Genomic DNA, 51,528 nt, shown 5'->3' on the forward strand with positions numbered 1-51,528 from the left:
AAGCCCGGTGCACTGCGATGAGACCCGGTAGCACTCGACGTCGCCGTCGATGCGCCAGCCGTTGGAGTTGTCCTTCCACACGGCGGCGTTCTTGACGTCCAGGGAGTTGGACAGCTGGAAGTGGATGGTGCGGCCGGACTGGTTCAGGGCGGTGGACCGGTGCCGCGCTGAACACCGCCGGCTACGGCGGCCACGGCGAGCTCCCCGTGGTCGGGGAACTACACGATCGGCGCCAACACCTGGGCCACCGCCCAGGTCACCCAGTTCACCCAGCCCGGCTGGAAGTTCATCGACTCCGCGTCCGGCTACCTCGGCGGCTCGGAGTCCAACGGCAGCTACGTCACGATCAGGTCCAACACCTCCTCGGACTACTCCACCATCCTGGAGACGACGACCTCCGACTCCACCCAGACCGCGAACTTCACCGTCAAGGGCGGCCTGTCCACCGGCACCGTCCACGTGTGGGCCACCAAGGTCGACTCGCCCAGCGACGCCACGTCGTTCCTCCACACCCAGGACATCACCCCCAGCAACGGGACGTACTCGCTGACGATGCAGCCCGGCTACGTCTACACCGTCAGCACACTGAACACCGCGGGCAAGGGTACCGCGACCGCGCCCGCCGCCCACGCCCTCGCCCTGCCCTACAGCGACAACTTCGACGCCGATGCCAGCGGCACCGAGGCGACGTACCTGTCCGACATGCAAGGCTCCTTCGAGGTCCAGCCCTGCACCGGCCGGTCGGGGCAGTGCGTGCAGCAGATGGCGCCGGTCAAGCCGATCGAGTGGCAGGACGACTCCGACTCCTACGCGCTGATCGGTGACACCGGCTGGTCGAACTACACGGTCAGCTCCGACGTGCTGCTGCGCAGCGCCGGCACCACCGAACTGCTCGGCCGCGCCAACACCCAGCTGCGCCCGCAGTCGCACATGAACGCCTACTACTTCCGGATCAGGGACACCGGGCAGTGGTGGATCGAGAAGATGTACACCGACGGCTCCAACCACACCCTGGCCACCGGCACCACCACCGCGCTGGGCACCGGCACCTGGCACCACCTGGCCTTCACCTTCCAGGGCTCGACCATCAGCGCCGAGGTCGACGGCAGGCAGGTCGGCTCGGTCACCGACACCTCGTTCCAGTCCGGGCAGGCCGGCCTCGGAATCCAGGGCTACCGCACCGACCAGTTCGACAACCTGTCCATCACCCCGGGTTCCGGTAGCGCGGGCGGCACCGCGACCGGTCAGGTCAGCTCCGCGGCGAACACCTCCAAGTGCCTGGACGACTACCAGGCATCCAGCACCGCGGGTGCGATCGCGGATGTCTGGGACTGCAACGGCTCGTCCGCCCAGCAGTGGACCGTGGGCAACAGCGCGGTCACCATCAACGGCCTGTGCCTCGACGTGGTCGGTGCCGGCACCGCCAACGGCACCCAACTGGAGATCTGGGACTGCAACGGCGGCGCCAACCAGAAGTGGAACATCCCCACCGCATCCTGACACCGATGTGAGCGGCCCCCGGCAGATCCTCCGGGCCGAGGCCGCGAGGTGCCCCGAGGCCGGGGTGGTCGACGCGGACCACCCCGGCCCCTCGGCAGGCCGAAGAGCCGCCACGGCGGTAGCCGGTGTCCCCGGACCCGCCCTCGGCGAAGAGCCCGCGGTCTACTGGGGGGCGCGGTCGTTGAGGATCTTCTGGAAGATCACGTGGTCGCGCCACTCGCCGTCGATGTGCAGGAACTCAGGCGCCGTACCGATCCGGGTGAAGCCGCACTTCGCCAGCACGCGCTGCGAGGCGAGATTGTCCACCAGCGTGCCCGCCTCGACCCGGTGCAGGCCCAGGAGTTCGTCGGCCGCGCGGCATGCCTCCCGCACCACCGCCGTCGCCAGTCCGCGCCCTGCGCGCCCGGCATCCACCCAGTACCCGAGATTCGCACTGCGGAAGGGCCCGAGCGACACGTTGGACAACGCCGTCCACCCGACCACCTCGTCCCCGGCCGCCAGTACCCACGCGACGAAGCGCCCTGCCTCCCGCTCCTCCAACTGGCCGCTCACGCGTTCCGCCTGCCCCTGCTCGGTGAAGAAGCCGTCGCTCCGACGAGGCTCCCACGGACGCAGGTGATCGCGATTGCGCACATACGCCCGGCACAGCGCACGCGCATCCCCTGCCTCAAGAGGACGCATAACGACATCATCAATGGCAAGAGACGGCATATCGATCATGGCGCCATGGTAGATGTCCGTCCGGACGCCCCGGACCGCGGGGGCGGCGATCACCGCGGTCCGGGACGTGCCGACGTGCGGTACCGGCCGAGGCGGAACGGCTTCGGCGGCTGTCCGGCTCCGCGTAGGCTGGCGGTGGACCGTTCATGTGGGCCGGCGTTCTTGGGGGTTGGGCGCGTGGAGATCACTGAGTTCACCGATCAGGTCGGCCCGGCGATCGACGCCGCGCTGGCCGCGTACGGCACGGCGGTGCTGACCCGCGCCGAGGAGGCGGCGGTCGGTGCCACCGCGAATCTGGGGCGGCGGGTGCTCGCCCGGATCTGGCGGCGTGGCGCGCCGCGGGCCCAGGTGGTGCTGGAGGACGCCGTGCAGAACGCGGCGGAGCACCCGTCCGACGACGACGCGGCGCAGGTGCTGCGAGCGCAGATCCGGCGGGCCCTGGCCGGGGATGCCGAGTTGCTCGACGAACTGGCCGCGCTCCTGCCGGCGACGCCCGCCGGGCCGAACCGTGTCGATGCCTCGGGTGCGCGCGCGGTCGCGGCGGGCGGTGACATCGGAACGGCGGTCACCGGCGACAACAACACGGTGGGCCGGTGAGCGACCCGCGCCCGTCCAGAGGGCTGCGGTCGGTGATCGCCTCGGGTGAACGGTCCATCGCGGTCGGCGGCGACCTCGGCATGGCGATCACGGGCGACGGAAACGTGGTCCTGACCCCCGAGGCGCTGAACTCCGCCGCCACCGTCCTGCCGCCGCGCGGCTCGGGGAACCTTCCGGCACCGTCCTCCGACCTGTTCCTGGGCCGGGAGGCCGAACTCCTGCGGCTGCGGCAGGAGTTGGAATCCGCGGGGCCCATGGGGCCGCCGGCGGTGGCCGTCCACGGGCTGGGCGGCGTCGGCAAGAGCGCGCTGGCGCTCCACTACGCCCACACCCACCGGACCTCCTACCGCCTCGTCTGGTGGATCGACGCGTCCTCACCCGAACGCATCGACGCCGCGCTCGCCGACCTCGCCGGGTTCCTGGTGCCGTACTGGGCCGGGACCGCGTCCGCCGCGCAGCGCACCGCCTGGGCGACCTCCTGGCTCCAGCACCATCCGGGGTGGCTGCTGGTCCACGACAACGTCGAGAATCCGGCGGACCTGCGCCGCCACCTCGGCGCTCTGCCCGACGGCCACCATCTGGCCACCAGCCGCCGTGCCACGGGCTGGCGCCACCTCGCGCGCACCGTCCCGGTGGAGGTGCTGTCCGAGCAGGCGGCCGTCGACCTCCTGTGCCGGCGTGCGTGGGACGGGCCGGCGCCCACGCCGTCGGACCGCGAGCAGGCGGTGGCGCTCGCCGGCACCCTCGGGTTCCTGCCGCTGGCCCTGGAACAGGCGGGTGCGTATCTGGCCGAGACCCGGGCCGACATCGCGACCTACCGCCAGTACCTCGGTGACCTGCTGGCCGAACCGGCCGAGGACATCGCTCCGCAGCGGACGGTCGGCCGGATCTGGGCCGTCACGCTCGACACCCTCACCGAGCGGGACCCCCTCGCCGTCAGAATCCTGGCAGCCCTGGCCTGGCTGGACCCCGACGGATGCCCCCGCGCCCTCTTCCACCACCTCGCACCGCGCGTCACCGAGGTGGACCGGGCCCTGGGACGGCTCCACGCCTACAGCATGGTCACGCTGAGCGCGGAGGCGGTCGGCGTCCACCGCCTGGTCCAAGCCGTCCTGCGTACGCCCCCACCGGGCCACCCCGCCGATCGCCCGCTGCCAGGACGAGCGGACGCCGAGCAGGCCGTCGCGCACGCGGTCTTCCCCGAAGGGCGGCATCAGGAGACCGTCGACGAGGACAGGTTGGCAGCCCTCGTACCGCAGGTCCTGGCCCTCACCGCCACCGCCCGGCTCGGCCCGGTCTCGGACGACTTCTGGGGAGCGGCCCTCGCCACCTCGGCCCACCTCCTGGACGAGGGCCAACGGGCCCGGGCACTCCCGCTGCTCGAGGCGATGGCCGACCAGAGCGAACGGGAGGACGGCCCCGAGGAGCCGGACACCCTGACCCTGCGCAACCTGCTCGCGCTGTCCTTCATGGACGCCGGCGACCTCCGGCGCGCGCTCCCGCTGCTGGAGGAGACGCTGGCGCTGCGCCTGCGGGTCCTCGGCCCCGACCACGCGGACACCATGGCGAGCCACATGAACCTGGCCCTCGCCCGGGCGGAGGCGGGAGACCTCCGGCAGGCGGTCCCCGCCTACGAGGAGGCCCTGGCCGCCATGGAACGGGCGCTCGGCAGGGACGACGCAGTCACCCTGATGTGCCGCAACCACCTCGCCGACGCCTACTCCGCCGCAGGAACGCCGAGCCGGGCGGTCGCCCTGCACGAGACCAACCTCGCGCTCTCCAAGGCCGCCCTCGGAGCGGACCATCCGTTCACCCTCACCTTCGGCAGCAACCTCGCCTGCGCTCTCGACGCGATGGACGCGCCCGATCGCGCGCTCCCGATCCACCGGGCAACGCTGGGCCGCCGCAGGCGCGTACTCGGCGCCGAGCACCCCGACACCAACGCGAGCCGCAACAACCTGGCGGTCTCCTACCTCCGGACCGGGCGGATCGGTCAGGCGGTCGCGCTCTTCGAGACCGCCCTCGAGCAGAACCTGCGGGTGCTCGGCGCCGAGCACCCGGAGACCGTCAAGTCCCGCAGCAACCTGGCCGGCGCGTATGCCGAGGCGGGCGACGCCGACCGGGCGGTCCCCATGCTCGAGACCGCCCTCGAGCAGTACCGGCGGCTGCTGGGCGCCGAGCACCCGGAGACGATCAGATGCCGTGCCCAACTGGCCGATGTGGCGCGGAAGACCGGTGACCTGGGCCGGTCGGTCCAGCTCTGGGAGGAAGTCGTCGACCGGCTGGAACGGGTCCGCGGAAAGGACCACCCCGACACGCTCACCTGTCGCAGCAACCTCGCCCTCGCGGTCGACGACGCGGGCGACGTCGAGCGGGCCGTCGCACTGCACCGGGATGCTCTCGTCAGCGCCGAACGGACCCTGGGCGCGGAGCACCGCGACACGCTCAGCATCCGCGGCAACCTGGCCTCCGCCCTGGTGGCCGCGGGCGACGTCGAGGCCGCGGCCGGGCTCCTCGAGGTCTGTGTCGACCAGCGACGGACCATGCTCGGGGACGAGCATCCCGACACCGTGCTGGGACGCCACCTCCTCGCCTACGCCTACGCCGAGATGGGCGATCTCGACCGCGCGGTCCCGCTGTACCAGGTCGCCGCAGTGCAGCACGTCAAGGTCCTGGGGGCGGAGCACCCCGAGACCCTCAAGTGCCAAAGCCACCTCGCCGGCGCGTACTCCGCGGCCGGCCGCCACCAGGAGGCGCTCGACCTGTACGAGGCCACCCTGTCCGGCTACCAGTCGGCGTTCGGGGCGGACCACGAGGCGACCATGACCTGCCGCAACAACTTCGCGGTCGCCAGCGGTGCCGCCGGCCACCACGACCTGTCGGTCGCGCTCCACGAGGCCAACCTCGCCCATCTCGAACGCGTCCTCGGGCGCGGGCACCCCGACACCGAGCACAGCCGCCGCAACCTCGCGGCCGCCCGCAAGGACGCCGCGGGGCCCGGTCTCCGCAGGTGGCGCCTGCCCTTCCGCCCCTGACGCCCCCGGGCGACACGGTTGCGCGACCCGCGGTCGCGGGGCGCGCCGGCGGGGGTCAGGGACGGACGACGGGCGTCCCGGACAACTCCACGCCCGCCGCGCGCAGTTCGGCCAGCGCCTGGTGGGTGGTGTCGGCGGCCACGCCCGCGGTGTAGTCGAGCAGGACCCGTACGGCGAAGCCCTCCCGGGCGCCGTCGAGCGCTGTCGCGCGCACGCAGTGGTCGGTGGCGATGCCCACGACGTCGAGGTCCGAGACCCCGCGGCGGCGCAGCCAGTCCGCCAGCGCCTCGCCGTCCGCGGTCGCGCCCTCGAAACCGCTCTTCGAGGCGGAGTGGGCGCCCTTGTAGAAGACCTCGCTGACGGCCGGCGAGGCCGCGGCCGGAGCGAAGTCCGGGTGGAACTCCCCGCCCTCGCTCCCGACCACGCAGTGGACCGGAAAGGAGTCCCGGAAGTCGGGGTGGTCGGAGAAGTGGCCGCCGGGATCGATGTGGTGGTCCCGCGTGGCCACGACATGCGCGTACTCCTCGCGGGCCGGGCCGCTCACCAGCTCCCCGATCGCGCGGGCCCGGTCGGCCCCGCCCGCGACCGGCACGGACCCTCCCTCGCAGAAGTCCTTCTGTACATCGACGACGACCAGCGCCCTGGACACGGGCTCTCCTCATCTCTCGGGGACGGGCGGCGTGTGGCGGCCGGCGGCCTGTCGTGGCCGCCGGCCCGGGGTCAGGACTGGAACAAGGCGCTCTGGCCGAACTCGGAGACCTCCGTCTGGCCCGGCGCCACGACGGAAACCACGGGCCCGCTGCAGTCGCGCTCGGCGAACACGAACGCGGGCGCGGTGGTGTCGTTCTTGACGACGAAGGGCCAGGTCTTGGCGTTGACGCAGCCGGACTGGGCCTGCTGGACCGCGGGGACCGAGCCGGGTACGGCGGCGGCCGCCGCGGTCCCGGCACCGGCCAGAACCGCCAGCCCGGTGCCGAGGGCGGCACCCAGCAGCGCGAGGGAACGACGCATGACTCCTCCTGTCGCAGATCACGTACCGAGGTCATATGCATCATCGCCGCGCACTTCGCCCACCCACGGCGCAACGCGCACCAATTCACCGTGATGGGGCTGACGTTGTACCGCGTTGACCGCCATACGCGCCGGGCCCGGCGGCACTGGGGTGCCGCCGGGCCCGGGTGGGGAGTCAGATCATCGGACCGCTCAGGAGGTGCCCGCCGCGGCGCCGGCCGCGATGAGCTTGCGGTTGATGTCCCGCACCGGCCCTGGCTCGACCTTGACGACCGCGCGGTCGTACGTGATCAGCCCGTTCAACTCGCCCTCGACATCGCTGAGTTGCGTGAACACCGAACCGGACAGGTTGCCGGCGGCGGCCGACAGCAGCTGGCTGGTGTTGTCGACGTAGTCCTGCGTCAGCTCCGCGATGGTGGAGGCGTCGCCCCCGTAGTTCTGGCCGCCGGCGACGCCCAGGATGTGGCCGGGGATGTTGAGCGAGTACCCGCCGTGCTCGCCGTCGACGGCGGCCCGGGTCGCGTCCGGGGACGGGAACGCCGGACCGTGGTAGACGTGGTAGTCGATCAGGTCGCCCTTGCCCGAGTCGCCCTGCGAGGCGCAGCAGTTGACGCCGGACGCGGCGTCGACCAGCCGGCTCGGGTCCTGCTGCTTGATCGAGTCGGCCAGATCGCCGGTGGCCTGGCTGGACTGCTCGCCCCACCCCTCGTTGATCATCGTCCAGACCACGATCGACGGGTCGTTGAGGTGCTGGTCCACGATCTCGTGGGCCTGGTCGTTGAACGCCTGGTCACTGGCCTGGCTCGCGCCGGGCCCCACGTTGCGGCTGGGCATATCCTGCCAGACCATCAGGCCGAGCTTGTCCGCCCAGTAGTACCAGCGCGCCGGCTCGACCTTGATGTGCTTGCGCACCGTGTTGAAGCCGAGCTGCTTGTCCAGCAGCAGATCGGACTTCAGGGCCTCGTCGGTCGGCGCGGTGTAGATGCCGTCGGGCCAGAAGCCCTGGTCCAGGTTGGCCAGCAGGTAGGTCGGCTTGCCGTTCAGCTCGACCTTGTTCACCCCGCCGACCTTCGCCACGGACACCGACCGCATCCCGAAGTACGAGCCCACCGAGTCCGACGAGCGGCCGTCGGTCAGCGAGACCTTGAGGTTGTACAGGTACGGGTGGTCCGGGCTCCACAGCTCCGGGTGCGGCACGTGCAGCGTCAGCTTCCGGCCCACCACGCCGGTGACCGTGCCCACCGGCTTGCTGCCCGCGAACGCGGTGGCGTTCACCAGGGACCAGGCCGGCGTGGTCGCCGACGGGCGCACGGTGACGGACAGCGTGTCGTTCGACAGGTTCGGCGTCAGCACCAGCGAGTCGATGCTCGCCTGGGCCACCGGCTCCATCCAGACGGTCTGCCAGATGCCGGACGACGGGGTGTACCAGATGCCGCTGGGGTCGCTCGACTGCTTGCCGGTCGGCGTGTTCGGGTCGATGGTGTCCTTGACCTTCAACGTCAGGGTCTGCGTCCCGCGGCCGGCCAGCGCGTCGGTGACGTCGGCGGTGAACGCCTCGTAGCCGCCGACGTGGTGGGCGACCTGCTTGCCGTTGACGTAGACCCACGCCTCGTAGTCCACCGCGCCGAAGTTGAGGTTCAGCCGGTTGCCCGAGCCGACCCGCCAGTTCTGCGGAACGGTGAACGTGCGCTGGTACAGCGACCAGTCGTGGTGCTCGGCGACGCCGGACAGCGGCGCCTCCATCGGATACGGCACCAGGATCGACCCGCTCAGCTTGCCCTTCGGCAGCGCGGCGTCCTCGGCGGTGCCCTGGAACTGCCAGGTCCCGTTGAGGTTCTGCCACTTGTCCCGGGTCAGCTGCGGCCGGGGGTAGTCCGGCAGCGCGTTCTTCGGGCTGACGTCCTTGGCCCACTTGGTGGCGAAGTACCAGGTGGAGTTGTTGGTCGCCAGGCCCGAGAAGAGCGGGACGGGGCCGGCGGCGGTGGTCAGGCCGCCCTGCCCGTCGTAGCTGATCCGCACGTCCGACTTCAGCGAGGCGGGGATGTCGGACGTGCCCGCGGTGAGCAGCAGCTGCGTCCGGTCAGCGGGGTTGACAACGATGTCGGGCGTCCACCGACTGCTGCCGGCGATGACCGCCAGGTGCTTGCCGATGTCCGTCGGCAGCGAGGTGACCGCGCCCGGCAGCTGCACGGTCGCGGACTTCCCCGAGGAGGTGACCGCGGCGTCGACGGTGGGCGCGGTGAAGCCCTCCGGCAGGCGCAGCGCGGAGTCCGGGATCGCCTGGCGGCTGATGCCGGGGCCGGACCACTCGGTGGTGATGTAGGCGCCGCCGTTGCCCTGGTTGTAGTCGAAGGCCAGGGTGTGCAGGCCGGCGGTGAGCGTGATCGGCTCGGACTGGGTCTGGACGTCCCAGTCGGTGGTCCAGTGGTCGATGACGCTCGCGCCGTCGAGCGACATCCGGAAGCCGTTGTCGCCCTTGATGTAGAAGGTGTACGAGCCGCCGGCCGGGACGTCGAGCTGGCCCGTCCAGTGCGCGGCGACGTTCAGGGTGGAGCCCGCGTAGTCGCGCAGGGTGGGCAGCAGGTCGGGGACGTTGAGGGAGTTCTCGACGCCGGTGCTGCTGTACTGCGCGAAGTCCAGCGACGTGGCGTCGGAGCTGAGGTAGTAGTCCGCGCGCAGGCCCTGGGGGGTGTCTGCGGCGGACGACGGGCTCGCGCTGCCGGTGGCGGCGCCGGCGGCGGTGGCGCCGGCAGCGGTCGGGACGAGCAGTGCCGCGCCGAGCAGGAGCGGCACCAGGGCGGCAAGTCGGCGTCGGTTCGGTGAGCGGAATCTGCCTGATCTCACTGCGGATACACCTCTCCGTGGGAGAAGTCGGCGTTCGGAGAACGCCGGAGGGATTTGCGCTCGCCTTCTTTCCAACGTTGGAAAGAAGGCCGAGAAGAATGAAAGCAGGGCGGTGGGAACGGCGTCTACCCCTGTGCAATGGCTGTGCAAAGTCGTATTGGTGCCGATTTGCTGCGGTGCTCCACCGCTCGTCGCGGGAGAACGCGGCACGAATTCGGGGCAGTTGTCGGCCTTGCCGAATGTGGCGGTGTTTTGTCCGTCGGCGGGGGGAAGGTCGGCGAAGGCGGGGTTTTGCGCACGGCGGCCGCGGCCCGGACTTGGCCGCGGAGGGGGCCGTGGTCAGAGCGGGGAGGCGGGGGTGGTGCGGGGGAGGGACAGGGCGCCGTAGGCGTGGGCTTCGGGGAGGGCGCCGGGGACGATGCGGAGGGTGCCGGCGGGGTCGGGGTCGGTGAAGGGGGCGATGCGGGTGGCCAGTCCGCGGGTGAACGCCTCGTGGCCGGCGCGCAGTTCCGGGTCGATGACCAGGACGTCCGGGTTGAGCATGGTGATCGTGCTGGCCAGCGGGCGGGCGAGGAGGCGCCCGAGGTCGTCGAGGTAGCGGTTCGCGGTGGCGTCCGGGGCGCGGAGCATGGCGTCGACGTCGGTCCGGGTGAGGGCGCGGCGGTAGAGGGCGCTGAAGGCGGTGGTGAGGTCGGCGCCGAGGGTCTGCGTGGCCAGGCAGCCGCGTTTGCCGCACAGGCAGTAGGGCCCGTCCTCGACGACGGGGATGTGGGCGATCTCCCCGGCGGTGCCCAGGGCCCCGTGGTGGATGCGGCCGCCGATGACGATGCCCGCGCCGAGGCCGTCGCGTACGGACAGGTGGAGGCTGGAGGAGGCGTGGGCCGCGGCGCCGTGGTGTGCTTCGCCGAGGGCGGCGAGGTTGGCGTCGTTGACCAGGTGGACGGTCCGGCCGAGGGTGCGGCTGAGCTGGTCGCGGGGGTCCTCCTGCCGCCAGCGGCGCAGCAGCGCGGCGAGCGGGGCCGGTGCCCCGGGCGGGAGTTGCCGGCCGAAGGGCCGGCCGATCCGGGCCGGGCCGTCTCCCGCGGCGTCGACGGGCAGCGGCAGCGCCAGGACCACGTGCCGTGCGTGCAGGCCCGTGGCGGCCTCGGCTGCACCGAGGACGTCGCGGACCGCCGCGCACCACTCCTGCCAGGGACCGGTCCAGGGGACGTCGAGGGTGCGGTGGGCGGTGGGTCCGTCGGCGGTGACGAGGGTGAAGGCGGTGGGTCCGCGGAACAGGCGCAGCAGCGCGACGCAGGTGGCGGCGCGGGCGAGGCGGTAGGCGGGGGAGGGGCGGCCGCGGACCGGGGCGGGTCCGTCCTCGGGGGGTACGGGGGTCAGCAGTCCGTCGGCGACGAGCTTGCCGAGCAGTGCGGTGACGACGGGACGGGACAGGCCGGTCGCCGCCATGAGGTCGACACGGCGGAGGCGGTCGTGCCCTTCGAAGGCGGCGAGGAGGGCGCGTCCCAGGACGGGGGCGGTGCTTCGGGGGCCGCGGGCCGCTGTCATGGCATGTCCCTGTGCTGGTGCGGTGTGCTCCTGGTGCGCCGCGGGGGGCGTGCTGGGCTCGCGCTCCCGCGGTCGTGGCCGGCCCGGTGCGCCGGGCGGACCCCCACCGTACGGCCGGGCGGTGGGGGGGCGGACCCCCACCGTACGGCCGGGCGCGTGGCCCGGCCCGCCGCGGGGGCGAGGCGTCCCGAACCCCCTGGCCGGGTCCGGGACACCCCGATCGCCGACGGGTCCGGGGGCCGAGCCCCCGGACCCTGCCGCGGTCAGTGCGCCGCGTGGCCGGGGGCGGCCGTGACGCGGATCGTGCGGGCCAGTGCGGTGGTGCGCTCGTCGCCGCCGACGGTGACCTGGCGGGTGCCGGTGGCCAGGGTCCAGCCGGTGGTGTCGCTCCAGTACTGCAACTGCCGCAGCGGGATGTGGACGGTCACGGTCCTGGACTGCCCGGCCTTGAGGGTGACCCGGTCGTAGCCGGCCAGCGCCTTGGGGGCGAACTGGACGCCCTGGGGGCCGTGGTCGGGTGCGCCGAGGTAGACCTGCGCGGCTTCGGTGCCGGCGGTCCGGCCGGTGTTGGTGACGGTGAAGGCGGCGTTCACCCCGCCGTCGGCGGCGCCTGTGGTGCGCAGCGCGGAATAGCGGAAGTCGGTGTAGCTCAGGCCGTAGCCGAAGGGGTACAGCGGCGTCTCGCCGGTGGCGTCGAAGTGGCGGTAGCCGATGTCGACGCCTTCGGAGTAGGTGGTCGTGCCGTTCACCCCGGCGCTGGAGCGCTCCGGGTGGGAGGCGTCGTGGGCGACTTCCTGGTCGAGGGACTTCGGCCAGGTGAAGGGGAGCTTGCCGCTGGGATTCACTTCGCCGGTGAGCAGCTGTGCCGCCGCGACGCCGGCCTGGTCGCCGCCGTAGTAGGTGTCCAGGACGGCCTTGACCTTGTTCTCCCACGGCATCGCGACGGGCTGGTTGGCCTGGAGGACGACGACGGTGTTCGGGTTGACGGCGGCGATGTCCTCGACGAGCTGGTCCTGGCCGTCGGGCAGGGCGGTCGACAGGTCGCCGGAGCTGGTGTCCCAGACGAAGACGACCGCGGTCCCGGCCTTCTTCGCCGCTGCCACGGCGGCGTCGTGGTTCGCCTGCTGCTGCTGGGGGGTGACCCAGTTCAGCCGCAGCTGGACGGGCTTGCCGGAGACGTCGGGGGCGGCGGCGATGCTGAGGGTGTGGGTGCCGGCGGTCAGTTGGACCAGGGTGCGGCCGTTGGCGAGGCCGTCGGTGGTGGCGGTGGGGGCGTTGCCGTCGGTGGCGTGGACGACGCCGTAGCGCGGTGCGGTGCTGAAGCCGCCGCCGACGGTGGTGAGGGTCTTGCCGTCGACCACGAGGGTGCCGGTGCCGCCGAGGGACTGGATGTTGAGCCAGTAGCCGCCCGCGGTGGGGGCGGTGAGGGTGCCGGACCAGGTGGCGGTGGTGCCGGCCGGGAGCGCGTTCCCGCCCTTGGTGGTGAAGTCGACGGTGGCGTCGGTGCTGGTGGCGCCGTTCTGCGTGCGGGTCAGGCCGGGCTTTCCGCCGCTGGACAGCGCGGAGGCGGGCACGGGGGTGCCGGTGAGGTCGTCGGCCGCCTGGTAGGAGATGTTCGCGCGCCCGGCGGTCTCGCTCTTCAGCTCGGACAGGGCGCTGGTCTGCTGGTCGACCAGGCCGCCCGCCGCCTCGCCGCCGCTGTTGGTGGCGATGGTCTGCCCGGCGCCGGGGCCGATGAGGGCGAGCGAGGAGAGGTCCTTGCTGTCCAGCGGCATCGCGGAGCCGGTGTTCTTGAGCAGCGTCGCCGAGTCCTGGGCGGTCCGCAGGACGGTCTGCTCGTCGGCCTTGGTGTGCTCGGGGGTGACGTTGTGCTTGGAGGCGCCGGTCAGGAGGCCGAAGCGGTCCATCTCGTACAGGACGCGGCCCGCGGCCTGGGTGACCCGGGACTCCTTGATCTGGCCGGCGGCGATGGCGGCCTTGATCTTGGCGGGGGTGAAGTAGGCGGCTATCTGGGCGCCGGCCGGGCCGCCGTTGCCGGGCATCTCCATGTCCAGGCCGGAGTTGAGGGAGTCCGTGGAGTGGTTGGCACCCCAGTCGGAGGTGACGAAGCCCTTGAAGCCCAGCTCGTCGCGCAGGATTGTGGTGAGGGTGTCGGCGTTGTCGCAGGACTGGGGGCCGTTGAGGGTGTTGTAGGAGCACATCACCGACGACACGCCCGCTTTGACGGCGGCGTCGAAGGGCGCGAGGTAGATCTCGTGGAGGGTTTGCGAGTCGACCTCGACGTTGTTGCCGCCGTCGTAGGCGATGTAGTGCTTGACCTGGGCCATCTCGCCCTGGCTCTGGATGCCGGTGATCTCCGACGCGCCGGTGTTCGCCGTCAGCAGGGGGTCCTCGCCGAAGGTGTTGTAGCCGCGGCTGGAACTGGTGTCGCGGTCCATGTTGACGAACGGCTCCAGCACCGCGTCCTGGCCCAGCGCCTTCGCGTCGGAGCCGATCACCTTGCCGTTGGCCCGGGCGTCGGCGCTGCTGAACGTCGCGGCCACGCCCATGGTGGAGGTCATGCCGGTGGAGTCCTGCCGGGTGATGACCCCGGGCGGGCCGTCGCTCAGGCGCAGCGAGGGGATGCCCAGGCGCGGTACGCCGGTGAGGTAACCGGCCTCGTACTGGTTGGTCGAGGCGGCCTCGGCGCTGCCCTCGATCATGGTGAGCTTCTCGTCGAGCGTCATCTGCGACAGCAGCCGGTCCACCCGCGCGTCGCCGGTCACCCGGGGCGGCTGAGAGGCGGCGGCCACCGTGCCGGTTCCCGCGGTGGCGGCCACGACGGCCGCCGCGACGGCCACGGCACTCATCGTCAGCCTTCTGCGGGAAAAAGCGGAACTCGTCATCGAGTCTCCTCCGAAAGGAATGGGCGCCCTCGCGCGGCGCCCTTCCACGTGTGTTCGACAAATGAAGTCGAGCGGGCCGGCGGACTCCTGCCCGACCGGCCCCACTTGGGCATCTGCAAGCTACAGAGCCGGGAAATGGCCGGTCAATACGCATTCACAGGTCATTCTTTTCGTCCTGACAGGACGAAAATCCCGGGCGGCTTTCGGCTGTCCCGTCAGAGCTTCAATTCGCTGCGCCCGCGCGGGGGGTGGGCGGATTCGGAGCCCGGAGCCGGCCGGGCCGACGGCGCGCAGCGCCGGGGTCCGGCGTGCCGCCTCGGGGCGCGGACTCCTTCGATCCGATTTATATTTCGACGGTCAGACCGGTCCCGGGGGCCACCATGTGCAGTTGCCCGCCCACCACGATCCGCACCGGTGCCCGGTCGGAGTCCGGGACGGTCACGTGCAGCCGGCCGGAGTGGAGGGTCAGCCCCACGCCCCAGTGGCCGTGGTAGTGCACGCAGACACGGAACCGGGACAGCCCCGGCAGCGGCACCGGGTCGACGTGCAGCGCCCCGCCGCGTGGTTCGAGCCCCGTCAGGCAACGCTGGACGAGATCGAGGGTGCCGCCCATCGCACCGAGGTGGATGCCCTCGCCGGTGGTGCCGCCCTGGAGGTCGGCGACATCGCCCAGCAGCGACTGCTGCACATGGCTCCATGCCTCGCGCCGGCCGGATCGCGCCAGCACCCACCCGTGGACCAGCTCGCTCAGCGTCGAGCCGTGGCTCGTCCTGGCCAGGTAGTGGTCCACGGTCGCGGTCCACGTCTCCTGATCGAGCCGGTGGCCCAACCGCCGGAACAGCTCGGACAGTTCGTCCATCGGGAACAGGTAGCCGAGCATCAGCACGTCGGCCTGTTTGGACGCCTGGTAGCGGTTGACGCTGTCCCCCTCGGCCTCCAAGATGCGGTCGAGGCGGCGGATGTCCCCGTAGCGGTCCCGGTAGCCGGCCCAGTCCAGCTCGGCCAGCTCGCCGTAGCCGTCGAACTGACTGACCACGCCCTGGTGGAAGGGCACCCGCAACCGCCGGGAGACGTCCTCCCAGCGCTCCAGCTCCGCCCGGTCCAGCCCGATGCGCTCGAACAGCTCGTCGCGGCGCGGCGTGGGCAGCAGGTCGGCCGTCTCCAGGGCCCGGCACAGCACCCACGCGGCCGTGACGTTCGTGTACGCGTTGTCGTCCACCCCGGGCTCGACCGCGCCCGGATAGGCGTCGTGGTACTCGTCCGGGCCGACGATCCGCTCGATGCGGTAGCGGCCGTACGACGGGTCGAAGCGCGCGGTGTCCGCCCAGAACCGGGCGATCTCGAAGAGCATCTCGGCGCCCTGCCCGTGCAGGAACGCCGCGTCGCCGGTGGCCCGGTAGTACTGCCATATGTTGTACGCCACCGCGGAGTCGACATGGTGCTGGAGCCGGGAGTTGTCCGGCAGCCAGCGTCCGGACCGGGGGTTGAGGTGCAGGCGCTGGGTCTCCTCGCGTCCGTCGCTCCCGCTCTGCCACGGATACATGGCGCCTTTCCGCCCGGCGTCCGCCGCGCTGCGGCAGGCCGCTCCCAGCCGGCGGTACCGGTAGAGCAGGAGCGCGCGGGCGACCTCCGGCAGGTGCAGGCTCAGGAAGGGCAGGACGAACAGCTCGTCCCAGAAGATGTGCCCCCGGTACGCCTCCCCGTGCAGCCCGCGGGCGGGCACACCGACGTCCAGGACCGCGGTGTGCGGGGACAGCGTCTGGAGGATGTGGAAGAGGTGCAGCCGCAGCACGTGACCGGCCCGGCCCGGCGCCTCCAGCGCTGCCCGCTCCCACAGCCGCTTCCACGCGGTGGTGTGGGAGTCGAGGAGCGCCGCGAAGTCCGGGGCCCGCCCGGCGCGGGCGAGCGCCGCGTCCGCCGGGTTGCCGATCGCCGGGTCCCGCGTGGTGTGCAGGGCTACCGTCTTCTCCACGGTGACCGGCCGCCCGGCGCGGACCGGCACGGTCAGCCGCAGCATCGCACGCCCCTCGCCGGCGGCCCGGTCCGCCGCACCCGCCGGTGCGCCCTCCACACGGACGCGGCAGGCCATGGCGACGCCGATGCCCGAGGAGGACGTCCGGCAGCTCAGCGTCACCGTGTCCGGCCCGGGAACGCCCGCCCGCAGGTCGACAAGATGCCGGCCCGCCAGCGCGCGGTACCGCTCGACGCCGTCATTGGCGACGCGTCCGTCCAGGCCCGCCTCGATCTCGACCTCGCCCGCCCAGTCCGCGGTGACCTGCACGCGCTGGGCGGCCAGATGCGGGTCGTGCATGTGGACGATGCGCGTCTCGGTCACCGCGACCTCCCGGCCGTCCGGGCCGCGCAGCCGCATCCGGCGGGTCATGGTGGCCCGGCGCATGTCCACCACCTGCGTGTACGCCGCCACCGCGCACGTGTCGGGGCCGAACCACGGCCCACCTGGCACACGGACCCGCAGCGGCAGCCAGTTCGGCAGGTTGACCATGTCCTCGTTGTCGACCTCGCGGCCCGCCACCTGCGACGAGAGGCGGTTGTAACAGCCCGCCGCATACGTGCCTGGGTAGTGGACGTCGTCCGCGGCCGACTCCGCGGCCGCGCCACGGGTCGCGAAGTAGCCGTTGCCGAGCGTGCACAGCGCCTCACGCAGCCGCTCCCGCGCCGGATCGTAGCCTTCGTAGGCCCAGGTCCACCCGGCCGGCGGGCGGGAGGGCGGGCCGCCGCGGCGCGACCGGCTCACAGCGCCCCGATGCGGCGCCCCGTGACGCGGTCGGGGTGGATACGCACCCACTGCGGGCGGTCGCCGCCGGCCCAGGGCCGGATCAGCTCCTCCTCGGTGAGGTGGCGGGAGCCGGCGGCGCCGACGCGTTCGGCCCGGCCGGTGAGCAGGACGCTCCAGCCCTGGCTGGTCTCGTCGTCGATCCGGTCCACCTCGAACGAGACGACTGTGCCGTCGTCGGGGGCTGCCTCGCCTTCCCGCGCGGTCCGGTAGACGACGGTCTCCGCGTCGACGGCGTAGTTCACCGGGAAGGCGACGGGCGCCGGGTCGGCGGGCAGCACCACGCGGCCCACACCGTGCGGACCCACCCGGTCCCAGCACTCGGTGCCGGTCAGGCGGATGAGCACAGGGCGCTCCCCGGGGCCCGGCTGCCCGGGCGGGATGTCGGTCCGGCCGTCGATCAGGTCCTGGAAGGTCATGCCCAGCGCGGCGGCGACCCGGCGCAGCCCGTCCGGGTCGAAGTCCAGTCCGACCGCGGCCAGTTGGCGCAGGTAGTGCGGCGACATCCGGGCCCGCTTCGCCAGCACCTCGTCGCTGACGCCCAGTTGGCGCTGGCGTTCGGCGATGCGGCGCCGGAGCCGGTCCGGAGCAGGGCCGTGCGCGCCGGAAGCGCTGTGTGCTGCCACGAGCCTTCCTCCTCTCACCGCCCCTGCGGCCCATCGAACTCGCCCGCCGCCAGCGGCGCAGCGGTCCGGTGGTGCCGCCCCGGGGGGCCGGTCGGCCCCCTCCGCAGGGCCGGTCGGCCCTCCGGGGCGGGGGCGGCGGCTCAGGCCGCCTCGGGGATGGCACGCCCGTACGTGGCGAGCGTGACGTCCGCCGGCTCGGGGCCGCCGCGCCGGCCGGTCTCGAGCCCGTCGAGGGCGGCGAGCTGGCCGGCGTCGAGGGAGAAGCCGAAGACGTCGATGTTCTCCGCGATCCGCTCCCGCCGGGTGGACTTCGGGATGACCGAGCGGCCCTGCTGGAGCCCCCAGCGCAGCAGCACCTGGGCCGGGCTCCGGCCGTGCTCCGCGGCGATGCGCGTCACCACCGGGTCCTGGAGGACACTGCGGCGGTCCTCGCCGTAGCCGGGGTAGAACGTGATCCCGCCGATGGGCGACCACGCCTGGTTGACGATGCCGTGCGCGTCGTCGAAGTCCAGCACGGCGCGCTGCTGGAAGTACGGGTGGATCTCCAGCTGGTTCACCGCGGGGACCACCGAGGTCGCCTCGAGCAGCGCGGTCAGGTGCTCGACCATGAAGTTGCTGACGCCGATCGCCCGGACCCGGCCGTCGGCCAGCAGCGTCTCCAGGGCGCGGTAGGCGGCCGTGGTCCGCTCGAAGTCCGACGGCAGGGCCTGGTGCAGGATCAGCAGGTCGATCCGGTCCAGCCCGAGCTTGGCGGCGCTCTTGTCGAAGCCGTGCAGCGTCTCGTCGTAGCCGTAGTCGCTGATCCAGATCTTCGTCTCGACGAACAGCTCCTCGCGCGGCACCCCGGAGTCGCGGAGGGCCTGCCCGACCTCGTTCTCGTTGCCGTAGGCGGCGGCGGTGTCGATGTGGCGGTAGCCGAGGTCGAGCGCGGCGGCGACCGCGGCCCGGGTCTCCTCGGGCGGGGTCTGGAAGACGCCGAGCCCGAGGGCGGGCATCCGGACGCCGTTGTTGAGGGTGAGGTACTCCATCACGCGGTCCTTTCGTCGCGGGCGCCCGGGGTCCGGGGTGGGAGGCGGGGCACGGCGGGGCGGTCTCGGGGCGCGCTCGGTGGTGCCTGCGTGGTGCTCGCGCCGTGCGGGTGCCCCGGACTCCTCCAGCCAACCGCGCACCGGCCCCGGGGCGGGAGTCACTGCTCTTCCAGGTAACGGCAGTACCTCGCAGGGCCCGGGCGCCGGATCTACGGTGGAGGAGCCGGCCGAACCTGCCGAACCGGCCGATACCCGCAGAAACCGACCGTACCGTCGAGGCCGCCAGGTACCGCCGAACCCGCCCACCACGAGGAGACCCGTGCCCAAGGAGAACCTGGCCGCCGAGGTCCGCGAGTTCCTCAGCACCCGCCGCGCCCGGATCACCCCCGCACAGGCCGGGCTGCCGGTCCACGGCGGCGGCACCCGGCGGGTCGCGGGACTGCGCCGGGAGGAGGTCGCGCTGCTCGCCGGAATGAGCGTCGACTACTACGTGCGCCTGGAGCGCGGCAACCTCGGCGGCGTCTCCGACTCCGTACTGGAGGCGCTCGCGCACGCGCTGCGACTCGACGAGGCCGAGCGCGCCCACCTGTACGACCTGGCCCGCGCCGCCACCCCGTCCGGCCGCCGCCCGTCCGCCACCGCCTCGCGCGTCCGCCCCACCATCCTGCGGCTGCTCGACTCGATGACCGGCGTACCGGCGTACGTGCGCAACGCGCGCTTCGACGTCGTCGCCGCCAACGCCCTGGGCCGGGCCCTGTACGCACCGGTCTTCGACTCCCCGCTCTTCGCCCGGTGCGGCCCGGTCAACACCTCGCGCTTCCTGTTCCTCGACCCGGCCGGGCGGGACTTCTGGCCCGACTGGGACAAGGCCGCCGACGACTCCGTGGCCTTCCTGCGCACCGAGACCGGCCGGGCGCCCCACGACCGGGCGCTGACCGACCTGGTCGGCGAACTCACCACCAGGAGCGACGAGTTCGCCCGACGCTGGGCCCGCCACGACGTGAAGTTCCACCGCAGCGGCCTGAAGCGCCTGCACCACCCGCTGGTCGGCGACCTCGCCCTGCCCTACGAGGCGCTGGACCTGCCGTCCGACCCGGGCCTGCGGCTGAACGCCTACACCCCCGAACCGGACTCGCCGGAACAGGAGGCGCTGGGGCTGCTCGCCGCCTGGGCGGGCGCCGGCACCGCCGTCCCGGCCCGGGACACCTGAACCACGAGGAGACCACCCCATGCACTACCGACCGCTCGGCCGCACCGGCGTCCAGGTCAGCCCGCTCTGCCTCGGCGCCATGATGTTCGGCCCCTGGGGCAACGAGGACGAGGCCGACTCCGTCCGGATCATCCACCGCGCCCTGGACGCCGGGATCAACTTCGTCGACACCGCGGACGTCTACTCCGGCGGCGTCTCGGAGGAGATCGTCGGGAAGGCGCTGAAGGACCGCCGTGCGGACGTGGTCCTGGCCACCAAGTTCTTCATGCCGATGAGCCAGGACGACCCCAACCGGCGCGGCGGCTCGCGGCGCTGGATCATCCGCGAGGTGGAGGACTCCCTGCGGCGGCTGGGCACCGACCACATCGACCTCTACCAGGTCCACCGCCCCGGCCCCGACACCGACGTCGCCGAGACGCTGGGCGCGCTGACCGACCTCGTCCGGCAGGGCAAGATCCGCTACCTCGGCTCCTCGTCCTACACCGGCTCGCAGATCGTCGAGGCGCAGTGGGCCTCCCGTGAACGCCGCCTGGAGCGGTTCGTCACCGAGCAGCCGCCGTACTCGATCCTGGTCGTGCGCCGCCACGGCATGGGCACGCTGACCTACAGCCCGCTCGCCGGCGGCTGGCTCTCCGGCCGCTACCGCAAGGACGCCACCTCCGGTCCGGCCTCCGCGGCGCGGCCCGGGGCCCGCTTCGACCTGGCCAGCCCAGCCAACCAGCGCAAGCTCGACGCCGTCGAGCAGCTCGCGCTGCTCGCCGAGTCCAGCGGCCTGACCCTGATCGAGCTGGCCGTCGCCTTCGTGCTCCAGCACCCCGGCGTCACCTCCGCGATCATCGGGCCGCGCACCATGGAGCAGCTCGACGCCTTCCTGCCCGCCGCGGACGCCACCCTGCCCGCCGACGTCCTCGACCGCATCGACGAGATCGTGGCGCCCGGCGTCACCGTCAACCCCGCGGACAACAGCTACGGCGACTTCGACCTGCGCCCCGACCAGCGCCGCCGCTGAGCGCCCCCGGGCCGGCCGCGGCCCGCCGCCGCCCGGTCAGGCGCGGGCGGACTGCTCGAACGTCTCGACCCGGCAGCGGGCCGCGCCGCTGCGCCTCCTCGCCGGTGATCCTCGGCTTGTCGCCCCGGCGGCCGCGGGCCGGTTGGAAGCCGGCCGAGGTGATCTCGTACTCCAGCAGCCCCGGTGCCGTGCGTGTGCCGGCGCGGGCCGCCCGTTCGCGGATCGCGGTTCCTGCCGTGCCGTGATCGAGGAGGACGTGCACGGGGCCGGAGGCGTCGACGGCGATCAACGCTGTTCCCGCCCGTGCCCGAGGGCGTCGAGGACATCGGCCGTACTGAGCGCGGTCATCCCGGATCGTGATCGCGGTCATGCCTTTGTTCTAGCGGAAATGCAGGTGTTCCGGCGGCGGTGCAGGCGAAACGCGGGCACCGGCGGTCGGGGCCGGACTCGTGTCCGGGGTCCGGGGCGGCGGAGCCGGTCGCGGGGTCTCAGGCGGGACGCGAGTGCTGGTCGAGTGGTGCTCCCCGGGGGGTCGGGAGGGTGGAGCGGGCCGCAGGACGCGGCCCGCGGGCCGGCGGGAGTTCCCCCGGCCTCCCCCCGGGACAAGGGAGAACGCGACCATGCCGACGGGTGTTTCGGGGCACGACGCGGCGCCGGGCCGAGCGCCTTGGTGAGCGGCCGGCACACGCGGGTGTGCCTCGTCGGGGCCGGACCGCGCGGGCTGTCCGTACTGGAGCGGCTGTGCGCCCAGGAGCGCAAGTCCCCGCGGTGGGACCGGGTGACCGTGCACGTGGTCGACCCGGAGCCGGCCGGCGCGGGGCGGGTGTGGCGGCCCGCGCAGTCGCCGCACCTGCTGATGAACACCGTGGCCTCGCAGGTCACGGTCTACACCGACCAGAGCGTGCACATGCGCGGTCCGCTGGAGGAGGGGCCGAGCCTGTACGCGTGGGCCAGGGCGCTGGGCCTCGGCACGCTCCCGCCCGGACCGGCCACCCCCACCGCCGCAAGGGTGGTGGCCGAGGCCCGCGCGCTGGACCCGGACACGTATCCCACCCGCGCGCTGTACGGCCACTACCTGGCCTGGGCCTTCCACCGGATCGTGGCGGGCGCCCCCGCGCACGTGGCGATCCGGGTGCACCGGGTGCGCGCGGTGGCCCTGGAGGACGAGCCGGCGGCCTACGGCCCGCCCGCCCCGTACGGGCCGCAGCGCGTGTCGCTGGCGGACGGCACCCGGCTGACGGCGCTGTCCGCGGTGGTTCTCGCCCAGGGCCACGTGCCCGCCGCGCCGGACGGACCGCAGCGCGCCCTGGCGGACTTCGCCGCCCGCAACGGCCTGCTGCACATCGGCCCCGCCAACCCCGCCGACGTGGACCTGTCGGGCGTCGCGCCGGGCGAGCCGGTGCTGCTGCGCGGGCTCGGCCTGAACTTCTTCGACTACATGGCGCTGTTCACCCACGGCCGCGGCGGGCGGTTCGAGCGGGCCGACGGCCGGCTGGTCTACCGGCCCTCGGGCCGGGAGCCGCGGATGTACGCCGGTTCGCGGCGCGGCGTCCCGTACCACGCGCGGGGCGAGAACGAGAAGGGCGCGCACGGCCGGTACACCCCGCGGCTGCTGACCGCCGAACACGTCGCGCGGCTGCGCGCGCCGGGCACGGCACCCTTGCGTTTCGGCACCGACCTGTGGCCGCTGATCTCCAAGGAGGTGCGCGCCGTCTACTACGAGGCGCTGCTCGCCGCGCGGGAGGGTGGGGGTGACGGTGCCCGCGGGGGCGCCGCCGCGGGGTTCGCCGCGGCCTTCCTGCGGGCCGCGCCGGGCGCGGCGGAGGACGCCGTGCTCGACGCCGCCGGGATCGGGCCCGAACAGCGCTGGGACTGGGCGGCGATCACCCGCCCGTACGGGACCCGGGCCTTCGCCGACCTCGCCGACTTCCGCGGCTGGCTGCGCGCGCACCTCGTGCGGGACGTGGCCGAGGCGCGCCGCGGCAATGTGCGCGGGCCACTGAAGGCCGCCCTGGACGTGCTGCGGGACCTGCGCAACGAGATCCGGCTCGCCGTCGACCACGGCGGCCTCGACGGTGCCTCCTACCGCGACGAGCTGGCCGCCTGGTACACGCCCCTGAACGCCTACCTGTCCATCGGCCCGCCCGCCCGCCGGGTGGAGGAGATGATCGCGCTGCTGGACGCCGGCGTGCTCGAACTGACCGGCCCCGGCATGCGGGTGGCGCCCGACCCGGGGGACGGCGTGCGCGGCGCGGGCTTCGTCGCGACCTCGGCCGAGATCCCCGGCGTACGGGTCCGGGCCGCCGCGCTGATCGAGGCCCGGCTGTGCGACGCCGACCTGCGCCGCACCGAGGACCCGCTGCTGCGGGGACTGCTGGCCGCCGGGCAGTGCCGCCCCTACCGCATCCCCGGGCGGGACGGCGGCGACTACGAGACCGGCGGCCTGGCCGTCTCCCCCCGCCCCTACCACCTGCTGCGCGCCGACGGCACCGCGCACCCGCGGCGCTTCGCCTACGGCGTGCCCACCGAGTCCGTGCACTGGGTCACGGCCGCCGGGATACGGCCCGGGGTCGGGTCCGTGACGCTGGAGGACTCCGACGCGATCGCGGCCACCGTCCTCGCGCTGTCCGCACCGCCGGTGCCGCCGGCCGCCGCGCCACCCGTTCCCGCATCGCCCGTTCCCGCGCCGCCCGTCCTGCCGGACCCCGCTGCTCCGGCCGCCGCCCGTACGGAAGAGGTGCACCAGTGAGCACAGCGCGCGCCGGTTCGGCGCACCCCGGCACGGAACCCGCCGCCCCCGTAGCGCCGCGGGAGCAGATCCCCGCTGTGCAGCCGGACTCCGGGCTGCTCTCCCCGGTCCGCGTGGGCACCGCCGTGGAGGCCGCGGTCGGTGACACTGCCTGGCTCCAGGCGATGCTGGACGCGGAAGCCGCACTGGTCAGGGCGCAGGCCCGGTGCGGCACGGTGCCGGCGGCCGCCGCCGAGGCGATCACGGCCGCGGCCCGGGCCGAGCTGTTCGACGTACGCCGGCTCGCCCTGGCCGCACGCGGCACCGCAAACCCGGTGGTCGGCCTGGTGGCCGCGCTGACCGCCGAGGTCGCACGGCGGGCGCCCGAAGCCGCGGAGTACGTGCACCGCGGGTCCACCAGCCAGGACATCCTCGACACCGGCGCGATGCTGGTCTCGGCACGGGCGCTGCGCCTGGTGCTGGCGGACCTGCGGGCCGCGGCCGGCGCGCTGGCGCGGCTGGCGGCCGCGCACCGGGACACCGCGATGCCCGGCCGGACACTCGCCCTGCACGCGGTGCCGACCACCTTCGGGCTGAAGGCCGCGGGGTGGCGGCAGCTCGTGCTGGACTCCGTCGCGCGCCTGGAGGCGGTGGCCGACCACGGGCTGCCGGTCTCCCTGGGCGGTGCGGCCGGCACGCTGGCGGGCTACCTCCAGTACGCGGCCATGGCGCGGGCGGGCGGCGGGGGCGCGGCTGCCGACGGCGGGGGAGCGGCCGCCGACGGCGGCGCCGGCTCGCTCGGCTCCCTGGGCGCCCTCACGGACGCCTTCGCCGCGGAGACGGGTCTCGCGCGGCCGGTGCTGCCCTGGCACGCGCTGCGCACCCCGATCGCCGACCTGGGCGCGGCCCTGGCCCACACCGCGGGCGCGCTGGGCAAGATGGCCGCGGACGTCCAGGTGATGGCGCGCACCGAGGTCGGCGAGGCCACCGAGCCCGGCGGCGCCGGGCGCGGCGCGTCGTCGGCGATGCCGCACAAGGCCAACCCGGTGCTGGCGACGCTCATCCGGTCGGCCGCGGTGCAGGTGCCCGCGCTCAGCTCGGTCCTGGCGCAGTGCATGCCGGCCGAGGACGAGCGCTCGGCCGGGCTGTGGCACGCCGAGTGGCAGCCGCTGCGCGAGTGCCTGCGGCTGACCGGCGGCGCCGCCCGCGCCGCCGCCGAGCTGGCCGCGGGCCTGAGCGTGCACCCGGCGCGGATGCGCGCCAACCTCGACGCCACCGCCGGGCAGATCGTCTCCGAGCGCCTCGCCGCCCACCTCGCGCCGCTGCTCGGCAGGGCCGCCGCCCGGGACCTGCTCACCGCGGCCGCCCTGGCCGCCCGGCGCACCGGACGCCCGCTCGGCGACGTACTGGCCGAACAGCCCGCGGTCGGCGGCGTCCTGACCCGCGGCGAGCTGGCCGGACTGCTCGACCCCGAGCAGTACACCGGCGTCGCCGGCCCCCTGGTCGACCAGGCCCTCCGCCAGTGACCCCGCGGCCCCTGCCACGGCCGAGCCCCCACCCTTCCGCCTGCTCCCGCCCGCCATGCCCTACGACCCGGGCCGGCGCCACCGCGCCCGCCCGCCGCACCTGCCCCATCCCATCGCCCCCGCCGGAGGATTCCATGCCGCCCCTGCCGCCCGCCCGTGTCGTCCGCGCCGTCGAAGGCGTGCGCTCGGCCCTCCAGGGCCTGACCCGCAAGATCGCACCGCCGCCGTTCGCCCTGCTGGAGCTGGTGCAGGGCGCGATGGTCAGTCAGGCCCTCTACGTGGCCGCCGAGTTGCGGGTCGCGGAGGCCCTGACCGGTGGCCCGCTGCGGCCGGAGGAGCTGGCGCGGCGGACCGGCGCCGAAGCCGACACCCTGCACCGGGTGCTGCGGCTGCTGGCGAGCTACGACGTGTTCACCGAGCTGAAGGACGGCCGGTTCGCGCTCACCCCGATGGCGCGGGCCCTGGTCGAGGACGCGCCGATGTCGATGCGCGGCATCGCGCTGCTGATGGGCCACCCCATCCACTGGGAGGACTGGGGCTGCCTGGTCGACGCGGTGCGCACGGGTGAGCCCAGCCTGCCCAAGCTGCGCGGCATGGGCGCGTTCGACTACCTGGAGGCCAACCCGGAGTACGGGGCGGTCTTCACCGCCGGGATGGGGGCGATGTCGGCCACGGAGACCGAACCGCTGCTCGCCGCCTACGACTTCAGCCGCTTCGGCACCGTGGTCGACTTCTGCGGCGGCCGCGGCGACCTGCTCGCCGGGGTGCTGAAGAAGGTGCCCTCGGCGCGCGGCATCCTGTCCGACCCGAGGGTGGGCACCAACGGCGCCGCCGCCTTCCTGGCCGAGCAGGGCCTGTCCGAGCGCTGCGCCGTCGCCGACGGCGGCCTGTTCGACCCGGTGCCGCCGGGCGGTGACGCCTACCTGCTCAAGCACATCGTGCACGACTGGCCCGAGCCGCAGGCCCTGGAGATCCTCACCAACGTGCGCAAGGCGATGAACCCCGGCGGGCGGCTGCTGGTGATGGAGATGGTCGTCCCCGACCGGCGCAACAGCCCGCACGCCGGCAAGCTCACCGACCTGTGGCTGATGCTGCTGGTCGGCGGCAAGGAACGCACCCGCGCCCAGTACGCGGAGCTGCTGGCCAAGGCCGGGTTCACGCTGGAGTGCGTGGTGCAGACCGCGTCGGCGCTGTCGGTGGTGGAGGCGTCCGTACGCTGAGCCCGCACGGCACGCAGCCGGCCCCGCGGCCTCAAGAAGAGGCCGCGGGGCCGGTGCACGTGGTGGACCCGGCCGGGCCTCAGCCCGTGCCGAGCCGGAAGCCGACCCCGCGCACCGTCACCACCCAGCCGCTGCCGCCGAGTTTGCCGCGCAGGCTGCTGACGTGCGTGTCGATGGTGCGGCGCGACCAGGAGTCGCCCCACACCTGCTGGAGCAGCTGCTTGCGCGGGATGACCGTGTCCGGCTGGGACGCCAGCAGGTACAGCAGGTCGAACTCCTTGCGGGTCAGCGCCACCGGCTCCTCGTCCACGCTGACCTCGCGCGAGTCGACGTCGATGTGCAGCCGCCCGTGCCGGATGTCCCGGGCCGCGGCCGGCTCCCACCGGGTGCGCCGCAGCACCGCCTCCATCCGCGCCATCAACTCCCGCAGCCCGTACGGCTTGGTGACGTAGTCGTCGGCGCCCGCGTGCAGCCCGAGCACGCAGTCCAGCTCGGAGCGGCGGGAGGTGACGATGATGATCGGCACCCGGCTGACCGCGCGCAGGGCGCGGCAGACCTCCAGCCCGTCGAGGTCGGGCAGGTCGAGGTCGAGCAGCACCATCTCGACGTCCTCGTACGCGGTGAGGGCGGCGCTGCCGTGGCCGACGCCGACCGGGTCGTGGCCGTGGCGCCGCAGTTGGGCGGTGAGCGACCCGGCGCGGTCGGCGTCCGCGTCCACCACCAGGACGCGCTGCCCGGCGGGTGCGGGAGCCGCCGGCGCGGGCCCGGCCGCCGGTACGGCCACGGGCCCGGCCGCGAGGAGGGGCCCGCGGGGTTCCAGCAGGGCCCGTGACGGTGTCTGACGCATGCCTTCCCCCTGGGGTGTGCTCCGCTGGTCCACTGGTCCGCGGTGGTGCGGCCGGCCCGTCCCGTCGGCCGGGCGGGCGCGGCTACGGACGGGTGGCCGGCTGCGCGGCCGGCTCCGGACGGGAGGCCGACAGCGGCTGCCCGGGGCTCAGGACCCACGCCGAGTCGTGCCGGGTGAAGCCGACCCGCGGGTAGTAGCCGACCGCGGCGGGCGCCGACAGCAGCACCACCTTGGCGTCCGGGGCCTGCCGCCGGGTCTCCTCCATCAGCGCCAGGCCCACTCCGCCGCGCTGGTGGGGGCCCGCGACCGCGATGTCCGACAGGTAGGTGACGTAGGAGAAGTCCGAGACACTGCGGGCGATGCCGATCAGCGCGCCGTCGGCGTCCCGGGCCACCACCACGAGGTTCGCCTGCCGCACCATCGCGGCCATCCGCTCCCGGTCGCCGACCGGCCGCCGCTCGCCCAGGCCCGAGGAGTGGTAGACCGCCAGCACCTCGTCCAGGTCCAGGTCGCGTCCCTCGACCCGCTCGGTCTTCCAGGTCGGTTCAGTCGTCCCGCTCATTCAGCTTCTCCAATCGCCGGCGTATGACGTCATGATGGGTCAGGAAGCGCTCGGGGCGCGGCGCGTCCCGCAGGGTGATGCCCTCCTCGGCCAGGGTGTCGGCGAACGGCCGGCCGGTGGCGGCCGTACGGTTCGCCGCGGCCTGCGCCGAGCGGTAGGCCCGCTCCCGGTCGGCGCCCTCGCCGAGGAGGTCGTAGAGGACCGCGGAGCTGTGGACGAGCCCGCCGGTGCGGTCGACGGCCGCCCGCATCCGGTCGGCGTGCACCTCCAGCCCGGCCACCAGCTCCGCGGCCCGGGTCGCCTGGAAGTGGCCGACCGACAGGCTGTCGGGCAGGATGACCCGCTCCACGGACTGGTGGGCCAGGTCGCGTTCGTGCCACAGGGCGACGTTCTCCAGCGCCGCGGTGGCGTAGCCGCGCAGCAGCCGGGCCAGGCCGCACAGCCGCTCGCTGGTGGTGGGGTTGCGCTTGTGCGGCATGGCGCTGGACCCCTGGTAGGCCGCCGCCCGCTCCTCCTCCACCTCGGCGACCTCGGTGCGCTGCAACAGCCGCAGCTCCAGGGCGATCTGCTCCACGCACGCCCCCAGCGCCGCCACCGCCTGGAGCAGTTGGGCGTGCCGGTCGCGGGCGACGACCTGGCTGGGGGCGGGCTCGATGCCCAGGCCCAGCGCCTGGCAGACGTGGGCCTCCACGGCCGGGTCGATGAGCGCGTAGGTGCCCACCGCCCCGGAGACCGTCCCCACCGCGACGGCCTCCCGGGCCGCGGCCAGCCGCCGCAGCGACCGGTCGACGGCGAAGGCGTGGCCGGCGAGCTTGTGGCCGAAGGTGGTCGGCTCGGCGTGCACCCCGTGGGTGCGGCCGATCATCAGCGTGTCCCAGTGCTCCAGCGCCCGGTCCACCAGCACCCCGCGCAGCCGCCGCCCGGCCGCCGCCAGCAGGTCGGTGGCCCGCGCCAGGGTGTGGCCGAGCGCGGTGTCCACCAGGTCGTAGCTGGTCATGCCGAGGTGCACCCAGCGGGCCGAGGACGCCGGCATGTCCTCGCAGTACGCCGCGAGGAAGGAGAGCACCTCGTGGTCGCGTTCCTTCTCGAACTCCGCGACCCGGTCGGCGCGCGGCACCCGCGCCGCGCGGATGTCCGCCAGCGCGTCCTGCGGCACCCGGCCGAGCCGCACCTGCGCCTCGGTCGCGAGGATCTCGACGCGGACCCAGGTCGCGTACCGGGCCTGGTCGGTGAACAGGTCCGACATCTCGGGCAGGGTGTAACGGGGGATCATGGCACGACCTCGTCTCCGTGGGGCGTCGGGCTCGAACGGCCGGTGGGGTCTTGCAAGGCGGTCTTGCAGGCGGCGTCGCAGGGGCCCTTGGCGGGGGCCTGTGCGGGGGACGTGCGGGCGGGTCAGTACACCTCGAAGTACTCGCGCTGCTCCCACGGCGTGACCTCGTCCCCGGCCGAACCGGTCGCCGCGCACCAGCTGGTGAAGCGCCGCAGCTCGCTCTCCTTGAGCTTGACCAGGCACGCCTTGAGCGGGTCGCCGAGCAGCCGCTCGGCGCGGCCGGCGCGGAAGGCGGCCAGCGACTCGGCCAGCGACTGCGGCACCAGCTCCGGCGCCGCGCCCGCCGCCCGGGGCACGCGCCCGGTGTCGGCCGTGCCGGCCAGCCCCTCCAGGCCCGCGAACAGCTGCCCGGCGATGGCCAGGTACGGGTTGGCGCACGGCTCCGCGCCGCGGTTCTCGATGTGCGCGCCGGCGCCGCCGCCGACCATGCGCAGCATGGCGCTGCGGTCCTCCCGGTTCCAGTCGACCCGGGTGGGCGCCAGGGTATGGCGCGGGCCGAGCCGCCGGTAGCCGTTGACCGTGGGCACCGACAGCAGGAACAGTTCCCGGCTCCAGGCCAGCAGCCCGTCCGCGTACGCCTTGGTCTGCGGCGACAGGTCGCCGGCCGGGCCCTCGGCGGCGAACAGGCCCCGGCCGGTCGCGGTCTCCTGCACGGACTGGTGCAGGTGCCAGCCGCTGGGGTCGAAGGAGTCCAGCAGCGGCAGCGACATGAAGGAGGCGTGGTGGCCGCGCCGCGCGCAGAACCGCTTGGTGGCGGTGCGGAACAGCAGCATCGCGTCGGCGGTGTCGAGCGCGGACATCGGGCTGAAGGTGCACTCGACCTGGCCGGGGCCCGACTCGTGCTCCACCGAGCGCAGCGGCAGCCCCAGTTCGAGCAGGTGCAGCGCGAGCGGGTCGGTGATCGGGGCGACGGAGTCGTAGCGGGCGTCCAGGTTGAACTGGTAACCGGCGTTGACGGCCGCGGCGCGCGGCGCCTCGCCTTGGCGGCCGAACCCGTTGCCCGCGTTGCCCGGGGCGCCGTCGAGCAGGCGGGTGAGGTACCACTCGACCTCCAGCCCGACCACCGGCGCGTACCCCTGCTCGGCGTACGCGGCCTGGGTGCGGCGCAGCACCGCCCGCGAGGACAGCGGGTGCGGGGTGCCGTCGCGCAGGTACTCGTCGCCGATCACCCAGGCCGTGCGCGGACCGTCGCCGGGCAGCAGCTGGAAGGTCAGCGGGTCGGGCACCAGGATGAAGTTGCCCGCGCCGGCGATCTCCGCCACGCCGATGCCGGGCTCGCCGAGGAAGTCCACCGCGACCGCGTGGCCGGTGTCGAAGACGAAGGGCCCGGGGCTGAAGTTCATGCCGTGGCGCAGCACCGAGCGGAAGGCGTCCGCGGTGAGCGTCTTGGACCGGGCCAGGCCGTGCGGGTCGGGGAAGACCAGCCGGACGAGGTCGACCTCCCCGAGGCGGGCCTCGATCCGTTCGGCGACGGCGGACTGCTCATCGCTCCACAGCCCGTGGGCGGCGACGAAGCACGGGCTTCCGACGCTGTCCTCGGCGGACACGGAGCGCCAAGACCGGGTGTACACGGTTCACAGGGTCCTTTCGGTGGCGGCCACCAGCTCGTGCGGCGCGCGGGGCGGGGGCAGCTGCCCGAGGGCCGACTCCAGCCGGCGGGCCGCCGCGATCACCGGCTCGTCGGCCCCGAAGGCGCCGACGAGCTGGACACCGACCGGCAGCCCGGCGCGGGTCAGCCCGGCCGGCAGGGTGAGGGCGGGCTGACCGGTCAGGTTGAACGGGTAGGTGGCCGGCGACCACGCCAGCCACAGCAGGTCACGGGGGTCGGCGGCCCACGTCGGCGCGATGGCGCCCGCCTCGAACGGCTCGACGGGCACCGTGGCCATGGCCAGCAGCTCGTGGCGGGCCATGACCGCGCGCAGCCGGACCCGGGTGCGCTGCCGCACCTCCTCGGCGCGCAGCACCGCCGCGCCGGTCAGGCGGCGCCCGTAGCGGACCACCTCCAGCCGGCCCGGGTCGCACAGCTCCTCGTCCCGCGCCGCCGTGCCGGCCGCCTCGGCGGCGGCCAGGATGTCGACCAGGGCCGGGTACAGGTCGGTGCACCGCACCTCCACCGGCTCGACGCGGTAGCCCAGTTCGGCCAGCGCGGACCGGGCCCGCTCCGCGACCCGGCGGACCTCGTCGCTGGTGCCGTCCCACTCGATCCAGCCGACGCGCCGGGCGGCGCCCCGCGGGGGCGCCTCGATCGAGCCGAGCCCGGAGTCGGGGTCGCCGGGGTGCGGGCCGCCGGCCGCGGCGGCCAGCGCGGCGGCCTCGGCCACGCCGCGGGCCAGCGTGCCCTGGTGGGACAGCCGGTCCGCGCAGCCGGGCACGTAGGGGATCAGCCCGTACGACGGCTTGTAGCCGACCACGCCGCAGAACGCCGCGGGGATGCGGACCGAGCCGGCCCCGTCGGTGCCGAGCGCGCCGTCGCCGAGCCCGGTGGCCACCGCCGCCGCCGCGCCTCCGCTGGAGCCGCCGGCCGTCCGCGCCGGGTCGTACGGGTTGCCGGTCGGCGGCGCGACCCGGCTGACCGTCGACGCGCTCCAGCCGTACTCGGAGGTGGTGGTCTTGCCGATGACGATCGCACCGGCCGCCCGCAGCCGCGCGACGGCCGGGGCGTCGGCGCGCTCCCGCCGGTTGGCCAGGAAGGAGCCGCGGGCGGTGGGCAGGTCGCGGGTCTGGAGCAGGTCCTTCACCGAGACCGTGACGCCCAGCAGCGGCGCCCCCGTCCAGGCGTCGGCGCCGCGCTCGGCGATGCGCAGGTCGGCGGCCTCGGCGGCGCGCAGCGCCTCCTGCCCGGCCACCGCGACGAACGCGCCCAGGGTGTCGCGCTCGTGCGCGGCCGCCAGGACCGAGCCGACGTGCTCCACGACGGTGGTCTCGCCCCTGCGCAGCCGGTCCTTGAGGGCGCCGAACGCCTCGGCGGCGGTCATCGGACCGCGCCCGCGGGGTCGGACAGCGCGGCGCCGCTGCCGGCCGGGCCGGCGATCGTCCGCCAGTGCCACCCGGCGTCGAAGGACGTCACCGCCAACGGCACGCCCTTCGCGACGAGTCGGGCGGCCAGTCCGGTCGCGCGGGCGAGCAGGCCCGACACCCGGTGGGCGACCAGCAGGTCCTCCTCGTCGAACGGGGCGCCCGCGCAGCGCAGCAGCCGCAGGTCGATGAAGCCGTTGAAGACCCGGCCGCCCACCTCGACCGCCTGCGGCGAGCGGATGGAGAAGCGGACCTTGTTGGTGACGTGCCCGTGGTGGTGCTGGTCGGAGAAGAACGCGACGTCGGGAATGGTGGGCGGCACGAAGTGGTCGCGGGCCACCACCGCCGGGTCCCGGGGGAGGTTGCCGGGCACGAAGTGCCAGGAGTTGTACTGCATGCGCGAGGACATCGCCCAGGCCGCGTCCGCGAGCGTCGCGGCCGAGCCGCCGAAGTGGGCGCGGGCCTGCTCCCGCGGCACCACGCAGCAGAAGTAGCGGGTGATGTCCCAGTCGCAGATCTCCGCCCAGCGCTCCTCGCGCATCCGCTCCACGAGGTCCGGCAGCGACCGCATCCCGCGGCTCATCGCGAAGTCGGCACGGAACTCCTCGGCGCAGGCGGCCACCGTCTCGTACAGCAGCGACTCCAGGCCGGTGGCGAAGGAGCCGTGCGGTTCGGCCAGCCACAGCGGGCTCGCCCCGCCGGGCAGGCCCAGCTCGCCGAGGCTCGCGCCGGCCAGCGGCAGCCGCCCGGCCAGGCGGGCGGCCAGCCGCGTGTCGCGCTCGCGCACCGCGTCGGTGTCGGCGCCCACGCGCTCGATCTTGTGCATCAGCGGGCCGTGGATCTCGCGGTAGAGCCGTGCGGTGCCGAGCAGTTGGCGGCGGCGGGCGCCCAGTGCCTCGGCGAGCGCGGCCAGGTCCGCCACCCGGTGCGAGGCGGCCGCGGCGACGGGTGTGCCGCCGGGGACGGCTTCGTACGCCACCCGGACCCGCTCCAGCATCGCCGCGACGTGGTCCAGGCCGAGCTGGGTGCCGTTGGCCTCCTCGACGCGGCCGAAGCCGGCCGAGCGGATCAGCAGCGTCAGCGCGATCAGCATCTGCACGTCGCTGTCCGACCACAGCTCCAGCGGCAGGCCCTTCAGGCCGCTGAGCACGCAGTCGGGGTGGCCCGGCCACAGGGTCTTGCCGGTGATGGTGTTCTGGTCGCGGAAGTTGGTGTACCTGCGGTCGTCCTGGTACAGCACGAACGGGGCGGTGCGCAGGGCCGCCTCCCTCGCCTGCTCGACCAGTTCGTCACGGCCCTTGCCGCCCTGCCGGTCCAGCCAGCCGCGGCAGTCCGCCAGGGTCCGGGCGGTGCGGACGGCGGCCCGGTCCAGCCGGTCCTGGTAGGCGTCGGCGGCCTGCCGCGACCACGGCACCCGCAGCACCCCGCCGACCAGTTCGGAGCGGTCGAGCGGCCCCTGCGCCGGGGCGCGCAGCACCACCCGGCCGCCCTTGGTCAGGCCCAACTCGCCGAGGAAGACCGGCTCGTCGGCGTCGGTGCCGGTGTCGGTCTCCGCGTGGGTGTCGGTGGCGGGGACGGGCGTGGCGTCCGGGGCGTCCGGGTCGGCCGCCCGCCAGGTCAGCCCCCACAGCGCCATGACCGCGGCCTCGTCGGAGGTGCTCAGCGCCCGCAACTGGACGTCCGGCGGCACGTGCCCGTCGAGGCCGAGCAGGACCTCCACCGCCGCCCGCGGGCCGGCCGCCGTCCGCGCCCGCTCCCACACCCGGCCGAGCAGCCCGGGGAAGCCCGCGGCCGCCTCGCGCGTCCGGTCCGGGCCGGCGGCGGCGCCCGCGGGCGTGCCGAGCCGGCTGGGGCGGCGGCTGATCCGCTTCCTCGCGTTGGCCGCGCGGCGGCTGCCGCGCTCCGGCGACCCGCTCACCGGGTCGCCGCGGGGAACTCGACGAGGTTCCACAGGCTGTCGTCGGACGGCTTCCAGTCCTCGTCGACGTAGATGCAGTCCACCGGGCACTCCAGCACGCAGGCGGGGCAGCCCGAGCACAGCTCCGGGATGATCACCACGTCCAGGCCGCGGTCCACGATGGCGCCGAACTCCGCCGGACAGCCGCGCAGACAGCTGTCGCAGGTGATGCACTCGGTGGTCTCGATACGGCGCGGCGGCTTCCGCCAGCTGCTGCTGCGAGTCCGCGCGGCGATCCGCTCGGATCGGGCGGACCGGTCCGCCGGCAGTGCGTTCTCGCTCACGGGCACTCACCCTCCGGGTCACTTCGAGGTGTCCGTCACTGATGTCGACACATGCTTGCGGTGCCGTCTGGACCACGCGCGGAGCTTCGGTGGTGGCGGGCTCGACCGGCGTGTTCAACCGCCGCGGGCGCCGGTTGAACACCGCGGGGCGCGGCTACCGTCGCCGTGGCGGCGCGCCGCGGCGACCGGCCCCGGCCGCGCGCGGCCCGGCCGACCGGCAGGGACCCGACGACGAAGAGGAGCACCCGCGATGCCCCCGACTGCGGCGCCCAAGCTCATGATGTTCCTGGCGTTCAGGAACGACGCCGAGGAAGCCCTCGACTTCTACACCTCGCTGTTCGAGAACTCCGCGGTGCACCGGGTGGTGCGGGCCCGCGCCGGGGAGGCCGGCTGGCCGGAGGGCGTCCTCCAGCACGCGCTGTTCACGCTCGGCGGCCAGTCGTTCATGTGCACCAACATGCCGCCGCCCGGCGCGAACGGCTACGAACTGGCGTCCTGGGACGCGTACGCCTTCTCGCCCGCGACCGCGATCTACGTGCAGTGCGACACCGCGGCGGAGTTCGACCGCTACCACGACGCCCTGGCGGAGAAGGGCGAGGTCATCATGCCGGCCGACGCCTACGAGTTCAGCGCCCGGTTCGCGTGGCTGACCGACCGGTTCGGGGTGTCCTGGCGGCTGAACCTCGCCCCGTCCCGGCGCCCGCGCACCAGCTGACCACCCCCCTGCGCGGCGAGGGCCCGGTCCGCCCCGCGGCGGACCGGGCCCACGTCGTGCCGGGCCGCTCAGCCCCAGTCGCCGGCCACCTGCTTGGTGGTGACGTTCAGGCGGTTGAAGAAGTTGGTCAGCGCGATCATCAGGACCAGGGCGGACAGCCCCTTCTCGTCGAAGTGCTCGGCGGCCGCGTCCCAGATCTCGTCCGGCACCTGGTCGCCGCGGTCCGACAGCCGGGTCGCGTGCTCGGCCAGCGCCAGCGCGGCCCGCTCGGCCTCGGTGAAGTACGGCGTCTCCCGCCAGGCGGCGACCGCGAACAGCCGCTCCTCGGTCTCACCGCCCTTCCGGGCGCCGCGCGAGCCGGAGTCGACGCACGGGCCGCACCCGTTGATCTGGCTGGCCCGCAGGTGCACCAGGTCGAGGGTCGTCTTCGGCACACCGCCGGAGTAGATCGCCTTGTACAGGTCCTGGATGGGCTGTGTGGCGTTGAGGACCACCGCGGGGTTGGTCAGGCGCGCTTCCATGTTCATCCCTTTCTACGGGAACGCAAGCGGCGCACGCTCGGCGGCGTGCGCCACTTCTACGACGAGCGGCGGCGGGCGAGTGTGACAGCGCGGCGGTGGTGGAGCGGGGCCCGTCACACGCGGACGGCCCCGTTCGTCACAGTTGTGCGGGCCCCGGGCGCGAAGATGGACCCGGCGGCGGTCACGCACCGGCGGACGGCGAAGGGGAACGACGGTGGCCATGGACGACAACGACGAGCTCGCGCGCGCCTTCGAGGAGAAGCGCCCCCGGCTGCACGCGGTGGCGCAGCGCATGCTCGGCTCCACCGACGAGGCCGAGGACGCCGTGCAGGAGGCGTGGATCAGGCTGCACCGCAGCGACGCGGACGCGGTGGAGAACCTGGACGGCTGGCTGACCACGGTCGTCGGCCGGGTCTGCCTGGACATGCTGCGGGCCCGCAGCCGCCGCGAGGAGTTCTTCGAGGAGCACACCGAGGCGGCCGCGCCGGTGCCCACCGAGGAGAACGCCGACCCCGAGCAGGAGGCGGTGCTCGCCGACTCGGTCGGCCTGGCGCTGTCGGTGATCCTCGACACGCTCGACCCCGACGAGCGGCTCGCGTTCGTGCTGCACGACATGTTCGCGGTGCCGTTCGCGGACATCGCCCAGGTCATCGGGCGCAGCCCGGGGGCGACCCGGCAGCTGGCCAGCCGGGCCCGGCGGCGGGTGCACGGGGCCTCCCCGATGCACGACCTGCGCCGCCAGCACGAGGTGGTGGACGCCTTCCTGACCGCCGCGCGCAGCGGCGATTTCGACCGGCTGCTGACGCTGCTCGCGCCGGACGTCACCATGCACGCCGACGACACCGCCGTACGGATCGGCGCCGCCCCGATGACGCACGGCGCCCGCGGTGTGGCGGGCATCTTCTCCGGCGGCGCCGAGGCCGCCCGGGTGGCGCTCATCGACACCAGCGTGGGCGCGGTGTGGAAGGCGAAGAAGCGGGTGGTCGTGGCGTTCGACTTCACCATCACCGACGGCCTGATCACCGCCATCGACCTGGTGGGCGACCCCGACCGGCTCCAGGAGCTGGACATCGTGGTGCTGGGCGACTGACACCGCCCGCCGGCCGACCGGCCGGCCGGTCGACTTCGGCTGGGCGGTGCGCCGCTCCCGGGGTCCTACGGGCGCACGGCCCCGCGGTCCTACGGGCGCTGTGCCGCGGCCGGGAGCAGGCACTCCTCGGCGAAGGCCAGCGCCCGCAGGTGGTAGGCGCGGGCCGCCCAGCCCAGGCTGATGTTGTGGCCCGCGCCAGGCTGCCGGTCCACCAGCACCCGCCCGGCCGCGCCGAACGCCGCCGCGAGTTCGGCCAGGTCCGCGTCCTGGTGCCGCCACAGCAGCTCGTGCTCGGCGAAGGTGAAGCGCACCGGCACCCGTACACGCGGCGCCAGCCGCGCCAAGGACGCGGGCCAGCCGGCGAGTTCGGCCGCCTCCCGGGCCGGCATCGGGGCGAGAAGGCCCGCGCAGGCCCGGAAGGTGCCCGGCGGGTAGAGCCGCAGCGGCCCCCAGCTCAGCCGCCGCCCGCCCGGGCCGGTGAACGGCACCGCCGCCCCTCCGGGCGCGGCGTACCGCAGGCCGCAGCCCGAGACGTCCACGCCCAGCAGGCGGTCGCCGTCCTCGGCACCGGCCGCCCACGCCAGCGCCGGCTTGGCGCCGAAGGAGTGGCCCAGCAGCAGCACCCCGGCGCCCACCGGGTGGGTGCGGGCGTAGCCGGCGACGGCCGCCCGCAGCGCCGCGGCCTGCTCGGCCACCCCCATCCCCGCCGGGAGCGCCCCGGCCGACCTGCCGTAGCCGGGCCGGTCCACCGCGAGCACCGCGTACCCCAGGTCCGCCCCGAGCCGCAGCAGCGACAGGCCCGGCCGTACCCGGGTGTCGAAGTAGCCCGCGGTCATGCCGCCGCCGTGCACCGCCACGACCAGCGCCCTGGGGGCGCCGGACGGTTCGCCCAGCAGCCCGGACAGCGTGACCCCGGCGCCTTCCAGGACGACGGGCCGGACCGGGCCGGCCGCGGCCACTACGCGGCGCGCCCGGCGCCGAACCAGCGGCCGAGCGCGGCCGCCAGCCCGTCGGGCGCGCCCTCGCCGGTCCACGCCACGTGCCCGTCCGGGCGGACCAGCACCGCCGCCAGCCCGGCCAGCGGGTCCGCGGTGCCCTCGACCGGTTTGGCGGCGGCGGTCACCACGTCGACGCGGTCGGACCAGGCAGCGGCGGCGGCACGCAGTACGGCGCTGTCGGCCAGGTCGAACAGCACGCCCCGCCCCGGGCGCAGCGGGCGGAAGGTGTCGCTCTCGCCGCCGGCCCCGCTCAGCGGCCGCTTGGGCAGCCGGCGCCCGAGCAGCGGGTGCGGCGGGTGCGCCTCTCCGGTGCCGTCCGCCGCGATGCCGCCGGGGCCGCCGGGGCCGCCGGGATCGTCAGGGGCGTCGCCGAGGTCGTAGCGGATGTCGAGGTGGCTGACGATCCCGGCCAGGTGCTGCCGGACCGCCTCGTGGGCGAGCAGTTCGGTGAACAGCGCGCGCAGCGAGTCCGACTGCTCGCCGCCGAGGAAGACGACGCCCTGTGCGTGGGTGTTCATCATCAGCCGCTCGCCGACCGCGTGCCGCTCGTCGTGGTAGCTGTCGAGCAGGCCGGCCGGCGCGGTGCCGCGGACGGTGGCGGCGAGCTTCCAGCCGAGGTTGGCCGCGTCCTGCACCCCCGTGCTCAACCCCTGGCCGCCGGCCGGGAGATGGACGTGCGCGGCGTCCCCGGCCAGCAGCACCCGGCCGCGCCGGTACTGCCCGGCCAGCCGGCTGGCGTCGCTGAAGGAGCTGACCCACTCGGCGCTGCCGCCGCTGATGTCCTCGCCGGTGATGCGCTGCCAGGCGGCGGCGACCTCGGCGAAGGTGACGTCGTCGGCGCGCTCGCGGGCCGGGGTGCCGTGCGGGCAGACGATGATCCGGTCGACGCCCTCCTTCAGCGGCGCGGCCATCACCATGCCGTGCGGGAGGCGTTCGCCCAAAAACCGGGGGCGCAGCCCGCAGCCGACGACGTCGGCCAGGTACATCGCGCGGGTGGCGGGCAGCCCGGGGAAGTCGAAGCCGGCCGCCTTGCGGACCCGGCTCTGCCCCCCGTCGCAGCCCACGAGGTAGGAGGCGCGCAGCCGGCCGGCGCCCTGCGGGGTGCGGACCAGCGCCTCGACGGTGTCGCCGTCGAGGAAGCCGTCGGCCAGGCCGGTGACCTCCCAGCCGCGCCGGATGTCCGCGCCGAGCGCGCGCGCCCACGCCTCCAGGACGGCCTCGGTCTCGTTCTGGGGGATGCCGCGGGCGCCGAAGTGGGCGCCCGGCAGGGCGGTGTAGTCGAACTGCACGCCGCCGAAGTGCCCCATGGGGCTTGTCGCGAGCGTCTCACCCTGCCCGAAGGCCGGCAGCAGCCCGCGCTGGTCGAACACCTCCATGGCGCGGGCGGTGAAGCCCAGCCCCCGGGACTGGCCGGACGGCTCGGCCAGCTTGTCGATGACGATGACGCGGGCGCCGCCCAGGCGCAGTTCGCCCGCGAGCATCAGCCCTGTCGGTCCGGCGCCGACCACGACGACGTCGGTGTCCACCACGGACTGTGCCATGGCTGTCCTCCCTTTTCTCGTCCGTTCCCGCTCCGGTCGGTGCGGTGCTGGGCCGGGTCCGGCACATCCCGCCCCCATGGCCAGGGGCATGGGAGCGCCCCCGGCCGGCGGGGGCCGGCAGGCACGCTCTCCCCTTGCCTTCGGCGAAAGGTGCCGCCGGCGTTGCTGGCCGTCGGTACGGCCCGCTGCGCTCTGTTCGCCAGAGCCTCGCCTGGGAGGGACCCCCACCCTCCGCCTTGCGGTCGGGGGGTCCTCTCAGGCCGGAGGCCATGGGGGAGCACTCGGGCCCCTTCGGGCGGGACGACGCTAGGTGTCGGACACGGCCCTGCCGGCCGTGCCCGCACGGGGGCGTGTGTGCGGGCGGCGGGGCGCGCCGAACCAGCGGCCGAGCGCGGCGTCCAAGCCGTCGCCGTCCCCGTTGCCGTCGCCGTCCTGTGCGCCGCCGACCCACACGACGTGGCCGTCCGGGCGCACCGCCACGGCCGCGACCCCGTCCCAGGTGCCCTGCTCGTCCCGCGCCGGCGCGGCCGTGACGAGGTCGACCCGGTCGTCCCAGCGCGCCCCGGCGGCCGGCGGCGGCGCCCCCAGGCCGAGCAGCAGTCCCCGCCCGGACCTGAGCAGTTCGAAGGTGGTGCACACGGCGCCGCCGACCCGCAGCCGGGCGTACGGCAGCCGCGCGCCGACCAGCGGATGGCCGCCGCCGCAGGTGGCGTAGCGGATGTCGAGGCCGCTGACCATCCCGGCGAGCCGGGCGCGCGCCGGCTCCTCGGCGAGCAGTTCGGCCAGCACCGCGCGCACCGGCTCCACCTCCGCCCCGCCCAGCAGCAGCGCCACCTGGGCGCGGATGTTGCCGAGCACGGCGGCGCCGACGGCGTGGCGTTCCAGGTGGTAGGTGTCGAGCAGCCCCGCGGGCGCCTCGCCGCGGACGGTGGCGGCGAGTTTCCAGCCGAGGTTGAAAGCGTCCTGGAGGCCGAGGTTGAGGGCCTGCCCACCGGTGGGCATCTGCCGGTGCGCGGCGTCGCCCGCGTACAGCACCCGGCCGTGCCGGTACTGGGCCAGCAGCCTGCTCTCGTCGTCGAAGTGGTTGACCCACAGCGGCTTGCCGCCCCCGATGTCCTCGCCGGTGACCCGCTGCCAGGCCGCGGCGACCTCCTCGTACCGCACCGGGCCGGTGCGGGTGCGGGCCGCGCTGCCGAACTCGTGCACCATCACCCGGGTCACGCGGTCGGCCCGGCGGGCGGCGATGGCCAGGCCGCGCGGCAGCCGCTGGAAGCGCCGGTCGGGGATGTCGAGGCCGTCGACGTCGGCGCGCAGCAGTTCGCGGGCGGCGCCGTGGCCGGGGAAGTCCGCCCCGGTCAGCTGCCGCACGGTGGAGTCCTGCCCGTCGCAGGCGACCAGGTGGCTGCCGCGCAGCCGCACCGGCCGCCCGTCGCGCCCGACGGCCTCCACCTCCACCGCGTCCGGGTCCTGGGCCAGGTCGATCAGCCGCAGCCGGTGCCCGCAGCGGATGTCGGCGCCCAGCGACAGCGCCCACTCCTCCAGCACCGACTCGGTCCTGGTCTGCGGCACCTTCCACTGGCCCGGATACGGCGAGGGCAGCGTCAGGTCCAGCGGCACCCCGCCGAAGTGGCCGCGCGGCTCGTTCGGCGGGGTGCCGAGGTCCGGCAGCAGACCGCGGCTGTCGAGGATCTCCATGGTGCGGGCGTGCAGCGTCGAGGCCCGCGACTCGGTGCTGGGCCGGTGGCGCTGCTCGACGACGGCCACCCGCACGCCGCGCAGGGCCAGTTCGGCGGAGAGCATCAGGCCGGCCGGCCCGGCGCCCACCACGATGACCTCGGTCCGCGTCGTGCGCGGGGCGGCCATCTCAGCTCTTCCGTTCCGCGTAGTCCTTGGCGTGGCCCAGTGTGGCGCGGCTGTTGGTGCTCAGCGCGTCGTGCACGTAGGCCCGGGCGTCCGCGACGGTGGCCTGCGCGCCCAGGATCGCGGCGATGTTGGCGGTGTTGATCGACACCGTGTGCTGCGAGCCGGCCTCGGTGGTGCCCCGGCCGGTGTCGGTGAACGTCCACAGGCCGGTGTGCAGCGTCATCAGCGCGGGCAGCGTGACCTGCTTGTACGCGATCCGGTCCGGTGCGAACGCCACCCGGTAGGACTTGGTGGTGTGCACCGAGCCGTCCTTGGCGCGGGTGTCCATCTCCAGGGTCTGCAACCCCGGGGAGGGCTCGCCGAAGCGGACGGTGGCCACGTGCGGCAGCCGCTCGGGCCACCGGGCGGCGTCGTTGACGAAGTCGAAGACGTCCTTGGCGGCGCCCTCGACCTCGACGGTGTCGGTGAAGGAGAAGACCAGGTCCTGTGCCTCGGCGGCGTGCACCCGCTCGACGTTCTCCTTCAGCGCGGCCAGCTCCGAGGTGCTGTTGGTGTCCACCGCCCGGTCGATCCACCGCAGCGACTCCGGGTCGTCGCCGACCGCCCGGTAGTCGTGCAGCAGCCGGACCCGCGCGGCGGCCCCGTCCAGCGGCTCGACGATCCAGGTGCCGCCCATCGCGGCCACCGGCGGGGTGCTGACCTCCTGCCGGAAGGTGATGCGCAGCGCGTCGGGGTCCAGGGTGCGGCGCGACGTCCAGTTCTTGGCCTCGCCGTTCGCGGTGGCCCAGATGCGGATGCGCTCGGTGCCGTGGCCGGTGTCCTCCTGCTCGACGTGGATGGTGGGCGGGAAGATCTGCGGCCAGTGGCGCACGTCCGCCAGCAGCCGGTAGACGGTGGCCGCGGGCGCGGCGATGGTGGTCTCGTGCTCGACCTCGCGTGTCGTCACGGGCACTGCTCCTTGTCCGGTCCTCGTCCGCTGTCCGGACGGTGGTCAGAAGTTGCCGAGGCCGCCGCAGACGTTGAGCGCCTGCGAGGTGATGGAGGCGGCGGTGTCGGAGGCCAGGTAGCCGATGAGGCCGGCGACCTCCTCGGGGGTGCTGTAGCGGCCGAGCGGGATCTTCGCCTGGAACTTCGCCAGGATCGCCTCCTCGCTGGTGGCGTAGGCGGCGGCGTACCCCTGCCGGACCCGCTGCGCCATGGGCGTCTCCACGTATCCAGGGCAGACCGCGTTGACGGTGATGCCGGTGGGCGCCAGCTCGTTGCCGAGCGCCTTGGTGAAGCCGACGACGCCGTGCTTGGAGGCGGAGTACGGGGCGCCCAGCACGACGCCCTGCTTGCCCGCGGTGGAGGCGACGTTGATGATGCGGCCGTGGCCGCGCTCCCGCATGCCGCCGGTGGTCAGCACCTCGCGGCTCATCCGGAAGACGCTGGTGAGGTTGGTGTCGATGACGTCGTGCCACAGGTCGTCGGCGATCTCCGCGGTGACCCCGCCGCCGGACCGGCCGGCGTTGTTGACCAGCACGTCGATCCGGCCGTAGGTGTCGACCGCGGCCTGTACGAAGGCGGCGACCGAGGCGCCGTCGCGGACGTCGAGCACCTGGCCGGCGGCCTCGCAGCCGTCGGCGCGCAGGGACTTGACGGTCGTCTCGACGTCGGAGCCGGTACGCGCGCCGAGGAACACCCGGTGCCCCTGCGCGGCCAGCAGCCGGGCGGTCGCCAGGCCGATGCCGCTGGTGGCACCCGAGACGAGCGCGACACGGGAAGTGGACTGTGCCATGGCGTTGGTCCTCTCAGGCGGCGCGGCCGGCGGCCAGCAGCTCGTTGACGGTGCTGATCAGCTCGCGGGGGGTCAGGGCGTCGGTGAGGATCTCGTCGTCGAGCGCGATGCCGTACTCGCGCTCGATGCAGCCGCCCGTCTCCAGCAGCGCCAGCGACTCGTAGCCCAGCTCCTCGAAGGTGGTGTCGAGGATGTCCTCGTCCAGGTCGAGGCCCTCCTCGGCGCCGGCGGCCTTCAGGAGGATGTGCTTGAGGTCCTCGAAGGTGAACTGGCGGTCCGTCATGTCGATATGTCTCCTTCGTCTCGGGGTGGCGGGGCCGGCGGCCCGGCCGCTCAGGCCGCGGCGCGCACCACCACGGCGGAGTTGAAGCCGCCGTGGCCGCGGGCCACCACCAGTGCGGTGCGCAGCCGCGCGGCCCGCGGCTGGTGCAGCACCAGGTCCAGGTCGTACTGCGGGCAGGGGTCCACATGGACGGTGGGCGGGATGACCCCGGCGCGGATGGCCAGCAGCGCGCAGGCGACGTCCAGCGGCCCGGCGCCGGAGTACAGCCGGCCGGTCATCGTCTTGGGCACGGTCACCGGGACCGCGCCGGACCCGAAGACCGCGCTGATCGCCTCGGCCTCGGCGCGGTCCAGCTCCGGCACGCCCGCGCCGTCGGCGAAGACCACGTCCACCTCGCCCGGCGCGGTGCCCGCGTCCTGAAGCGCGACACCGATCGCGGTGCGCAGGGTGGGGCCGCGGCCGCTGCCGGGCGGCGGGTCGAACGTCGTGCCGTACCCGGCGATCTCGCCGTACACCCGCGCGCCGCGCGCCGCGGCCGCCGCGGCGGACTCCAGGACCAGGATCGCCCCGCCCTCGCCCGGCACATAGCCGTGCGCGTCGCGGTCGAACGGCGTGTACGCGCGGGTCGGTTCGTCACTGGTGGCCAGCCGCCCGCCGGCCAGCTGCGCCACCCAGCCCCACGGGCACAGCGACGCGTCCACCGCGCCGCTCACCACCAGCGGCGTGCCCTTGCGCACCAGCCGCCTGGCCTGCGCCAGCGCGTCCAGGCCGCCGGCCTGGTCGCTCACCACGACCCCGCTGGGCCCCTTCATCCCGTGCCGGATGGAGATCTGGCCGCTGTTGACCGCGTAGAACCAGGCGAACGACTGGTAGGCCGAGACGAACTGGCTGCCCCGCGACCACAGTTTGCGCAGCTCGCCCTGGCCGAACTCGAAGCCGCCCGCGTGGCTGGCGGTCACCACCCCCATGTCCAGCGGGTCGAACGACGCCGGGTCCACCCCGGCGTCCGCCAGCGCCCAGTCCGCCGCCGCCAGCGACAGCCGGGTGACCCGGTCGGTCTGCGGCAGCAGCCGGCCTGGCAGGTGGTCGGCGGCCTCGAAGCCCGGTATCTCCCCGGCCAGCTGCGCCGGGTAGCCCGACGGGTCGAACCGCGTGATGCGGCCGATGCCGCTCTTCCCGCCGCGGGTGGCCGCCCAGTAGTCCGCGGCGCCCAGCCCGTTCGGGGCGGCGACGCCCATCCCGGTGACCACGACCGACGTCATACGGTGCTCCTTCGCGCGCCGGTGAGCACCATGGCGCTCTGGAACCCGCCGAAGCCGCTGCCCACCGTCAGCACCGAGCCGACCGGCTGCTCGCGTGCCGTCAGCGGCACATAGTCCAGGTCGCACTCCGGGTCGGGGGTGTGCAGGTTGGCGGTGGGCGGCACCACGTCGTGCTCCATCGCCAGCGCGCACGCGGCGATCTCGATGGAGCCGATGGCGCCCAGCGAGTGGCCCACCATCGACTTGATCGAGCTGATCGGCGTGCGGTACGCGTGCGCGCCCAGGCTCTTCTTGAACGCGGCGGTCTCGTGCCGGTCGTTCTGCCGGGTGCCGGAGCCGTGCGCGTTGACGTAGTCGATGTCCTCCGGCGCGGTCCTCGCCTCCTCCAGCGCGACCCGGATCGCCTCGGCCATCTCCGCGCCGTCCTTGCGCAACCCGGTCATGTGGTAGGCGTTGGAGCGGGTGGCGTAGCCGGCGACCTCGGCGTACACGTGCGCGCCGCGCCGCCGGGCGTGCTCCAGCTCCTCCAGCACGAAGAACGCCGAACCCTCGCCGAGCACGAAGCCGTTGCGGGTGCCGTCGAAGGGGCGCGAGGCGTGCTCCGGGTCGTCGTGCCGCGGGGTGGTCGCCTTGATCGCGTCGAAGCACGCCATCGTGATCGGCGAGATCGGGGCGTCCGCGGCCCCGGCCACCATGACGTCCACGGCGCCCTCGCGCACCAGCTCCACGCCGTAGCCCACGGCGTCGATACCCGAGGTGCACCCGGTGGAGACCACCGTCGCCGGCCCCTCGGCGCCCACCGCCCACGCCACCTCGGCGGCGAAGGAACTCGGCGCCAGGTAGTCGTACAGGTGCGGCACGGCGTAGCGGTGGTCGACCAGGTCCAGCCGGCCGCCGTCGCTGACCACGCGGTACTCCTCGTCGAGCCCCATGGTCGCGCCCACCGCGCTGCCGACGACCACCCCGACCCGGTGCGGCGCCAGCGCCGTCGGCTCGGCGCCGCTGTCGGCGACCGCGCCGCGCGCGGTGACCACGGCGAACTGCGCGGCGCGGTCCATCCGCCGCACCTCCTGCGGGCTGAGCCCGTACGCCAGCCCGTCGAAGTCGGCCTCGGCCGCCACCCGGGAGCGGAACGGCGACGGGTCGAAGAAGGTGATGCCGCGGGTGGCGGTGCGCCCCTCGCTGATCAGCGCCCAGAAGTCCGCCCGGCCCAGGCCGCCCGGGGCGAGCACCTCCAGCCCGGTGATGACGACCCGACGCCCCGTCATGCGCCGGCCTGCCAGTGGTAGAAGCGCGTGGCCATGGCGTCGGCGGGGGAGCGCCAGGTCGCCGGGTCGTAGGCGCCGATGAAGGGCTTCAGGTCCGCGCTGATCCCGACGAACCGCGGGTCGTCCTTGGCCGCCTCGATCCGCGGGCCGCCGTCGTCCGACGCGAAGTCCTGGAGGTGGAAGTACAGCCCGCGGTAGGCGAAGAGCTGCCTGCGCCGGGTCCCCATCCGGTGGGGCATGTCGGTCTCGTCGAACTCGCCGAACAGCCGTGCGACATCGCGGCTGGACTCGATGGCCATCCGGGCCACGATCAGCGTGCTGTGCATACCTGGCTCCTTGCGGTCGGCACGGGACGTTCCTGGGCGTTTCTGGGCGTTCACGGGGGTGCGCGGGGGTGCGGGTGGGGTGCGCGGGGTGCGCGGGGCGGGCCGCCGCCGGGACCGGACGGGTGCGGCCCGGTCCCGGCGGGGGAGCGGCGCCGGGGGAGCGGCGCCGGGAAGCGCCGGTGCTACTCGCCGGCCGCGCGCGTCTGCACCACGCGGTAGCCGTTCCAGTCGCTCTCGGTCGTCAGCGCCGCCACGCGCGCCTCGGACTTCAGCCGGGCCTCGGACTTCTCCGCCTCCGGCGCCGCGCGGAACGCGTCGTAGGCGTCCTTGCCGTCCCACTGCGAGTAGACGACGGCGAAGGGACCGTCCAGGAAGCGGGCCCGCAGCCCCTTGAAGACGCTGTGCGAGCGGTAGCCGGGCACGTCGGCCAGCCAGGCGCGGCCCTCGCCCAACTCGGTGACCAGGTCCTCGTGGTCGCCCTCGGCGACCTTGAAGATCTCGATCACGGTGTAGTCGTCGCGGTCGGGCGAGATCTCGGTGGTCGCGCCCTGCGCCGGGTGCCGGTGGGTGTAGACGATCCGGCACTGGAGTAGCCGGATCGAGGTGGTGATCTCCTGGAAGACCGGCATCGTGCGGTGCTTGAACTCCTCGCCCGCGTACCGCTTCTCCAGGTCCTCGCCGCTGCGCCACTGGATGAAGTTGGCGGTGCCGGGGCTCTCCTGCCCGGCGTGCACCGTGGAGGAGATCCAGCCCTCGTAGGCCGCGGCGTTGACGATCTTGCCCATCTCCTGGAGCAGCGTGTCCTGCTTCGCCGGCTCGTCGGTGGAGAACAGGTTCAGCACGGTCAGGTAGTCATCGGCAGGGGAGATTCGGGGCATGGCGTGGTCACTTCCTGGGAGAAGGGAGGAACAGTCGAAGAACGGGGAGGTGCGGGGAGGCGCGGGGAGGCGTGGGCAGGGCCGGCCGGCTCAGGCGCCGGGGCCGAACCAGCGCTCCAGGGACTCGGGCAGCGCGCTGCCGTCCTGGTCGGGCGCGACCCACGCGACGTAGCCGTCCGGCCGCAGCAGCAGGGCCTCGACGTCGGGCAGGTGCGCGGCGCCCTCCGCCCGTACGGTGTCGACGCGGTCCGCCCACGGCTTGGCCGCGGTCGGCAGGGTGCCGTCGCCGCCGAGGTCGAGCAGCACGCCCCGGCCGGAGTGCAGCAGTGCGTGCACGCTCGTCCGCGGCCCGCCGCCGCCCGGTTCGCCGGTCAGCTCGCCGTCCGGGAGCCGCCGGCCGAGCAGCGGGTGGCCGCCCGGCCCGACGTCGTGCCGGATGTCGAGGCCGGTGACCATGCCGACGAGGCTGCGCTGCACCGACTCGAACCGGCTGAGTTCGGCGAAGACGTCGGTCAGCGGGGTGATCTCCTCGCCGCCGAGGTAAAGGGTGCGCTGGGCCAGGGTGTTGGTCAGGATGCGGGCGCCGACCGGGTGCCGCTCGGCGTGATACGTGTCGAGCAGCCCGTCCGGGGCCTGCCCGGCCAGGACCAGCGCCAGCTTCCAGCCGAGGTTCACCGCGTCCTGGACGCCCGCGCTCATGCCCTGGGCGCCGATCGGCAGGTGGACGTGCGCGGCGTCGCCCGCCACGAACACCCGGCCGCGCCGGTACTGCGCGGCCTGCCGGCTGACGTCGGTGGTCGAGCTGACCCACGACGGCTCGGCCGCGCCGATGTCCTCGCCCGACAGCTTCAGGAAGGCGGCGGCGACCTCCGCGAACGTGATCGGCTCGCGGCTCGCGCGCAGCGGCTCGTCGCGGTCGTAGTAGATGATCCGGCAGCGGTCCGGGCCGAGCGGCAGCACCATGACCATGCCGCCGGGGACACGCTCGCCGGAGAACCGGGGCCGCAGCGGCACCCCGGAGATGTCGGCGAAGCGCAGCTCCACCGTCGGCTCCGTGCCGGGGAAGTCGATCCCGGCGCAGCGGCGTACGGTGCTGCGGGCGCCGTCGCAGCCCACCACGTACCGTGCGCGCAGCCGCCCGCCGTCGAAGGCGCCGCCGCCCGAGGTGTGCACGGTGACGCCGTCCGCGTCCTGCTCCAGGCCGGTGACCTCCACGGAGCGGTGCGTGACCGCGCCCTGTTCGGCCGCCCAGCCCGCGAGCACGGCCTCGGTGCGGGACTGCGGGATGCCGCGCGCACCGTAGGAACCGCCGGGCAGCACCCGGTAGTCGAGCGGGACACCGCCGAAGTGGCCGACCGGGATGACGTCCACCCCGCCGAGCCGGGCCAGCAGTCCGCGCTGCCCGAACTCCTCGATGGTGCGCGCGGAGAAGCCGAGCGCACGTGACTGCCGCATCGGTTCGGCGAGCCGGTCGAGCACGGCCACGGAAATTCCGTGCAGCCCGAGTTCACCGGCGAGCATCAGTCCGGTAGGACCGGCGCCCACGACGATCACGTCCGCGTCATAATTGTCCATCGTCGCCCATCCGCCCTCTTCTGGTTGATGTCCCCATGAGTATGGGGAGCGCCGCATCGGGCGGTAAAGGGAGTTCAGGACAGGTCTTCTGCACGCCACTACAGAATTGCGCCGCCAATGTCAGATCTTCGCAGGCGCACTTGGTCGGACCGGCCACGGCGGACCATCCTCAGGCATGACCTCGACTCACGTGGAGAAATTCGCACCGGAAACCGCCGACGCCGCCGCGGTGGGCGCGCTGCTCGACCGCTACCTGGTGGCGCTCGACAGCGGAGAACTCGACGACCCGTGGGCGCACGGACTGTTCACCGCCGACGCCGTCGTCTCCTTTCCGATGAGCACCTACGAGGGAATCGTGGGACTCGCGGAATGGCACCGGCACGCGCTGGAGAAATTCGCCCGCACCCAGCACCTGAATTCACCGGCGGTGGTGGACTGTTCCGGCGCGCAGGCGACGCTGCGCGCCGCGCTGGTCTCCACCCACGTCCACCACCCCGGCGACGAGCACGCCGCGCTGTTCGTCACCGGCACGTCGGTGGCCGGCCGGGCGCGCCGCACCCCGGCCGGCTGGAAGCTCACCCGCCTGTCGTTCGACCTGGTCTGGCGGCAGGGCAGCCCGGTGCCGCCCGCTCGCTGAGACCGGCGCCGCCCGGCAGGCGGGACGGTTCCCACCTGCCGGGCGCAGCTCAGCAGTTGAGGCTCAGCACCCGGTCCACCGCGATCTCGAGGACCACCCGGCCCGGCGGGGCGGGCGGCGCCGACCAGTAGCGCTCCGCGTAGCGGCGCACCCCCTCGGCGACGCGCTCCGGGGCGTCGAGCACCTGGGCGCTGCCCTCCAGGGTGACCCAGCGGAAGCCGTCCACCTGGCAGAGCCCGACCCGGGCGCCGGGCGCGGCCAGCACGTTCCTGACCTTGCGGGTGGTGCGCACCGTCAGGACGCGGGCGAGCCGCGCCCGAGGGTCCCAGGTGAACCGCACCGGTGCCAGGTGGGGCGAGCCGTCCGGTCTCAGCGTGGTCAGCACGGCCGTGTGCGGCTGTGCGAGGAACGCGTCGACCGCGGACGTCACCGCCGTCGCGCGGCCGCGCCGCGGGGGGAGCGTCATCGTGTGGGATTCCCCTTCCGGTTTGCCGGAGCCCGGCCGTGCCGCGCTCCTCACACCGCTTCCTGCCGGCTCCTGAGCCGCTCGGCGAACTGGCTCCACTCCTTGCTGATGCTCTCGGCGATCGGCGCGATCACCCCGAGCCAGTGCGGCGGCACCGCGCCGATCAGCTCCTGCCACCGGTCCGGGTCGGACGCGTGGAAGGCCATCCACTGGAGGAACTCCTTGCCGCCCTCGGTGTAGCGCACGCACGGGTCGCTGGCCACCTTGGCGGACACCGCCGCCCAGCCCAGCGGGATGCCGGCGGGCTCCCGGCAGCGCTCCCGCGACCCGTCCGGGTCGGGCAGGGCACGCACGAGCGGTACGGCGGCGCGGTCCGGTGCTTCCGCCGGGTCCGCCGGGTGCGGGGCGCCGTCCGCGTAGGGCGCGGCCGACGCGGAATCCGGCGGTCCGGCGGGCGCCCGGCCCCCGTCAGGCTCGGGCGGTGCCCCGCCGCGCAGCCGGGTCCTGACGTCGTGGACGGTGCCGACGGACACGTCCGTCTCGCGGGCGACCTCCCGCAGCGTGGCCTCCGGGTGGGCCCGCAGGTAGGCCGCGGCCCTTCGCCGGCCCTCCCCGGCCACCACCGAGCGCAGCCGCCCGTCCCGGCCGAGCCGCTTGCCGCCGGGCGGCGCGGTGCCGGCCGTCCGGCCGCGCAGCGCCGCGACGGTCTTGCCGCTCAGCCCGGTGAGCCGGGCGATGGCGCGGTCGGACCAGTCGGGGTGGGCGGCCAGCACGCGCGCGGCACCGGCCATGCGGTCCGCGCGCGACAGCGGCAGCCCGTGCGCGCTGTTCGCGCGCATCGCCAGGACCAGCGCCTCGGCGTCGGTGCACTCCACGAAGCACGCGGAGATGCTGCGGTCGCCGCGGAGCTTGGCGGCCTCCAGCCGGTGCAGGCCGTCGATGACGCCCCAGCCGTTCCTGCGCACCAGGATCGGCGGCAGCTCCGCGTGGTCGGCGGCGTCGGCGAGGAGTTGGACGTGCGCGGGGTCCACCCCGCCCTGGCGCAGCCGCAGTTCGGGCGACAGGGCCCGTACCGGCAGCCGCTGCGCCGGCAGGTTCTCGACGGCCGGCAGGTCCGGGCCGCCGGAGCCGGCGCCTTTCGGGCCCGCGGCCGGTACGGCGCCGTGTCCCGCCCCCGCCGGTGCGCGGCCGCCCGCGATCGCCGTAGCCCGCCCGCCGTTGTCAGCCATCCGCACCGGCCCCCTTCTGTCGCAGTCCCCGACGAGCGTGCCAGCGGCGTCTCTAGCGGCGGTCGAGAGCCGGTTGACGGCCCGCCACCTGCGTGGGGCCGGTCATGCACGCGGTGAGGGTGGTGCCGTCGTGGGGGTCGAGCAGGATGAAGGAGCCGGTGCGGCGCGAGGCGGCGTAGGAGTCGAGCGGCAGGGGTTCGGCGGTGTGCAGCACGACCTGGCCGATGTCGTTGGCGGCCAGGCGGCCGGGGGCGGGGTGCGGCGCGAGGTCGTCGAGGCGGAGCCGGGAGGGGATGTCCCGGACGACCGCCTTGACGGTGCGGGTGCCGTGCTTGAGCAGCACCCGCCGGCCGACGGTGAGCGGCCGGTCGGCGACGTGGCAGGCGGTGGCGGTGATGTCCTGGGTGGTGGCCGGGGCGTGGGCGGTCGGCGCGATCAGGTCGCCGCGGGAGACGTCCACGTCGTCGGTGAGCAGCAGCGTCACCGACTGGGGCGCCCACGCGGTGTCCACGGGGGTGCCCAGCAGGTCGATGCCGCGGATACGGGAGGTGCGGCCGGAGGGCAGCACCGTGACCTCCTCGCCGACCGCGAACGCTCCCGAGGCGATCTGCCCGGCGTAGCCGCGGTAGTCGGGGTGCTCGGCGGTCTGCGGGCGGATCACGTACTGCACCGGCAGCCGGGCCGGGCCGGGCGCCGGGTCCTGGAGCACCTGCACGGTCTCCAGGTGCTCCAGGACGGTCGGGCCGCCGTACCAGTCCATGTTCGCCGACGGCTCGACCACGTTGTCCCCGGCGAGGGCGGAGATCGGGATGGCGGTGAT

The 51,528-nt window shown here is 74.4% G+C and carries 42 protein-coding genes; 11 read left to right on the top strand and 31 right to left on the bottom strand.

The window, feature by feature from the left end; all coding sequences use genetic code 11:
* Positions 1-288 precede the first annotated feature (288 nt).
* Positions 289-1,500 carry a ricin-type beta-trefoil lectin domain protein gene (locus WA788_RS33095; protein ID WP_335983973.1) on the top strand — a complete coding sequence of 404 codons (1,212 nt, stop codon included), beginning with the start codon at positions 289-291 and terminating at the stop codon, positions 1,498-1,500.
* Positions 1,501-1,662: 162 nt separating this feature from the next.
* Here the strand turns inward: WA788_RS33095 and WA788_RS33100 are convergent, their stop codons facing one another.
* The gene (locus tag WA788_RS33100; protein WP_335983904.1) at positions 1,663-2,220 is read right to left on the bottom strand and encodes a GNAT family N-acetyltransferase; all 558 of its coding nucleotides are present in this window, start codon (positions 2,218-2,220) and stop codon (positions 1,663-1,665) included.
* A gap of 177 nt (positions 2,221-2,397) precedes the next feature.
* On the opposite strand from WA788_RS33100, the gene WA788_RS33105 reads away from it, so the two are divergent.
* Positions 2,398-2,817, top strand: coding sequence for a hypothetical protein (locus tag WA788_RS33105; protein ID WP_335983906.1), 420 nt, complete (start codon positions 2,398-2,400; stop codon positions 2,815-2,817).
* On the top strand, positions 2,814-5,852 hold the full coding sequence (locus tag WA788_RS33110) for a tetratricopeptide repeat protein (protein ID WP_335983908.1): 3,039 nt from the start codon (positions 2,814-2,816) through the stop codon (positions 5,850-5,852). The genes WA788_RS33105 and WA788_RS33110 overlap by 4 nt, the downstream gene beginning before the upstream one ends.
* A gap of 55 nt (positions 5,853-5,907) precedes the next feature.
* Here the strand turns inward: WA788_RS33110 and WA788_RS33115 are convergent, their stop codons facing one another.
* From WA788_RS33115 to WA788_RS33150, 8 genes are all read right to left on the bottom strand, one after another.
* Complete coding sequence (locus WA788_RS33115) at positions 5,908-6,501, bottom strand: isochorismatase family protein (protein WP_335983909.1); 594 nt, start codon at positions 6,499-6,501, stop codon at positions 5,908-5,910.
* Positions 6,502-6,572: 71 nt separating this feature from the next.
* Positions 6,573-6,863, bottom strand: a complete 291-nt coding sequence (locus WA788_RS33120; RefSeq protein ID WP_335983911.1) for a hypothetical protein — start codon at positions 6,861-6,863, stop codon at positions 6,573-6,575.
* 192 nt (positions 6,864-7,055) lie between these two features.
* Complete coding sequence (locus tag WA788_RS33125; RefSeq protein ID WP_335983913.1) at positions 7,056-9,707, bottom strand: PA14 domain-containing protein; 2,652 nt, start codon at positions 9,705-9,707, stop codon at positions 7,056-7,058.
* Between the two features lie 339 nt (positions 9,708-10,046).
* Complete coding sequence (locus WA788_RS33130) at positions 10,047-11,255, bottom strand: ROK family transcriptional regulator (RefSeq protein ID WP_335983915.1); 1,209 nt, start codon at positions 11,253-11,255, stop codon at positions 10,047-10,049.
* 263 nt (positions 11,256-11,518) lie between these two features.
* Positions 11,519-14,104 carry a beta-glucosidase family protein gene (locus tag WA788_RS33135; protein ID WP_335983917.1) on the bottom strand — a complete coding sequence of 862 codons (2,586 nt, stop codon included), beginning with the start codon at positions 14,102-14,104 and terminating at the stop codon, positions 11,519-11,521.
* A gap of 379 nt (positions 14,105-14,483) precedes the next feature.
* Positions 14,484-16,895, bottom strand: a complete 2,412-nt coding sequence (locus tag WA788_RS33140) for a glycoside hydrolase family 65 protein (RefSeq protein WP_335983919.1) — start codon at positions 16,893-16,895, stop codon at positions 14,484-14,486.
* Positions 16,892-17,560: a pyridoxamine 5'-phosphate oxidase family protein gene (locus WA788_RS33145; protein ID WP_335983921.1), complete on the bottom strand. Its 669-nt coding sequence runs from the start codon at positions 17,558-17,560 to the stop codon at positions 16,892-16,894. The genes WA788_RS33140 and WA788_RS33145 overlap by 4 nt, the downstream gene beginning before the upstream one ends.
* A gap of 140 nt (positions 17,561-17,700) precedes the next feature.
* Positions 17,701-18,588 (bottom strand): aldo/keto reductase, encoded by an 888-nt coding sequence (locus WA788_RS33150; RefSeq protein WP_335983923.1) that lies wholly within the window; start codon positions 18,586-18,588, stop codon positions 17,701-17,703.
* A 319-nt stretch (positions 18,589-18,907) separates the two neighbouring features.
* On the opposite strand from WA788_RS33150, the gene WA788_RS33155 reads away from it, so the two are divergent.
* The 5 genes from WA788_RS33155 (at position 18,908) to WA788_RS33175 (ending at position 26,281) form a co-directional block, all read left to right on the top strand.
* A complete protein-coding gene (locus tag WA788_RS33155) occupies positions 18,908-19,798 on the top strand; it encodes a helix-turn-helix transcriptional regulator (protein WP_335983924.1) in 891 nt (296 codons plus the stop codon).
* Between the two features lie 19 nt (positions 19,799-19,817).
* Positions 19,818-20,807, top strand: coding sequence for an aldo/keto reductase (locus WA788_RS33160; RefSeq protein WP_335983926.1), 990 nt, complete (start codon positions 19,818-19,820; stop codon positions 20,805-20,807).
* A gap of 670 nt (positions 20,808-21,477) precedes the next feature.
* On the top strand, positions 21,478-23,556 hold the full coding sequence (locus tag WA788_RS33165; RefSeq protein WP_335983928.1) for an FAD/NAD(P)-binding protein: 2,079 nt from the start codon (positions 21,478-21,480) through the stop codon (positions 23,554-23,556).
* Positions 23,557-23,633: 77 nt separating this feature from the next.
* On the top strand, positions 23,634-25,061 hold the full coding sequence (locus WA788_RS33170; RefSeq protein ID WP_335983975.1) for a lyase family protein: 1,428 nt from the start codon (positions 23,634-23,636) through the stop codon (positions 25,059-25,061).
* Positions 25,062-25,195: 134 nt separating this feature from the next.
* Positions 25,196-26,281 carry a methyltransferase gene (locus tag WA788_RS33175; protein ID WP_335983930.1) on the top strand — a complete coding sequence of 362 codons (1,086 nt, stop codon included), beginning with the start codon at positions 25,196-25,198 and terminating at the stop codon, positions 26,279-26,281.
* Between the two features lie 79 nt (positions 26,282-26,360).
* Here the strand turns inward: WA788_RS33175 and WA788_RS33180 are convergent, their stop codons facing one another.
* From WA788_RS33180 to WA788_RS33210, 7 genes are all read right to left on the bottom strand, one after another.
* On the bottom strand, positions 26,361-27,128 hold the full coding sequence (locus WA788_RS33180) for a response regulator transcription factor (protein ID WP_335983932.1): 768 nt from the start codon (positions 27,126-27,128) through the stop codon (positions 26,361-26,363).
* 82 nt (positions 27,129-27,210) lie between these two features.
* Positions 27,211-27,690 carry a GNAT family N-acetyltransferase gene (locus WA788_RS33185; protein WP_335983934.1) on the bottom strand — a complete coding sequence of 160 codons (480 nt, stop codon included), beginning with the start codon at positions 27,688-27,690 and terminating at the stop codon, positions 27,211-27,213.
* A complete protein-coding gene (gene purB, locus WA788_RS33190; protein ID WP_335983936.1) occupies positions 27,674-28,963 on the bottom strand; it encodes an adenylosuccinate lyase in 1,290 nt (429 codons plus the stop codon). The genes WA788_RS33185 and purB overlap by 17 nt, the downstream gene beginning before the upstream one ends.
* A 122-nt stretch (positions 28,964-29,085) precedes the next feature.
* On the bottom strand, positions 29,086-30,594 hold the full coding sequence (locus WA788_RS33195) for a glutamine synthetase family protein (protein ID WP_335983938.1): 1,509 nt from the start codon (positions 30,592-30,594) through the stop codon (positions 29,086-29,088).
* A gap of 3 nt (positions 30,595-30,597) precedes the next feature.
* Entirely contained in the window at positions 30,598-31,998 is a 1,401-nt protein-coding gene (locus WA788_RS33200; RefSeq protein WP_335983939.1) for an amidase, read from the bottom strand.
* Positions 31,995-33,956 carry a hypothetical protein gene (locus WA788_RS33205; protein ID WP_335983940.1) on the bottom strand — a complete coding sequence of 654 codons (1,962 nt, stop codon included), beginning with the start codon at positions 33,954-33,956 and terminating at the stop codon, positions 31,995-31,997. The genes WA788_RS33200 and WA788_RS33205 overlap by 4 nt, the downstream gene beginning before the upstream one ends.
* Positions 33,953-34,279 (bottom strand): 4Fe-4S dicluster domain-containing protein, encoded by a 327-nt coding sequence (locus WA788_RS33210; protein WP_335983942.1) that lies wholly within the window; start codon positions 34,277-34,279, stop codon positions 33,953-33,955. The genes WA788_RS33205 and WA788_RS33210 overlap by 4 nt, the downstream gene beginning before the upstream one ends.
* Before the next feature lie 250 nt (positions 34,280-34,529).
* On the opposite strand from WA788_RS33210, the gene WA788_RS33215 reads away from it, so the two are divergent.
* Positions 34,530-34,994: a VOC family protein gene (locus WA788_RS33215; RefSeq protein ID WP_335983944.1), complete on the top strand. Its 465-nt coding sequence runs from the start codon at positions 34,530-34,532 to the stop codon at positions 34,992-34,994.
* Positions 34,995-35,062: 68 nt separating this feature from the next.
* On the opposite strand, the gene WA788_RS33220 is transcribed toward WA788_RS33215, so the two are convergent.
* Positions 35,063-35,515, bottom strand: a complete 453-nt coding sequence (locus WA788_RS33220; RefSeq protein ID WP_335983945.1) for a carboxymuconolactone decarboxylase family protein — start codon at positions 35,513-35,515, stop codon at positions 35,063-35,065.
* Between the two features lie 220 nt (positions 35,516-35,735).
* Here WA788_RS33220 and WA788_RS33225 point away from each other — a divergent pair, with 220 nt between their 5' ends.
* Positions 35,736-36,605 carry a sigma-70 family RNA polymerase sigma factor gene (locus WA788_RS33225; protein ID WP_335983947.1) on the top strand — a complete coding sequence of 290 codons (870 nt, stop codon included), beginning with the start codon at positions 35,736-35,738 and terminating at the stop codon, positions 36,603-36,605.
* 89 nt (positions 36,606-36,694) lie between these two features.
* Here WA788_RS33225 and WA788_RS33230 read toward each other — a convergent pair whose 3' ends face one another.
* The 11 genes from WA788_RS33230 to WA788_RS33280 form a co-directional block, all read right to left on the bottom strand.
* The gene (locus WA788_RS33230) at positions 36,695-37,564 is read right to left on the bottom strand and encodes an alpha/beta hydrolase (protein ID WP_335983949.1); all 870 of its coding nucleotides are present in this window, start codon (positions 37,562-37,564) and stop codon (positions 36,695-36,697) included.
* A complete protein-coding gene (locus WA788_RS33235; protein WP_335983951.1) occupies positions 37,564-39,144 on the bottom strand; it encodes an FAD-dependent monooxygenase in 1,581 nt (526 codons plus the stop codon). The genes WA788_RS33230 and WA788_RS33235 overlap by 1 nt, the downstream gene beginning before the upstream one ends.
* 306 nt (positions 39,145-39,450) lie before the next feature.
* Positions 39,451-41,007, bottom strand: a complete 1,557-nt coding sequence (locus WA788_RS33240; RefSeq protein ID WP_335983952.1) for an FAD-dependent monooxygenase — start codon at positions 41,005-41,007, stop codon at positions 39,451-39,453.
* A gap of 1 nt (position 41,008) precedes the next feature.
* Entirely contained in the window at positions 41,009-41,953 is a 945-nt protein-coding gene (locus WA788_RS33245) for an aromatase/cyclase (RefSeq protein WP_335983954.1), read from the bottom strand.
* Between the two features lie 45 nt (positions 41,954-41,998).
* On the bottom strand, positions 41,999-42,784 hold the full coding sequence (gene fabG / locus WA788_RS33250) for a 3-oxoacyl-ACP reductase FabG (protein ID WP_335983956.1): 786 nt from the start codon (positions 42,782-42,784) through the stop codon (positions 41,999-42,001).
* Between the two features lie 13 nt (positions 42,785-42,797).
* Complete coding sequence (locus WA788_RS33255; RefSeq protein WP_335983958.1) at positions 42,798-43,067, bottom strand: acyl carrier protein; 270 nt, start codon at positions 43,065-43,067, stop codon at positions 42,798-42,800.
* A gap of 50 nt (positions 43,068-43,117) precedes the next feature.
* Positions 43,118-44,329 carry a ketosynthase chain-length factor gene (locus WA788_RS33260; RefSeq protein ID WP_335983960.1) on the bottom strand — a complete coding sequence of 404 codons (1,212 nt, stop codon included), beginning with the start codon at positions 44,327-44,329 and terminating at the stop codon, positions 43,118-43,120.
* Complete coding sequence (locus WA788_RS33265; RefSeq protein WP_335983962.1) at positions 44,326-45,597, bottom strand: beta-ketoacyl-[acyl-carrier-protein] synthase family protein; 1,272 nt, start codon at positions 45,595-45,597, stop codon at positions 44,326-44,328. The genes WA788_RS33260 and WA788_RS33265 overlap by 4 nt, the downstream gene beginning before the upstream one ends.
* The gene (locus WA788_RS33270; protein WP_335983963.1) at positions 45,594-45,923 is read right to left on the bottom strand and encodes a TcmI family type II polyketide cyclase; all 330 of its coding nucleotides are present in this window, start codon (positions 45,921-45,923) and stop codon (positions 45,594-45,596) included. Before WA788_RS33270 ends, WA788_RS33265 begins: the two co-directional genes overlap by 4 nt.
* Before the next feature lie 182 nt (positions 45,924-46,105).
* Positions 46,106-46,801, bottom strand: coding sequence for an antibiotic biosynthesis monooxygenase family protein (locus WA788_RS33275; RefSeq protein ID WP_335983965.1), 696 nt, complete (start codon positions 46,799-46,801; stop codon positions 46,106-46,108).
* Between the two features lie 90 nt (positions 46,802-46,891).
* The gene (locus WA788_RS33280; protein ID WP_335983966.1) at positions 46,892-48,376 is read right to left on the bottom strand and encodes an FAD-dependent monooxygenase; all 1,485 of its coding nucleotides are present in this window, start codon (positions 48,374-48,376) and stop codon (positions 46,892-46,894) included.
* A gap of 175 nt (positions 48,377-48,551) precedes the next feature.
* Between WA788_RS33280 and WA788_RS33285 the strand changes: the two genes are divergently transcribed.
* Positions 48,552-49,013: a nuclear transport factor 2 family protein gene (locus WA788_RS33285; protein WP_335983967.1), complete on the top strand. Its 462-nt coding sequence runs from the start codon at positions 48,552-48,554 to the stop codon at positions 49,011-49,013.
* 49 nt (positions 49,014-49,062) lie between these two features.
* Here WA788_RS33285 and WA788_RS33290 read toward each other — a convergent pair whose 3' ends face one another.
* The 3 genes from WA788_RS33290 to WA788_RS33300 form a co-directional block, all read right to left on the bottom strand.
* Positions 49,063-49,479: a pyridoxamine 5'-phosphate oxidase family protein gene (locus WA788_RS33290; protein ID WP_335983969.1), complete on the bottom strand. Its 417-nt coding sequence runs from the start codon at positions 49,477-49,479 to the stop codon at positions 49,063-49,065.
* A 50-nt stretch (positions 49,480-49,529) separates the two neighbouring features.
* Positions 49,530-50,708 (bottom strand): ParB/RepB/Spo0J family partition protein, encoded by a 1,179-nt coding sequence (locus WA788_RS33295; protein WP_335983971.1) that lies wholly within the window; start codon positions 50,706-50,708, stop codon positions 49,530-49,532.
* A gap of 52 nt (positions 50,709-50,760) precedes the next feature.
* Positions 50,761-51,528: elongation factor 1-alpha C-terminal domain-related protein (locus tag WA788_RS33300; protein ID WP_443034134.1), on the bottom strand; the 768-nt coding region annotated here is incomplete at its 5' end.

It is taken from the genome of Streptomyces sp. CA2R106, from assembly GCF_037034245.1.
In the GTDB taxonomy this organism is placed as follows: domain Bacteria; phylum Actinomycetota; class Actinomycetes; order Streptomycetales; family Streptomycetaceae; genus Actinacidiphila.

Coding starts and splice junctions, on each gene's coding strand:
- WA788_RS33100 (WP_335983904.1), bottom strand. CDS start 2,220: ATGATCGATATGCCGTCTCTTGCCATTGATGATGTCGTTATGCGTCCT.
- WA788_RS33120 (WP_335983911.1), bottom strand. CDS start 6,863: ATGCGTCGTTCCCTCGCGCTGCTGGGTGCCGCCCTCGGCACCGGGCTG.
- WA788_RS33130 (WP_335983915.1), bottom strand. CDS start 11,255: ATGACAGCGGCCCGCGGCCCCCGAAGCACCGCCCCCGTCCTGGGACGC.
- WA788_RS33135 (WP_335983917.1), bottom strand. CDS start 14,104: ATGAGTGCCGTGGCCGTCGCGGCGGCCGTCGTGGCCGCCACCGCGGGA.
- WA788_RS33150 (WP_335983923.1), bottom strand. CDS start 18,588: ATGGAGTACCTCACCCTCAACAACGGCGTCCGGATGCCCGCCCTCGGG.
- WA788_RS33160 (WP_335983926.1), top strand. CDS start 19,818: ATGCACTACCGACCGCTCGGCCGCACCGGCGTCCAGGTCAGCCCGCTC.
- WA788_RS33175 (WP_335983930.1), top strand. CDS start 25,196: ATGCCGCCCCTGCCGCCCGCCCGTGTCGTCCGCGCCGTCGAAGGCGTG.
- WA788_RS33180 (WP_335983932.1), bottom strand. CDS start 27,128: ATGCGTCAGACACCGTCACGGGCCCTGCTGGAACCCCGCGGGCCCCTC.
- WA788_RS33185 (WP_335983934.1), bottom strand. CDS start 27,690: ATGAGCGGGACGACTGAACCGACCTGGAAGACCGAGCGGGTCGAGGGA.
- purB (WP_335983936.1), bottom strand. CDS start 28,963: ATGATCCCCCGTTACACCCTGCCCGAGATGTCGGACCTGTTCACCGAC.
- WA788_RS33200 (WP_335983939.1), bottom strand. CDS start 31,998: ATGACCGCCGCCGAGGCGTTCGGCGCCCTCAAGGACCGGCTGCGCAGG.
- WA788_RS33215 (WP_335983944.1), top strand. CDS start 34,530: ATGCCCCCGACTGCGGCGCCCAAGCTCATGATGTTCCTGGCGTTCAGG.
- WA788_RS33220 (WP_335983945.1), bottom strand. CDS start 35,515: ATGGAAGCGCGCCTGACCAACCCCGCGGTGGTCCTCAACGCCACACAG.
- WA788_RS33225 (WP_335983947.1), top strand. CDS start 35,736: ATGGACGACAACGACGAGCTCGCGCGCGCCTTCGAGGAGAAGCGCCCC.
- WA788_RS33235 (WP_335983951.1), bottom strand. CDS start 39,144: ATGGCACAGTCCGTGGTGGACACCGACGTCGTCGTGGTCGGCGCCGGA.
- WA788_RS33240 (WP_335983952.1), bottom strand. CDS start 41,007: ATGGCCGCCCCGCGCACGACGCGGACCGAGGTCATCGTGGTGGGCGCC.
- fabG (WP_335983956.1), bottom strand. CDS start 42,784: ATGGCACAGTCCACTTCCCGTGTCGCGCTCGTCTCGGGTGCCACCAGC.
- WA788_RS33255 (WP_335983958.1), bottom strand. CDS start 43,067: ATGACGGACCGCCAGTTCACCTTCGAGGACCTCAAGCACATCCTCCTG.
- WA788_RS33260 (WP_335983960.1), bottom strand. CDS start 44,329: ATGACGTCGGTCGTGGTCACCGGGATGGGCGTCGCCGCCCCGAACGGG.
- WA788_RS33265 (WP_335983962.1), bottom strand. CDS start 45,597: ATGACGGGGCGTCGGGTCGTCATCACCGGGCTGGAGGTGCTCGCCCCG.
- WA788_RS33270 (WP_335983963.1), bottom strand. CDS start 45,923: ATGCACAGCACGCTGATCGTGGCCCGGATGGCCATCGAGTCCAGCCGC.
- WA788_RS33275 (WP_335983965.1), bottom strand. CDS start 46,801: ATGCCCCGAATCTCCCCTGCCGATGACTACCTGACCGTGCTGAACCTG.
- WA788_RS33280 (WP_335983966.1), bottom strand. CDS start 48,376: ATGGACAATTATGACGCGGACGTGATCGTCGTGGGCGCCGGTCCTACC.
- WA788_RS33285 (WP_335983967.1), top strand. CDS start 48,552: ATGACCTCGACTCACGTGGAGAAATTCGCACCGGAAACCGCCGACGCC.
- WA788_RS33290 (WP_335983969.1), bottom strand. CDS start 49,479: ATGACGCTCCCCCCGCGGCGCGGCCGCGCGACGGCGGTGACGTCCGCG.
- WA788_RS33295 (WP_335983971.1), bottom strand. CDS start 50,708: ATGGCTGACAACGGCGGGCGGGCTACGGCGATCGCGGGCGGCCGCGCA.